Source organism: Halomonas sp. 18071143, assembly GCF_019211725.1.
GTDB lineage: Bacteria > Pseudomonadota > Gammaproteobacteria > Pseudomonadales > Halomonadaceae > Vreelandella > Vreelandella stevensii.
In genome coordinates, this window is sequence record NZ_CP078120.1 from 3,710,149 (window position 1) to 3,765,506 (window position 55,358).

Annotated in this window: 60 protein-coding genes (2 of these 60 only partly in view); 22 read left to right on the top strand and 38 right to left on the bottom strand. The window is 61.1% G+C overall.

Annotated features, from left to right (window positions below; genetic code table 11):
• The 4 genes from KVY02_RS17405 to KVY02_RS17420 form a co-directional block, all read right to left on the bottom strand.
• A protein-coding gene (locus tag KVY02_RS17405) for a TRAP transporter large permease (protein ID WP_218314031.1) crosses the window boundary here: on the bottom strand, positions 1–514 show its 5' end (the start). Its footprint begins 770 nt before the window's first position; 514 of the gene's 1,284 nt are visible here — the first part of the coding sequence; the start codon lies at positions 512–514; the stop codon falls past the left edge of the window.
• 17 nt (positions 515–531) lie between these two features.
• Positions 532–1,119 (bottom strand): TRAP transporter small permease, encoded by a 588-nt coding sequence (locus KVY02_RS17410; protein WP_218314032.1) that lies wholly within the window; start codon positions 1,117–1,119, stop codon positions 532–534.
• A 219-nt stretch (positions 1,120–1,338) separates the two neighbouring features.
• On the bottom strand, positions 1,339–2,385 hold the full coding sequence (gene dctP / locus KVY02_RS17415; RefSeq protein ID WP_081138609.1) for a TRAP transporter substrate-binding protein: 1,047 nt from the start codon (positions 2,383–2,385) through the stop codon (positions 1,339–1,341).
• 201 nt (positions 2,386–2,586) lie between these two features.
• Positions 2,587–3,168 carry a TIGR02444 family protein gene (locus tag KVY02_RS17420; RefSeq protein ID WP_249273260.1) on the bottom strand — a complete coding sequence of 194 codons (582 nt, stop codon included), beginning with the start codon at positions 3,166–3,168 and terminating at the stop codon, positions 2,587–2,589.
• A 29-nt stretch (positions 3,169–3,197) separates the two neighbouring features.
• On the opposite strand from KVY02_RS17420, the gene KVY02_RS17425 reads away from it, so the two are divergent.
• Positions 3,198–5,144: an ABC-F family ATP-binding cassette domain-containing protein gene (locus KVY02_RS17425; protein ID WP_081194907.1), complete on the top strand. Its 1,947-nt coding sequence runs from the start codon at positions 3,198–3,200 to the stop codon at positions 5,142–5,144.
• Positions 5,145–5,154: 10 nt separating this feature from the next.
• On the opposite strand, the gene dtd is transcribed toward KVY02_RS17425, so the two are convergent.
• The 9 genes from dtd to KVY02_RS17470 all read right to left on the bottom strand — a co-directional run bounded on the left by dtd (position 5,155) and on the right by KVY02_RS17470 (position 12,086).
• The gene (dtd, locus tag KVY02_RS17430) at positions 5,155–5,592 is read right to left on the bottom strand and encodes a D-aminoacyl-tRNA deacylase (protein ID WP_081194909.1); all 438 of its coding nucleotides are present in this window, start codon (positions 5,590–5,592) and stop codon (positions 5,155–5,157) included.
• A gap of 47 nt (positions 5,593–5,639) precedes the next feature.
• The gene (locus KVY02_RS17435; RefSeq protein ID WP_016915449.1) at positions 5,640–5,801 is read right to left on the bottom strand and encodes a hypothetical protein; all 162 of its coding nucleotides are present in this window, start codon (positions 5,799–5,801) and stop codon (positions 5,640–5,642) included.
• Positions 5,802–5,955: 154 nt separating this feature from the next.
• Positions 5,956–6,801, bottom strand: coding sequence for a universal stress protein (locus KVY02_RS17440; RefSeq protein WP_218314033.1), 846 nt, complete (start codon positions 6,799–6,801; stop codon positions 5,956–5,958).
• Between the two features lie 131 nt (positions 6,802–6,932).
• The gene (gene thiD / locus KVY02_RS17445) at positions 6,933–7,748 is read right to left on the bottom strand and encodes a bifunctional hydroxymethylpyrimidine kinase/phosphomethylpyrimidine kinase (protein ID WP_218314034.1); all 816 of its coding nucleotides are present in this window, start codon (positions 7,746–7,748) and stop codon (positions 6,933–6,935) included.
• Positions 7,749–7,763: 15 nt separating this feature from the next.
• A complete protein-coding gene (locus KVY02_RS17450; RefSeq protein WP_256357536.1) occupies positions 7,764–9,179 on the bottom strand; it encodes a TRAP transporter large permease subunit in 1,416 nt (471 codons plus the stop codon).
• A complete protein-coding gene (locus KVY02_RS17455; RefSeq protein WP_218314035.1) occupies positions 9,179–9,727 on the bottom strand; it encodes a TRAP transporter small permease subunit in 549 nt (182 codons plus the stop codon). The genes KVY02_RS17450 and KVY02_RS17455 overlap by 1 nt, the downstream gene beginning before the upstream one ends.
• Before the next feature lie 115 nt (positions 9,728–9,842).
• Entirely contained in the window at positions 9,843–10,706 is an 864-nt protein-coding gene (locus KVY02_RS17460; RefSeq protein ID WP_218314036.1) for an endonuclease/exonuclease/phosphatase family protein, read from the bottom strand.
• 2 nt (positions 10,707–10,708) lie between these two features.
• Complete coding sequence (locus KVY02_RS17465) at positions 10,709–11,341, bottom strand: thiol:disulfide interchange protein DsbA/DsbL (RefSeq protein ID WP_144981438.1); 633 nt, start codon at positions 11,339–11,341, stop codon at positions 10,709–10,711.
• A 115-nt stretch (positions 11,342–11,456) separates the two neighbouring features.
• A complete protein-coding gene (locus KVY02_RS17470) occupies positions 11,457–12,086 on the bottom strand; it encodes a c-type cytochrome (RefSeq protein ID WP_081194921.1) in 630 nt (209 codons plus the stop codon).
• A gap of 305 nt (positions 12,087–12,391) precedes the next feature.
• Between KVY02_RS17470 and yihA the strand changes: the two genes are divergently transcribed.
• On the top strand, positions 12,392–13,039 hold the full coding sequence (gene yihA / locus KVY02_RS17475; protein ID WP_016915456.1) for a ribosome biogenesis GTP-binding protein YihA/YsxC: 648 nt from the start codon (positions 12,392–12,394) through the stop codon (positions 13,037–13,039).
• A gap of 19 nt (positions 13,040–13,058) precedes the next feature.
• On the opposite strand, the gene KVY02_RS17480 is transcribed toward yihA, so the two are convergent.
• From KVY02_RS17480 to KVY02_RS17515, 8 genes are all read right to left on the bottom strand, one after another.
• Positions 13,059–13,796, bottom strand: a complete 738-nt coding sequence (locus KVY02_RS17480) for an HAD family hydrolase (protein ID WP_016915457.1) — start codon at positions 13,794–13,796, stop codon at positions 13,059–13,061.
• A 15-nt stretch (positions 13,797–13,811) separates the two neighbouring features.
• Positions 13,812–14,726, bottom strand: a complete 915-nt coding sequence (locus KVY02_RS17485) for a tyrosine recombinase XerC (protein WP_218314037.1) — start codon at positions 14,724–14,726, stop codon at positions 13,812–13,814.
• Positions 14,716–15,444 (bottom strand): DUF484 family protein, encoded by a 729-nt coding sequence (locus tag KVY02_RS17490; RefSeq protein WP_016915459.1) that lies wholly within the window; start codon positions 15,442–15,444, stop codon positions 14,716–14,718. The genes KVY02_RS17485 and KVY02_RS17490 overlap by 11 nt, the downstream gene beginning before the upstream one ends.
• A gap of 16 nt (positions 15,445–15,460) precedes the next feature.
• On the bottom strand, positions 15,461–16,294 hold the full coding sequence (gene dapF, locus KVY02_RS17495) for a diaminopimelate epimerase (protein ID WP_016915460.1): 834 nt from the start codon (positions 16,292–16,294) through the stop codon (positions 15,461–15,463).
• A complete protein-coding gene (gene lysA / locus KVY02_RS17500; protein ID WP_081138593.1) occupies positions 16,294–17,565 on the bottom strand; it encodes a diaminopimelate decarboxylase in 1,272 nt (423 codons plus the stop codon). The genes dapF and lysA overlap by 1 nt, the downstream gene beginning before the upstream one ends.
• Complete coding sequence (locus tag KVY02_RS17505; protein WP_081194929.1) at positions 17,565–17,690, bottom strand: LPS translocon maturation chaperone LptM; 126 nt, start codon at positions 17,688–17,690, stop codon at positions 17,565–17,567. The genes lysA and KVY02_RS17505 overlap by 1 nt, the downstream gene beginning before the upstream one ends.
• On the bottom strand, positions 17,690–19,093 hold the full coding sequence (gene argH, locus KVY02_RS17510; RefSeq protein WP_100731582.1) for an argininosuccinate lyase: 1,404 nt from the start codon (positions 19,091–19,093) through the stop codon (positions 17,690–17,692). The genes KVY02_RS17505 and argH overlap by 1 nt, the downstream gene beginning before the upstream one ends.
• 119 nt (positions 19,094–19,212) lie before the next feature.
• Positions 19,213–21,657, bottom strand: coding sequence for a GGDEF and EAL domain-containing protein (locus KVY02_RS17515; protein ID WP_218314038.1), 2,445 nt, complete (start codon positions 21,655–21,657; stop codon positions 19,213–19,215).
• 135 nt (positions 21,658–21,792) lie between these two features.
• On the opposite strand from KVY02_RS17515, the gene hemC reads away from it, so the two are divergent.
• Genes hemC through KVY02_RS17535 form a run of 4 tightly spaced genes read left to right on the top strand, consistent with a single transcriptional unit; the run spans position 21,793 to position 26,171 of the window.
• The gene (gene hemC / locus KVY02_RS17520; protein WP_016915465.1) at positions 21,793–22,737 is read left to right on the top strand and encodes a hydroxymethylbilane synthase; all 945 of its coding nucleotides are present in this window, start codon (positions 21,793–21,795) and stop codon (positions 22,735–22,737) included.
• Complete coding sequence (locus KVY02_RS17525; RefSeq protein WP_218314039.1) at positions 22,734–23,486, top strand: uroporphyrinogen-III synthase; 753 nt, start codon at positions 22,734–22,736, stop codon at positions 23,484–23,486. The genes hemC and KVY02_RS17525 overlap by 4 nt, the downstream gene beginning before the upstream one ends.
• A 43-nt stretch (positions 23,487–23,529) precedes the next feature.
• Positions 23,530–24,912, top strand: coding sequence for a uroporphyrinogen-III C-methyltransferase (locus KVY02_RS17530; RefSeq protein WP_081138580.1), 1,383 nt, complete (start codon positions 23,530–23,532; stop codon positions 24,910–24,912).
• The gene (locus KVY02_RS17535; RefSeq protein ID WP_081138578.1) at positions 24,909–26,171 is read left to right on the top strand and encodes a heme biosynthesis HemY N-terminal domain-containing protein; all 1,263 of its coding nucleotides are present in this window, start codon (positions 24,909–24,911) and stop codon (positions 26,169–26,171) included. The genes KVY02_RS17530 and KVY02_RS17535 overlap by 4 nt, the downstream gene beginning before the upstream one ends.
• Before the next feature lie 57 nt (positions 26,172–26,228).
• On the opposite strand, the gene mscL is transcribed toward KVY02_RS17535, so the two are convergent.
• The 8 genes from mscL to napE form a co-directional block, all read right to left on the bottom strand.
• Entirely contained in the window at positions 26,229–26,663 is a 435-nt protein-coding gene (mscL, locus tag KVY02_RS17540) for a large conductance mechanosensitive channel protein MscL (RefSeq protein ID WP_308429518.1), read from the bottom strand.
• A 169-nt stretch (positions 26,664–26,832) separates the two neighbouring features.
• A complete protein-coding gene (gene aroQ, locus KVY02_RS17545) occupies positions 26,833–27,279 on the bottom strand; it encodes a type II 3-dehydroquinate dehydratase (protein WP_218314040.1) in 447 nt (148 codons plus the stop codon).
• A 120-nt stretch (positions 27,280–27,399) separates the two neighbouring features.
• On the bottom strand, positions 27,400–28,062 hold the full coding sequence (locus tag KVY02_RS17550) for a NapC/NirT family cytochrome c (RefSeq protein ID WP_218314041.1): 663 nt from the start codon (positions 28,060–28,062) through the stop codon (positions 27,400–27,402).
• Positions 28,059–28,544 (bottom strand): nitrate reductase cytochrome c-type subunit, encoded by a 486-nt coding sequence (locus tag KVY02_RS17555; protein ID WP_218314042.1) that lies wholly within the window; start codon positions 28,542–28,544, stop codon positions 28,059–28,061. The genes KVY02_RS17550 and KVY02_RS17555 overlap by 4 nt, the downstream gene beginning before the upstream one ends.
• Positions 28,545–28,564: 20 nt before the next feature.
• Entirely contained in the window at positions 28,565–31,069 is a 2,505-nt protein-coding gene (gene napA / locus KVY02_RS17560; protein WP_218314043.1) for a nitrate reductase catalytic subunit NapA, read from the bottom strand.
• Entirely contained in the window at positions 31,066–31,353 is a 288-nt protein-coding gene (locus KVY02_RS17565) for a chaperone NapD (RefSeq protein ID WP_096921795.1), read from the bottom strand. Before KVY02_RS17565 ends, napA begins: the two co-directional genes overlap by 4 nt.
• On the bottom strand, positions 31,346–31,861 hold the full coding sequence (gene napF, locus KVY02_RS17570; RefSeq protein ID WP_218314044.1) for a ferredoxin-type protein NapF: 516 nt from the start codon (positions 31,859–31,861) through the stop codon (positions 31,346–31,348). Before napF ends, KVY02_RS17565 begins: the two co-directional genes overlap by 8 nt.
• Positions 31,862–31,949: 88 nt before the next feature.
• Entirely contained in the window at positions 31,950–32,132 is a 183-nt protein-coding gene (gene napE / locus KVY02_RS17575; protein WP_058577687.1) for a periplasmic nitrate reductase, NapE protein, read from the bottom strand.
• A 184-nt stretch (positions 32,133–32,316) separates the two neighbouring features.
• Between napE and KVY02_RS17580 the strand changes: the two genes are divergently transcribed.
• Together KVY02_RS17580 and KVY02_RS17585 are read left to right on the top strand one after the other, a co-directional pair.
• Positions 32,317–33,171 (top strand): DUF72 domain-containing protein, encoded by an 855-nt coding sequence (locus tag KVY02_RS17580; protein ID WP_218314045.1) that lies wholly within the window; start codon positions 32,317–32,319, stop codon positions 33,169–33,171.
• A 153-nt stretch (positions 33,172–33,324) separates the two neighbouring features.
• The gene (locus KVY02_RS17585; RefSeq protein ID WP_026001899.1) at positions 33,325–34,668 is read left to right on the top strand and encodes a sodium-dependent transporter; all 1,344 of its coding nucleotides are present in this window, start codon (positions 33,325–33,327) and stop codon (positions 34,666–34,668) included.
• Positions 34,669–34,762: 94 nt separating this feature from the next.
• Here KVY02_RS17585 and KVY02_RS17590 read toward each other — a convergent pair whose 3' ends face one another.
• Positions 34,763–34,981, bottom strand: coding sequence for a PA3496 family putative envelope integrity protein (locus tag KVY02_RS17590; RefSeq protein WP_016915471.1), 219 nt, complete (start codon positions 34,979–34,981; stop codon positions 34,763–34,765).
• 253 nt (positions 34,982–35,234) lie between these two features.
• Here KVY02_RS17590 and hexR point away from each other — a divergent pair, with 253 nt between their 5' ends.
• The 3 genes from hexR (at position 35,235) to KVY02_RS17605 (ending at position 39,617) form a co-directional block, all read left to right on the top strand.
• Positions 35,235–36,089, top strand: coding sequence for a transcriptional regulator HexR (gene hexR, locus KVY02_RS17595; RefSeq protein WP_016915472.1), 855 nt, complete (start codon positions 35,235–35,237; stop codon positions 36,087–36,089).
• Positions 36,090–36,204: 115 nt separating this feature from the next.
• Positions 36,205–38,403, top strand: coding sequence for a DNA helicase II (gene uvrD / locus KVY02_RS17600; protein ID WP_016915473.1), 2,199 nt, complete (start codon positions 36,205–36,207; stop codon positions 38,401–38,403).
• 125 nt (positions 38,404–38,528) lie between these two features.
• Positions 38,529–39,617 (top strand): TRAP transporter substrate-binding protein, encoded by a 1,089-nt coding sequence (locus KVY02_RS17605; protein WP_218314046.1) that lies wholly within the window; start codon positions 38,529–38,531, stop codon positions 39,615–39,617.
• A 78-nt stretch (positions 39,618–39,695) separates the two neighbouring features.
• Here KVY02_RS17605 and KVY02_RS17610 read toward each other — a convergent pair whose 3' ends face one another.
• Complete coding sequence (locus KVY02_RS17610; protein WP_016915475.1) at positions 39,696–40,109, bottom strand: acyl-CoA thioesterase; 414 nt, start codon at positions 40,107–40,109, stop codon at positions 39,696–39,698.
• 101 nt (positions 40,110–40,210) lie between these two features.
• Between KVY02_RS17610 and KVY02_RS17615 the strand changes: the two genes are divergently transcribed.
• Entirely contained in the window at positions 40,211–41,158 is a 948-nt protein-coding gene (locus KVY02_RS17615; protein ID WP_218314047.1) for a PstS family phosphate ABC transporter substrate-binding protein, read from the top strand.
• Positions 41,159–41,171: 13 nt separating this feature from the next.
• Here the strand turns inward: KVY02_RS17615 and KVY02_RS18435 are convergent, their stop codons facing one another.
• A complete protein-coding gene (locus KVY02_RS18435) occupies positions 41,172–42,233 on the bottom strand; it encodes an RNA-guided endonuclease InsQ/TnpB family protein (protein WP_016914375.1) in 1,062 nt (353 codons plus the stop codon).
• A 21-nt stretch (positions 42,234–42,254) separates the two neighbouring features.
• Between KVY02_RS18435 and tnpA the strand changes: the two genes are divergently transcribed.
• The 6 genes from tnpA (at position 42,255) to cysZ (ending at position 47,744) form a co-directional block, all read left to right on the top strand.
• Complete coding sequence (tnpA, locus tag KVY02_RS17625) at positions 42,255–42,674, top strand: IS200/IS605 family transposase (protein WP_218314048.1); 420 nt, start codon at positions 42,255–42,257, stop codon at positions 42,672–42,674.
• A gap of 163 nt (positions 42,675–42,837) precedes the next feature.
• Entirely contained in the window at positions 42,838–43,956 is a 1,119-nt protein-coding gene (locus KVY02_RS17630; RefSeq protein WP_218314049.1) for an ABC transporter permease subunit, read from the top strand.
• Positions 43,956–45,365, top strand: a complete 1,410-nt coding sequence (pstA, locus tag KVY02_RS17635) for a phosphate ABC transporter permease PstA (protein WP_218314050.1) — start codon at positions 43,956–43,958, stop codon at positions 45,363–45,365. The genes KVY02_RS17630 and pstA overlap by 1 nt, the downstream gene beginning before the upstream one ends.
• Positions 45,359–46,171, top strand: a complete 813-nt coding sequence (gene pstB / locus KVY02_RS17640) for a phosphate ABC transporter ATP-binding protein PstB (RefSeq protein WP_016915479.1) — start codon at positions 45,359–45,361, stop codon at positions 46,169–46,171. The genes pstA and pstB overlap by 7 nt, the downstream gene beginning before the upstream one ends.
• 30 nt (positions 46,172–46,201) lie before the next feature.
• Positions 46,202–46,927, top strand: coding sequence for a phosphate signaling complex protein PhoU (gene phoU, locus KVY02_RS17645; RefSeq protein ID WP_016915480.1), 726 nt, complete (start codon positions 46,202–46,204; stop codon positions 46,925–46,927).
• A 70-nt stretch (positions 46,928–46,997) separates the two neighbouring features.
• Positions 46,998–47,744: a sulfate transporter CysZ gene (gene cysZ, locus KVY02_RS17650; RefSeq protein ID WP_218314051.1), complete on the top strand. Its 747-nt coding sequence runs from the start codon at positions 46,998–47,000 to the stop codon at positions 47,742–47,744.
• Positions 47,745–48,023: 279 nt separating this feature from the next.
• Here cysZ and KVY02_RS17655 read toward each other — a convergent pair whose 3' ends face one another.
• From KVY02_RS17655 to KVY02_RS17675, 5 genes are all read right to left on the bottom strand, one after another.
• Positions 48,024–48,335, bottom strand: a complete 312-nt coding sequence (locus KVY02_RS17655) for a hypothetical protein (protein WP_016915482.1) — start codon at positions 48,333–48,335, stop codon at positions 48,024–48,026.
• A gap of 327 nt (positions 48,336–48,662) precedes the next feature.
• Positions 48,663–49,958, bottom strand: coding sequence for a phosphate regulon sensor histidine kinase PhoR (gene phoR, locus KVY02_RS17660; RefSeq protein ID WP_218314052.1), 1,296 nt, complete (start codon positions 49,956–49,958; stop codon positions 48,663–48,665).
• A 2-nt stretch (positions 49,959–49,960) separates the two neighbouring features.
• Positions 49,961–50,650 carry a phosphate regulon transcriptional regulator PhoB gene (phoB, locus tag KVY02_RS17665; RefSeq protein ID WP_016915484.1) on the bottom strand — a complete coding sequence of 230 codons (690 nt, stop codon included), beginning with the start codon at positions 50,648–50,650 and terminating at the stop codon, positions 49,961–49,963.
• A 96-nt stretch (positions 50,651–50,746) separates the two neighbouring features.
• The gene (ubiA, locus tag KVY02_RS17670; protein WP_081138642.1) at positions 50,747–51,637 is read right to left on the bottom strand and encodes a 4-hydroxybenzoate octaprenyltransferase; all 891 of its coding nucleotides are present in this window, start codon (positions 51,635–51,637) and stop codon (positions 50,747–50,749) included.
• A gap of 37 nt (positions 51,638–51,674) precedes the next feature.
• Positions 51,675–52,247 carry a chorismate--pyruvate lyase family protein gene (locus tag KVY02_RS17675; RefSeq protein ID WP_218314053.1) on the bottom strand — a complete coding sequence of 191 codons (573 nt, stop codon included), beginning with the start codon at positions 52,245–52,247 and terminating at the stop codon, positions 51,675–51,677.
• 87 nt (positions 52,248–52,334) lie between these two features.
• Here KVY02_RS17675 and KVY02_RS17680 point away from each other — a divergent pair, with 87 nt between their 5' ends.
• The 4 genes from KVY02_RS17680 (at position 52,335) to KVY02_RS17695 (ending at position 55,225) form a co-directional block, all read left to right on the top strand.
• On the top strand, positions 52,335–53,519 hold the full coding sequence (locus KVY02_RS17680) for an NAD(P)/FAD-dependent oxidoreductase (RefSeq protein WP_218314054.1): 1,185 nt from the start codon (positions 52,335–52,337) through the stop codon (positions 53,517–53,519).
• Positions 53,520–53,611: 92 nt separating this feature from the next.
• Positions 53,612–53,884 carry an HU family DNA-binding protein gene (locus tag KVY02_RS17685; RefSeq protein ID WP_016915488.1) on the top strand — a complete coding sequence of 91 codons (273 nt, stop codon included), beginning with the start codon at positions 53,612–53,614 and terminating at the stop codon, positions 53,882–53,884.
• Positions 53,884–54,240, top strand: a complete 357-nt coding sequence (locus KVY02_RS17690) for a hypothetical protein (RefSeq protein ID WP_081138551.1) — start codon at positions 53,884–53,886, stop codon at positions 54,238–54,240. The genes KVY02_RS17685 and KVY02_RS17690 overlap by 1 nt, the downstream gene beginning before the upstream one ends.
• A 46-nt stretch (positions 54,241–54,286) precedes the next feature.
• Complete coding sequence (locus KVY02_RS17695; RefSeq protein WP_218314055.1) at positions 54,287–55,225, top strand: LysR family transcriptional regulator; 939 nt, start codon at positions 54,287–54,289, stop codon at positions 55,223–55,225.
• On the opposite strand, the gene KVY02_RS17700 is transcribed toward KVY02_RS17695, so the two are convergent.
• On the bottom strand, positions 55,204–55,358 hold the end of the coding sequence (locus tag KVY02_RS17700) for an aldehyde dehydrogenase family protein (RefSeq protein ID WP_371317389.1). It continues 202 nt past the right edge of the window; the window shows 155 of its 357 coding nt (coding positions 203–357); its start codon lies off the right edge, out of view — the gene reads right to left on this strand; it ends in the stop codon at positions 55,204–55,206. The genes KVY02_RS17695 and KVY02_RS17700 overlap by 22 nt on opposite strands.

Here is a 55,358-nt window from a genome sequence, read left to right on the forward strand (position 1 = left end):
ACAGCTCGGCAATCGACGTTTGTGATACCACCCCGTAAATGATCATGCCGATACTGGGCGGTATCAAAAAGGCGATGTCGCTGGAGTTGATGATCAGCGCCAGGGTGAAGGGATCTTTATAGCCAGCCTTCAGCATACGTGGACGCAACGGGGAGCCGACGGCCACCACGGTCGCTTGGGTAGACCCGGACACGGCACCAAACAGCGTACAGGAGACCGCCGTACTGACGGCCAGGCCGCCTTTGATATGGCCCACGAAGGTCATCACCATGTCGATCAATCGGTTGGCCGACTGCCCGCGGGTCATGATGTCGGCTGCCAGAATGAACATGGGCACCGCAATCAGCGCGGTGGGGCTGATACCGCGCATCATCTGCTGGATGAGCGTTTCCATCTGCCCCAAGCCGCCGAAGCTCATGAAAAAGCCCACGAAGGCCGCGGTCATCAAGGGAATCATCATCGGGAAGCCGAGCAGCAGCAGCACGATCATGATGGTAATTATCGTTGCAGTCATGCGTGTTTCCTCGCTGCCTAGACTTCGGTTTCGGTGTCCTTGTAGCCGTCCACCACATGCGTGGACAGGTACACATCCTTCGAAAGCAGGTTAGTGATCGCCGTCATGACGTACTGAATACCGGTGACGGCAAAGCCCACCGGCACCCAGACGTACATCCACCAGGCAGGAATGCCCGTGGAGGGCAAGCTACGGCCTCGGTTCATGATGGTGTCGATATAACCAATCGAGAAGTAGCACAGCACGAACATCACTAGCGCCGTGAACAAGCTGATGACAATCATTAGCGCGCGGCGCCCTCCTGTGGGCAGCGCATCGTAGATCGCCGACATGCGGATATGCCGACCATGCCGAGCGGCATAGCCAATCCCGGCAAAGGTCACCAGCACGATCAACATACGGTTGACCTCTTCGGAAAAGTGCAGACTCTCACCAAACACGAAGCGGCCAATGACGTTGGCCACGGTGTTGATGGCCATCAGAATGACACCCGAGGCCAAGATGAAGGCTTCGACCTTGCTGATCCACGTATCAACGGTACCCAGCAGCCCAGGCAGCATAGAGCGATACTTTTTTTCAGCAACATCATCTTCGCTCATATCCATTGGAGTTGTTCCTCTCTGTTCCCGTTAAACTTGTCGGTCTACCTTGCTACTGTAGCGGCTTGAAACAGCACACCATTCAACGCTGATTAGCCGCACCCGCGCCACGGTAGATGCTTCACCAGGGGGTGAACAAAAAAGGGGCAGCACTTGGCCACCCCTTTTGCTTTCACGCATTTGCGGGCCTTGTGGGCGTCAGCCCTGCCAAGCCCTTGCCATGAATCAGTTGCTGGTCACCGCCTCGAGGTCTTCCTTGAACTGCTCGAGCAGTGCCGCACCGCGCTCGCCCGTCATCTCCACGAAGCGCTCTTCTACCTGGGGCGCACGCTCGCGGAAGGCTTGAATCTGCTCTTCATTGAGACGGGTCACGGTCACGTCATCCGAGGCGGCCTGGATTTTCTCCAGTGACTCCTCAGCCAAGCCCGAGATGTGCTCCATGGTGTGCTCGTAAGCCGCTTCCGTGGCATCACGTACCAGCTGCTGATCATCTTCCGAGAGACCTTCGAAGAAGTCCTGATTGGCCATCATGGCCGTGGTGAACCAGCCATGACCGGTGAACACCAGATTGGGGGAAACTTCATACAGGCCGCCCGACTCGATCCAGAAGATGGGGTTTTCCTGGCCCTGCAGAATGTTGGTTTGCAGGCCACCATATACCTCACCCCAGGGCAGCGGCGTGGGGCTGGCGCCGAAGGCGCGATAGGTTTCCGCCAGCAGCGGGTTGGTCATGGTGCGGATGTTCTTGCCACGCAGCTCGTCTGGCGAGGTAAACGGTTCGTCGAGGGTGACGACCATCTCACCTTCTGGGTACATCTTGAGCAGCTCCAGCCCCTGCTCCGCGTAGAGCTCCGGGAAGGTTTCATGGATCGCGGTGCTGGAGTTGAAGAATTCGATGACCGTTTCTTCATCGGTGGGCAGTAGGTAAGGCACGAAGAAGATTTGCGCTTCGGGGATCAGTGCGCCCGTGAAACCAGGCGACTGGTTGACGAACTGCAGAATACCCGCTTGGGTCTGCTCCATGATGTCGTCAGACTCGCCCAGCTCGCCAAAACGATATACCTGGACGGTGTGGTCGGAGTTCTCTTCCACGTACTCCTTGAACGCCATGGCGAAGACGTCCTGAACGTCGCCTTCATACTCTTCGTGGGCATAACGCCAGTTATCTGCCTGCGCAGCGGCGCTCAGGCCCAGCAGCAGAGCACCTACGCTCGCGGACGTGATGAGTTTCGTGGTGAGTGAGCGGGTCGAAACAAACTTGTTTGGCTTCATACAGAGTTCCCTGACAGTGGTAGCGCGCTCTACGAGTGCGCATGAAGTTAGTGTTGTCTGTCCAGTGCTGTCCTGATCAACCGCTAACACGCAGAAACGCTTTCACTTATCGATTAATGCCTGCTGGGTTCATTGCTGTGGGTTAGCGGGCGATTGCCACACAAGTGGTCACAGGTTATTCAAAAACAGCTTAATTTCAGGCTAGCGTGGTGATTTACAGTGGTCAAGCTGACTTGCCAGACATTCAAGCGCAGGGGAGATGCCATCGCATACGCGTGAACCACTCAACGAAGCGCTGTCAAATTTGGCAAAAAAGAGCCTATTCTGCAGCCAAATGCTACGATCTTGCATGCTATCATCAACTTCCTCCAAACGCTGTGAGACATGCTCGGAAGCCTGCGCCCACTGCTGCCAACGTTGAAGATTTACACGCTCGGCCTGCAGCTCGGCAGTTTTGATGCTCTTGCGCAACGCATCGATGGCCTCATCCTCAGCCGCCTGAGGCTTCAATTCACGGCGCAGGTGACGTAACGGCTCGGTAAACTGGCGCTGCCAGTGCGCTCGCTCACGGCTGATATCGGCAAGCGCCTCGCGCCTGGCCTGGAGGCCGTGGCAATACAGCCATCCATGCAGCAGCAGCTCGCAGACATCCACGTCGGCGGCGTCCTGTAGCGTCAAGCACGCCTGCTCCACACCGGGCTGGGCGTAAAAGGCCAGCGCAAAATCCCACAACGAACGATGCTGCAAAGCCTGCTGCAAGTCCTGCAATCGGTTAGAATCCATGAATTTACCCACTGGTTTCGGGAGAAAGCATGATCGCACTGCGCCAAGTCGCCCTGCAACGAGGTACGCAAACGCTCCTGGAAAGCGCCGACCTGACCCTGCACAACGGGGTCAAGGCAGGCATCATCGGGGCCAACGGGGCGGGTAAGTCGAGCCTGTTCAAGCTGCTGCTGGGCGAGCTGGGCCCGGACCAGGGCGATGTAGAGATGAGCGGTGGCCAACGTATCGCACACATGGCTCAGGAAGTGGAAGCGCTGGACCGGCCCATCGTCGAGTACGTGCTGGATGGCGATCATGCCCTGCGCCAGGCCGAAGCCGACCTGCTGGCCGCCCAGCAGGCGGGGGATGCCCACCGTGAAGCCGAATTGCACGGCCTGATCGAGACGCTGGATGGCTACAGCGCCGCCTCCCGCGCCGCCCAGCTGCTGGTGGGGCTGGGCTTCATACAGGCCGACCTGCAGCGCCCGCTTTCCGATTTTTCCGGTGGCTGGCGTATGCGAGTCAACCTGGCCCGCACCCTGTTCATGCCTTCCGACCTGCTGCTGCTCGACGAGCCGACCAACCACCTGGACCTGGATGCACTGCTGTGGCTGGAGCAGTGGCTGGTACGTTACCCGGGCACGCTGCTGCTGATCTCCCACGACCGCGACTTCCTGGATGCCGTGTGTGACCACATCGTCCACATGCATCAGCAGACCCTGGAGCTTTACCGGGGCAACTACTCACGCTTCGAGCGTACCCGCGCCGAGAAGCTCGCGCTCCAGCAGGCCGAAGCCGCCAAGCAGCAGGCACGCCGTGAGGAAATAGAGCGCTTCATCGCCCGCTTCAAGGCCAAAGCGACCAAGGCTCGCCAGGCCCAGAGCCGCATGAAGATGCTCGAGCGCATGGAAGATATCGCCATGGCGCACGTGGACTCGCCCTTCCACTTCACGCTGCCCGCCGCCGACAAAACCTCTCACCCCCTGCTGGTGCTGGACCAGGCAACCCTGGGATATCGCAGCGAAGCGGCCGATGTCGCGCAGCTGGAAAAGGTCAATATCACCCTGCTACCCGGTAGCCGCATTGGCTTGCTGGGGCCCAACGGCGCGGGCAAATCCACGCTGATCAAATCGCTGACCGGCGAGCTGGCCCTGCTGGAGGGCAAGCGGGTGCCCGGCGAACATCTGGCGATTGGTTACTTTGCCCAGCATCAGCTGGAAGGGCTGGACGTGACCACCACCCCGTTTGTCCACGTCCAGCGGCTCTCTCCTACCGCCAGCGATCAGGAAATCCGCAACTTCCTGGGCGGCTTCGGTTTCAAGGGCGATGACGCCTTCGGCGAGGTGGCAACCTTCTCGGGGGGCGAGAAGGCGCGCCTGGCGCTGGCCCTGGTGGCCTGGCAAAAACCCAACCTGCTGCTGCTGGACGAACCGACCAACCACCTGGACCTGGAAATGCGCGAAGCGCTCACTGAAGCGCTGGCCGCGTTCGAGGGCACCGTCATCCTGGTCTCCCACGACCGTCACCTGCTGCGCGCCACGGTCGATGAGTTCTGGCGTGTGGCCGACCATCGGGTCGAGCCGTTCGATGGCGACCTGGAGGATTACCGCGCCTGGCTGAAAGCACGCCTGGAAGAGAGCCGACGCGACGCACGCAGTGAAAAGAGCGAGCGCCAAGGGCAGCAACCCACTACCGACCGCAAGGCCGCTCGCAAGGCCGCCGCCGAGCTGCGTGAAAAGCTGCGACCCTTGAAAAAGGTTCGTGATCAGGCCGAAAAACAGATGGAGAAGGCCCAGGCGGCGCTGGAGGAAGTCGAAACCGTGCTGGCCGATGCCACGCTGTATACCAACAGCGCCCGCAAGGCGGAACTGACCCAGGCACTGGCCCGGCAAGCCGATGCCAAGGTCGAGCTGGAGCGCACCGAGCAGGCCTGGCTAGCCGCCGAAGAGGCGCTGGAAGCCATGGAAGCCGAACTGCTGGCCAGCGAAAACGCCTGAGGTTTTTCCGCTACCCTTCCAGCATGAAGGTCACCGGGCCATCGTTGACCAGCGCCACCTGCATGTCGGCGCCAAACTGCCCAGTGGCCACCGGTGGGCCCGCTTGCTGCGCGCGCGCCACCAGGTAATCGAATAGCCGCTCGCCCTCCTCCGGCGGTGCGGCGCTGGAAAAACCCGGCCGCAGCCCCTTGCGGGTATCGGCGGCCAGCGTGAACTGGGAGACCAGCAGCAAGCCCCCCTGGGCCTGCTGCAGGTTATGGTTCATCTTGCCCGTCTCGTCACTGAACACGCGGTAATTCAGCAACTTGTGCAACAGCTTGTCGGCATTAGCCTCGCTGTCGCCTCTTTCGACGCCGATCAGCGCCACGAGCCCGTGATCGATAGCGCCAATGGCCTGCCCCTCCACCGTCACGCTGGCGGTGGTTACCCGTTGAATCAAAGCCTTCACGTTACGGCTACCCTTGGAATGGCTGAAAGGCAAGAGTCTAGCGCAGTTCAGCGGCGCCCTAACAGGGCATCCCGAAAACCTTCGCCCAGCGGTTGCGGCTCGTTTTCGCCTTCCAGCTGATAGTAGGCCCCCGCGCAGGCCGTCCAGATCATGTAGCGGAACACGCCACTGCCTAGCAGGATGTAGCGTTGGCCCTGGTCTTCGACCACACGGTCGAACTGCTAGCCGCGCTGTGGTGAACGGAGTGGATTGCTTGAGTCGCCGCGCGGTGTTTTCCTCCCAAGGCAGACGGAACAGAAACCCCTACGCTATACATGCCCATGTTATGCGTAAAGGTTCCGTACAACCAAAGGACTGGCGGCGCTACCAGGGGCGGCAGATCATCACATCGCAGTGCGGCTCGCTCAGCAGCATCTCGGTGAGCGGGTTGGGCTGCTGGGGTCGGCTGCGGCTTCCCAGCATCACCAGGTCAGGCGAATGGCGCTTGATATAGTCACCGAGCACATCGCATGGGCTGCCCGGCTCCAGAATCAGCTGGGTATCAGGCACACCCTGCAGCTCGCCCATCAGGCTATCGACTTCGTTATCCAGCGCCGTGCGCAGCCGACTGACCTCATGGTCCCGCCATTGGGCGTAGAAGGCTTGATTGCCCAATTCACGCTCGCCCGGCAGGCTCCAGGCATGCAGCAGGGTGATCTGCGCCTCCGGGAAGCGTATCAGGGCTTCCTTGAGCGTCTGGCGTGCGGTCAGGGAAAAATCGACGGGCACCACGATATGCTGCCAGGCCTGCGTAGGCGGGGTGAACGCGATGACCACCGGGCACGGCGCGCTGCGCAGCACGCGCATCATGGTGGTGCCCTGCAGCAGCTCCTTCTGGCCGCGCTTGCGATGCATACCCAACACGATCAGCGATGCGTGACGCTCGTGGGCCTCTCGGACGATTTCCGCATGGGGCTCGCCCACCACGGTCTGGATCATCAGCGGAGGCAGCGCCAGAGCGTAGTCTTCACTTAAATCCGTCAGCGTGGCGCTGATATCATCACTGATGGCCTGCTCCAGGTCATGCAGGGTGCGATGCGGCAGATAAGGGTCGAGCACGTGCAGCGTGTTCAGGGAAGCACCTTGCTCCTGGGCAAGGCGCAGCGCGCGTGCGAACGCGGCGCGATTTTCCCGGGAAAGATCGGAGGCAAACAGCAGCGAGCGAGACATGGGCATGCTCCTTGGCCGAATAGCGCAGTCGGTTGGATGAAACGGGCACCCTTCAGCATGGTGCCCGTTTGCGCATCTCGCAAGCCGACTTTATCCGCGCATGCCCCAGATCAAGCTGCCCCCCAGCGCCGTTACCACCAGGCGTGGAAGTGGTGAACCGGCCCTCGCCCCTGGCCCACGTTGAGCCGTTCGCTGGCGGCCAGGGCCTCGTGCAACCACTGTTTGGCGGTGGTGATCGCCTCGATGGGAGCTTCGCTGCTTGCCTGAGCGGGCAGCCTCGCCAGGCACGCCGTGATCGCCGATGACAGCGCACAGCCGGTGCCGTGCAGGTTGTCGGTAGCAATCCGCTCGGCGGCCAGCCAGCGCTGGCCCTGAGGTGACGCCAGCAAATCCGGACAGGTTTCGCCCCGTAGATGCCCCCCCTTGAGCACCACGTAAGGCACGCCCAAGGCGACCAGCGCTGGCAGCAGCGCCTCCATGTCTTCCAGCGATGCGGGCCGCGAGCGGTCCAGCAGCACGGCGGCTTCGGGAAGATTGGGAGTGATCACATCCGCCAGCGGCACCAGAATATCGCGCACGGCGCGGATGCCAGCATCGTCCACCAGGACGTCACCGCTCTTCGCGACCATCACCGGGTCCAGCACGATCCAGCGCGGGCGACGCTGCTGCAGCACGTCGGCAATGGTCTGTGCCACGTCGCGGCTGGCCACCATGCCAATTTTTACGGCATCGATGTGCACATCGGCCAACAGGTGCTCCAACTGCTGGCGAATGGCCGCCACCGGGACGCCATGCACCCCGGCGACACCGCAGGTATTTTGTGCCGTCAGCGCCGTGATCACGCTGGTGCCGTAGGTGCCCAGCGCAGAGAAAGTCTTCAGATCCGCTTGGATGCCCGCCCCGCCCGAGGGGTCGGAGCCAGCGATGGTCAGTACGTTTGCAATCATGTCGCCAATCGCTCGCTACAGGACAGAGGGCAACCAGGTGGCGATGCCCGGAAACAGCGCCAGCGCCAACAACATGCCCAACTGCATAATGATGAACGGGATCACGCCCTTGTAAATGGCCGAGGTCGGCACGCTGGCCGGGGTCACGCCACGCAGGTAGAACAGCGCAAAACCGAACGGCGGGGTCAAAAACGAGGTTTGCAGGTTGACCGCGATCATGATACCCAGCCAGATGGGGTCTACGCCCATGGCCAGCAGAACGGGCCCGACGATGGGCACCACCACGAAGGTGATTTCGATGAAGTCGAGAATGAAGCCCAGCAGAAAGATCACCAGCATGACCACCAGCGTGGCTCCAACGACCCCGCCCGGCATGGCTTCGAATAGCTCGGTGACCAGCTCTTCACCGCCGTAAGCGCGAAACACCAACGAAAACAGCGCAGCGCCAATCAGAATCAGGAACACCATGCTGGTGACCTGCGCCGTGGAGTGGAGTGTCTCCTTGAGCATCTTGATGCTCAGCTGGCGATTGGTCGCCGCCAGTACCAGCGCGCCAAACGCGCCCACCGCCGACGCTTCGGTAGGCGTTGCAAAGCCCCCCAGAATCGAGCCAAGCACCGCCACGATCAGCAGTACCGGAGGCAGCAAGCCTTTCAGCAGCAGCGGCCAGATGCTGCCGGTGTGCCCCAGCTCGGCCTTTAGAGCCTCACGGTCCGCCGCCGGTGCCGCGTCCGGTTTCCACCACGCCACCACCAGCAGGTAAATGATGTACACCCCCACCAGCAGCAGGCCAGGCACCAGTGCACCAATGAACAGGTCACCAATGGAGAGGGTTTTCGGGCTCCACACGCCCATGGAGAGCTGCGCCTGCTGGTAGGCGTTGGAGAGCACATCGCCCAGCAGCACCAGCGCTATCGAAGGAGGAATGATCTGCCCCAGCGTACCCGTGGCACAGATCGTGCCCGTGGCCAGCGCGGGCGAGTAGCCGCGCTTCAACATCGTGGGCAGCGACAGAAGCCCCATGGTGACGACCGTGGCACCGACGATCCCCGTAGAAGCCGCCAGCAGCATGCCGACGATGACCACCGCGATACCCAGGCCGCCGCGCAGCGCGCCGAAGGCCATGGCCATGGCGTCCAGCAGCGTTTCCGCTACCCGCGACTTCTCCAGCAGCACGCCCATGAGCACGAACAGCGGCACCGCCAGCAGCGTGGCATTGGTCATGATGCCGTAAAGCCGGTTGGGCATGGCATTCATCATGCGCGCTTCGAAGGGCACGTCCACGCCCATGGACTGCAGCAGCAGCCCGATCCCGGCAAAGGCCAATGCGGTGCCCGCCAGCGAAAGCGCCACCGGATACCCCAGCATCAGGACGATACAAACCGCAGCAAAGAGTACCAGCGGCATCATGTCTAATAAGGTCGCCAGCACTAGATGATCTCCTCGTGAGCAGGGGGCGTGGTAGGCAGTTTGCCGCGCAATATCAAGGTCTGGCGAATCAGCTGTGCCACCGCCTGCAGTAGCAGCAGCGCCACCATCACCAGCATGAGCGTCTTCAGCAGGTAGACGCCGGGAATACCGCCGTCCGGAGAGCGTTCCATGATGGCCCAGCTGCTACGTACGTAATGAAAACTGCTGACGGCGATGAAGATCGACACCGGAATCAGCAGCAGCAGCGTGCCCATCAGATCGATCCAGGCCCGCCCACGGTCGGACAGGCGGCGATAGAAAATATCGACGCGGACATGGCCATCGCGCTTGAGGGTCCAGGCGGCGCCCAGCATGAACACTGCGGCATGCATGTACATCACCGACTCTTGCATGACGATGCTGTTGATGCCCAGCCAGTAGCGCATAATGACAATGGCAAACTGGACCAGCATCATGATGATCACCAGCCAAGCAATGGCTCGGCCAATCCCCTCGGTTACGCAGTCCAGCCAACGCAATAAACGTGGCTCTTGAGCACTCGTCGGCATAGCAGATGTCCCAGCATGAATAAAAACGGCCCAGAATCATCGCTGATTCTGGGCCTGACGTCATCCCTATTCACGGGATTAAACGCTTATCCATCCGTCTGGGCCGTACGTCTGGCTATGGGCGCCCATGGGTTTGCGCGTGCTCGGCCTCTGCCAGCGCACTGACGCAGGCTGCGGGCAAGGGCAGGTCGACCGCGATGGGCAAGTGATCGGAAAACAGATGATCCAGCACGCGCACTTCTGCGGCTTCCAGCGTTTGGGACAGCAGAATATGATCCAGCGCCCTACGCGGCTGCCAAGAGGGGTAGCTGAGCAGCGGCTTCACCGGATGTAGCGGCAACGACGTGCTGAAACGCTCGTGGGCATGCAGTTGATCCGGCGTACAGTTGAGGTCCCCCATCACGACCACATGGCGCAGCGGCTGAATGATGTCGCTGAGGTAGTCCAGCTGGCGTACCCGGCCACGGTGGCTCAAGGCCAGGTGGGCCACGAAGATGTGCAGGGCATCGGGGCCATCGCCATAGCGGGCATGAATCGCGCCTCGCCCTGGCAGCATCCCGGGCAGCCGGTGCTCTTCGATACGGCTCGGCACCAGCCGCGACAGCAGCCCGTTGCTGTGCTGAGCGAACTGCCCCAGGTTGCGGTTCAGCTGCTGAAAATAGTGCGGGAATTTTGCCTGGGCGGCGAGAAACTCCACCTGGTTGACACGGCTGGAGCGAAAGCTGCCGCCATCCACCTCCTGGAGACCCACCACATCGAACTGCTCGAGCACGCTGCCCATCATCGCCAGGCGCTTCAAGCGCTGGGGATGCGGCAAGAAATGTTGCCAGCTGCGGGTGAGGTAATGGTGATAGGCAGAGGTCTGGATACCCACCTGCAGATTGAACGTCAGCAGGCGCAGGTGCCCCCGCTCCAGCGAGGGAGCGGCGGGCGCCTGTGGCGAGCCCGCAGGCTCACCGGTAGTGCCGTGTTCGAGCACGGTTATTGAGCGCGCTCGTTACGCACTTTTTCCACCAGGGCATCGGCAATGCGCGGCATGTTCTCGAGGCTGCCTGCGGTTTGCGGCGATACCACATAACGGCCATCCACCACGATGGCAGGAACGCCCATCAGGCGCATTTCACGCATGCGGCTGTTGGCCTTGTTGACATCGCTACGGACGCTGAAAGCGCTCAGCGCCTGCTTGGCTTCTTCTTCACTGACGCCGTAGTTGGCGAAGAACTCGGCAATGTCATCAGGGTCGGTCAGAGAGCGGCCATCCTGATGGATGGCATCGAAGAAGTCGCCATGCAGTTCTTCTTCGATACCCAGCGACTGAGCGGCGTAGAAGGCCGTGGCATGGGTATTCCAGTCACCGCCCATGGTGGCCGGCATGTGGATCACACTGACGTCGTCTTCCAGCGTGGCGTACCAGTCGCTGACATGCTCTTGCAACCGGTAGCAGTGCGGGCAGCCAAACCAGAACGCTTCAGTCACTTCAATTTGGCCTTCTTCCACCTGCGTGGCGACCGGAGACGCCAGCAGCGTGTAGTGCTGGCCTTCCACCAACTCCTGGGCACTGACCGCAGCGGAAAGACCTAGACCAGCCAGGGCGACCATCAACGTTTTCAACATAGCGAGAACTCTCCAGAATAAGCGAGCCAACAAGGGCAAGGCTAAGACCACCGCTTGCACAGGCAGGTTCCCCACCCTGCCGGTTCAGCGCAGGATGGGGCACGGCATCGAGCGCTTAGTTCAGGCCCAATACGTAGTTCGCAACCGCTTCCATGTCACGATCGCTCATCTTGGAAGCGATATCGCCCATCAGGTTGTTGGGGCTGTTGGTACGCTCGCCTGATGCGAAGTCCTGCAGAGTAGAGATGGTGTACTCCACGTGCTGACCCGACAGCGCCGGATAGACGGCACTGCCGATCCCGACACCGGTGGGCGTATGGCATGCGCTGCAGGCAGGAATGCCCTTGCTCATGTCGCCTGCGCGATACAGCTCTTCACCGCGGGCGAGCAGCTCGGCATCTTCATCGCTGGTTTGACCCAGGTTGGCGTCCTGACCGGCGAAGAAGGCCGCCACGTCCCAGGCGTCCTGGTCGGAGAAGTCGTCTACTTGACCTGCCATGGTGGGCACCAGGCGGTCGCCGTCACGAATGTCCATGATCTGCTTGGCCAGATAGGACATCTGCTGCCCAGCCAGGTTGGGGAAAGCGCCCGAAGGGCTGATACCCGCTTGGCCATGACAGGCGGCGCAGGTTTGTGCCATTTCGCGGCCTGCGGCCGCATCTGCATCGGCTTCATAGTCCGTTTGGGCGTGAGCGGTGCCAACGGCACCCATGGTAATTGCCAGGCTTGCCAGTAACTTTCTCATTGCTATTCCACTATGCCGTTTGATTATTGACTGGTACGCACCCTGGGCGCTGCCCAGGCTCTGCACACTACCAGGGTCAGCTCCGCCGAAACGAACAACAGGTTGTTGGTCGCTGCTGGCTAGAACGCGATGGTACACTAGCGCCCCAGGTCGCAGTTATAAACCTCATGCATTATAACGAATCACCCAAGCGGCGGGAATGCAAGTCCATGTCTGCTTTTGGGGTAATTCGTCGCGGTACCTTGGCGATCCCTGCAGGATGGCTCGATGAGCCCTCTTTCATGTCTGTTTTCAGGAACACCATCATGTCTACCCTTCATGATAGCCCAGTCCCACGACTGAACTACCCTACTGCGCGATTCTTGATCAGCGCCCCCACGCTGGCCCTGTGCCCGGACGACACCGGCGCCGAAGTGGCATTTGCCGGGCGCTCCAATGCGGGCAAGTCTAGTGCCATCAACGCGCTGACCCAGCAGAACGCGCTGGCACGCACCTCGCGCACCCCTGGGCGCACCCAGCTGATCAACTTTTTCAGCGTGATGAACGATGAAAGTCGCCGCCTGGTCGACCTGCCCGGCTATGGCTATGCCAAAGTGCCGGAAGCGGTCAAGATCGAGTGGCAGCAGCACCTCTCCGAGTACCTGCGCGGCCGCTTCAGCCTGCGTGGCCTGGTCCTGCTCATGGACGTGCGTCACCCGCTCACCGAATTCGACCAGATGATGCTGGAGTTCGCCGACCAGCGGGGCATGCCGGTACATATTCTGCTGACCAAGGCCGACAAGCTGAAGAAAGGGCCTGCCAGCGCGGCGCTGCAGAAGGTTCGTTCACGCCTGAAAGAGTGGGAAGACCTGGTCTCGGTACAGCTCTTCTCCTCCCTCAAGCGTCAGGGCGTGGACACGCTTTCCCAGACCCTGGACCGCTGGCTGCACACGCCCGAAGAAACCGAACACTGAGCGTGCGTCAGGTGCGTCTTCAGCGGCGCTGCTCCAGCCATGCAATCAGCGTTGGCAACTCCTTCACGTGGGCAATGCGATGCACTCGGGTGGGCAGCGCCTGATCGCCACGTTCGGCCACCCAGGCCGCGTGCATGCCTAACTGCTGCGCGGGCAGCACATCCTCTTGCCACGAATCGCCCACATGCATGGCCCGGGCAGGCACGGTCGCGAGCCGTTCGAGCGCGGTCAAAAACGGCTTGGGGTCCGGCTTGGGGGCGAGCAACTCACCGGCCGCAATCGCTATGGGAAAGTGGGCGGCCAGCGGCTGGCGCTTGAGATGAATGTTGCCGTTGGTGATGGCAGCCAGCCGATAGCGCTGGGCCAGCGCGGCCAGCAAGCCATCCGCCTCCGGGTGAGGCGTGACCTGCACCCGTAGACGGTGAAACTCGTTCATCGCGGCGGCGGCCCACAGCAGCGCCGCGCTGCGCGGTAGCCCGCTGGCCTCCAGCTGCGCTTCCAGCGCCCGTAGCCGCAGCCAGGTAAAGTCGCCGCGACGCTCGGGCACTTGGCTGGCCCACTGCTGACGGCGCTGCAGGTAGTCTGCCACGCCTGTATCGTAGTCCAGTGCCAGCGGCGGTTCCTGGCGGGCCGCTCGCCAGGCCGCCAGCGCCGTCAATAACCAGCGGTAGTGGCCCTCTTCGGTGGTGAGCATGACGCCGTGGTTGTCCCACAGGGTGTCGTCCAGATCAAAGGTGATGGCATCTAACGTGACCATGTTTCGATTCTCGCCTCAACTTTCACTCTCGCGGGAACGCCGTTTGGCGCGTGGGTGGGCAGCATCGTAGCTCTCGGCCAAGTGCTGCCAGTCCAGCCGCGTGTAGACTTGGGTAGTCGATAGATTGGCATGCCCCAGCAGCTCCTGTACGGCCCGCAGGTCCTGACTGGACTCCAGCAGATGGCTGGCAAACGAGTGGCGCAGACGGTGGGGGTGAAGATGCTCTGGCAGGCCACGCAGTACCGACAGCTGGGCCAGTCGCTTTTGGATGCCGCGATGCCCTAGACGTCGCCCGCGCAGGCCGACGAACAGTGCCTGCTCTTCACTGGCAGCCAACCCGTCACGGCAGCCCAACCAGGCTTCCAGCGCCTGCCGAGCCCGGGCTCCCACCGGCACCTGGCGGGGCTTGCTGCCCTTACCCATGACCCGCACGTGGTGGCCCGCCAAGTGAGCGACATCCAGCGCAGCCAGCTCGGCCAGACGCAGCCCGCTGGAGTAAAACAGCTCCAGCATGGCCTGATCCCGCAGCGCCAGCGGCGTGCCATCATGGGGCGTATCCAGAAAGCGAGCCAACGCATCGACATCCAGCGGCCGGGGCAAGTGGCTGGGCTGCTTGGGAGTGCGCAGCAGCGCCACGGGGTTGTCCGCCCGCAGCTGGCGCTCCACCAGCGCATCGGCAAACCGGGAGAGCGCCGCCCGGCGACGCGCCAGGCTGCGGGGCGCCAGGCCACGGCTGCGCTCGGCCCCCAGGAAGGCCCGCGCCAGCGCCGTGTCCCAGCCATGGGGCTGAGTGACACCGCGCTGCCGGGCAAACTGGCAGAACGCGTTCAGATCCTGCCGATACGCAGCCACCGTCGCCGGGCTGGCATGGCTGGCCAGATGGGCCAGATAGCCCTCTATCGCCTGCGCCAGCGGAGAGTCACTCTCCATGGGGTACCGAACCCAGCGGCCCCAAGCGCAGCAACAGCCGAGCAACGATATCCCCCAGATACTCGGTAAACAGCGTATCCATGCTGGCGCGGTAGCACTCGGGGTCGGGGCTGGCGAGCAGCAGATAGCCCAGGGATTCGCCTGCGGAAAGCCGCGTAATCGCACAAGAGCCCGCCTTGCGCGGGGGCTTGGCATGGGGCAGCAGACACTTCCAGTCGCTGACGCTGAGCTTGGCGCAGCGGCTGGTGCGACCATCCAGCAACGCCGCCAGGCGGGCACCGGCGTGCTGGTCCAGCACATGCCGGGGCGCTTGCGGCGGCGCGGGCTCTGCGTCACTCAAGGAGGCCGGGCACCACAGCGCCATGGCGGGCGTCTGGAAACGCTCGCTCAATTGGGTCGCCAGCGCTTGCGCCAGGGCATCTCGGTCTTCTGCTTCCACCAGGCTGAGCAGCGTTTCGCGCAGGCGGCGGTACTGGGCCTCGTTATGGCGGGCGGTTTCCAGCAGGTGCTCCAGGCGGCCCTCCGCCGTTTCGGCCCGCTGGCGCAGGTCGATGACCAAGCGTTCGAGCAGCGACACCGCTCCCTCGATATGCGGGTGCGGGACTTTCAGCTGTTGCAGCAGCCCCTCACGACCGATGAAAAAATCGGGATGGCGGGCCAGCCAGAACGCGACCTGGTCCGGGTCCAGCGTTTTACGCGGCTCAGGGGCTTGAGACATCGCCGTTCTCCTCGAATCAGTTGAGTGATACCCGACCGTCGAACACTCGGGTAGCGGGCCCCACCATGACCAGCGAGGCTTCTGGGCCCGGCCACTCGATGCTCAGCTGGCCACCCGGCAGGGAGACTTTGACCGGGCTTTTCAGCAGCCCCTGACGAATGCCACTGGCCACCGCCGCGCAGGCCCCGGTACCGCAGGCCAGCGTTTCACCGCTGCCGCGCTCGAAGACCCGCAGACGAATCTCGTTGGGCGACACGACCTGCATGAAGCCTACGTTGACGCGCTTGGGAAAGCGGGGATGCGACTCCAGCAGCGGACCCAGCCGTTCGACGGGCGCACGCTCGACATCCTCCACCTGGAGCACGGCATGGGGGTTGCCCATGGAAACCACTCCAAGGGAGAGCGTTTCACCGTCTACCTCCACTTCGTGGAGAGGCTGGTCGCCGGTGGCTTCGAAGGGCAGCGTGGCCGGATTGAAGCGCGGCGCGCCCATGTCCACCCGCACCATGCCATCGTGCTGGACGTTGAGTACCAGCGGGCCGCCAGCGGTCTCCACGTGAATTTCGTGCTTGTGGGTCAGGCGCTGGTCACGCACGAAGCGGGCAAAGCAGCGCGCTCCGTTACCGCAGTTTTCCACCTCGCTACCGTCGGCGTTGTAGATACGATAACGAAAGTCCATGTCCGGGTCGCGCGGGGGTTCGACGATCAGCAGTTGATCAAAACCGATACCAAAGCGCCGATCCGCCAACTGGCGGATCTGCTCGTCGCGCAGGCGGGCACGCTGGGTGACCAGATCGATCACCATGAAGTCGTTGCCCAGCCCGTGCATCTTGGTGAAGTGCAGCAGCATCAGCGCGCCCCTTCCGGCAGCAGCGCTTCGCCCGCCCACAGGCTCTCCAGACTTTCCCGCGCACGCACCACGTGGTAGCGGTCACCGTCCACCATCACTTCCGGCGGGCGTGGGCGGCTGTTGTAGTTCGAGGCCATCACGAAACCGTAAGCGCCCGCAGAGCGCACCGCCAGCAGGTCGCCTTCGGCAATCGCCAGTTCCCGCTCCTTGCCCAGGAAGTCGCCGGTTTCACACACCGGGCCGACCACGTCGTAGGTGGCCGGCTCACGGGGCGTGCGGGTATCCACCGGCACGATGGCCTGCCACGCCTGATACAGCGCCGGGCGAATCAGGTCGTTCATGGCCGCATCGACGATGGCAAAGTTCTTGGTTTCACCAGGCTTCAGGAACTCCACCCGGGTGAGCATCAGGCCCGCGTTGGCCGCAATGGAGCGGCCCGGCTCGAACAGCAGCGTCAGGGTCTCGCCGCCTTCCCAGCGGGAGAGGCGCGCCAGCAGCTGGCTGGCGTAGTCGAAGGGCTGGGGCGGCTTCTCGTCGCGGTAAGGCACGCCCAGACCACCTCCCAGGTCCAGTTGGTCGATCTCGATACCCTGCTCGCGCAGGCGCTCCATCAGCAGCAGCAGGCGCTCCAGGGCATCCAGGAACGGGGCGGTTTCGGTCAGCTGTGAGCCGATGTGGCAATCCAGACCGGTCACACGCAAATGGGGCAGGCTGGCAGCCAGTTGATACACGTCCAGCGCATCATCGACGGGAATGCCGAACTTGTTGTCCTTCAAGCCGGTAGAGATGTACGGGTGGGTACCCGCATCGACATCCGGATTGACGCGCAGCGAGACCGGGGCGATTTTCCCCAGCTCACCCGCCACGGCGTTCAGGCGCTCCAGCTCCGGGCGCGACTCGACGTTGAAGCACTTGATCCCGACTTCAAGGGCCCGAGCCATCTCATGGGGCTGCTTGGCCACGCCGGAGAACACCACCCTGGCAGGGTCGCCTCCCGCCTTGAGCACCCGCTCCAGCTCACCCACGGAGACGATATCGAACCCGGCCCCCAGACGTGCCAGCAGGCCCAGTACCGCCAGGTTGGAATTGGCTTTCACCGCATAGCAGATCAGGTGCGGATGGCCGCCCAGCGCTTCGGTGTAGGCTCGGAAGTGGCGCTCCAGGGTGGCTTTGGAGTAGACGTAACAGGGCGTGCCCAGCTCGGCGGCCAGCGTCGTCAGCGGGACGTCTTCGGCATAGAGCACGCCATCGCGATAGTTAAAGTGATCCATTACCCCTCCTGCTCGGCGGCCGAATCGGATGTGTCGTCAGGCAAGTAGAGCGGCCCTTTCTGGCCGCAGCCCGCCAGCAGCAGAGCCACCAGCAGCAGCGCGCCGAAGGCAGTGGCCGCGCGCATCATGAGGCACCCTGGAGCGCTTTCAGCGCGTCACGGGCACGGTTGGCGGCTGCACGCACCTGGTCCGGCGCCGTGCCACCAATGTGATTACGCGCCGCCACCGAGCCCTCCAGTGTCAGCACCTCGAAAACGTCCTGCTCGATGATCGCGGAGAACTGCTGCAGCTCTTCCAGCGTCATTTCCGAGAGGTCTTTCTTGCTCTTCAGGCCGTAGGCCACGGAGAGGCCGACAATTTCATGAGCATCACGGAAAGCCACGCCCTTGCGTACCAGATAGTCGGCCAGGTCGGTGGCGGTCGAGAATCCACGCCGCGCCGCCTCGTACATGCTGTCTTTCTTCGGCTCGATGGCGGGCACCATGTCGGCAAAGGCTTTCAGGCAGTCGCGCACGGTATCGACGGCATCGAACAGCGGCTCCTTGTCTTCCTGGTTATCCTTGTTGTAGGCCAGCGGCTGGGACTTCATCAGCGTCAACAGCGCCATCAGGTGGCCATACACGCGGCCTGTCTTGCCACGCACCAGCTCGGGCACGTCGGGGTTTTTCTTCTGCGGCATGATCGAGGAGCCGGTGCAGAAGCGGTCAGGCAGGTCGATGAAATTGAACTGCGCGCTGGTCCACAGCACCAGCTCTTCGCTCATGCGCGAGAGGTGCATCAGCAGGATACTGGCGAAGCTGGTGAATTCGATGGCAAAGTCGCGATCCGACACGGCATCCAGCGAGTTTTCCGATGGGCGCTCGAAGCCCAGCAGCTCGGCGGTCACGTGGCGGTCGATGGGGTAGGTGGTGCCCGCCAGCGCTGCCGAACCCAACGGCATCACGTTGACCCGCTTGCGGCAATCCAGCAGGCGCTCGTGATCGCGGGCCAGCATTTCCTGCCAGGCCAGCAGGTGGTGGCCGAAAGTGACCGGCTGTGCCGTCTGCAGGTGGGTAAAGCCAGGCATGATGGTATCGGCTTCCCGCTCGGCCAGCGTGATCATGCCATCGCGCAGCCTTGTCAGTTCGGCCTCGATCACATCGATTTCATCACGCATGAACAGGCGAATATCGGTGGCCACCTGGTCGTTGCGCGAACGGCCGGTGTGCAGTTTCTTACCAGTGATGCCGATCTTGTCGGTCAGCCGCGCTTCGATGTTCATGTGCACGTCTTCCAACGGCACCGACCACTGGAACTCGCCGCGCTCGATCTCGCCCTGAATCTCGGTCAGGCCATTGATGATGGCGTCACGCTCGTCCTCGGTGAGCACGCCCACCCGCGCCAGCATGGTAGCGTGGGCAATCGAGCCCTGGATATCCTGGCGCGCCAAGCGCTGGTCGAAATTCACAGACGCAGTGAAGCGTGCGACAAAGGCATCGGTAGGCTCGCTGAAGCGGCCGCCCCAGGACTGATTCGTAGCTTGGCTCATCGGTGATATATCCTGCTGACAAAACTAAAGGAGTCGTTACCGGAAAGTGTACCAGAGTCACCCCGCCGAGCGGCATGCCGTTTTATCACTCTGCTCAGTGTGCTCGGCAGCCCTCACCTTCACGGCCGTTCAGCAAGGGCGCCCAGGAAGCCAAGCGGCGTACGCAAGAAGTCTTTCAGCGCCACCAGGCTCATCGGGCGGGCGAAGTAGTAGCCCTGAAAATGGTCGCACTGGAGCTGGCGGAGGTAGGCAAACTGTTCGGCCGTTTCCACCCCCTCGACCAGCACTTCAAGGCCGAGCTTGTCGGCCATGGTCACCACCCCCTCGACGATAGCGGCGTCGCGGGTATCGTTGGCCACATCACGTATGAAGGAGTGATCCACCTTCAGCTTGTTGATCGGCAAGCGCTTGAGGTAACTGAGGCTGGAGAACCCGGTACCAAAGTCATCCAGCGCAATGTGTACGCCCAGCCGCCGAATGGCGCTCAATGCCTGGATGGTGGTTTCGGCGCTATCCATCAACACCCCTTCGGTCAGTTCCACCTCCAGCAACCCCGGCGGCAAGCCACTGTCGGCCAGCACCTGCTCTAGCGAATTGAGAAACCCCGGGCGCTGAAACTGCATCGGCGAGACGTTGATGGCCACGGTAATGGGAGTGTCGCTCAGTGCGTTTAGCTCAAGCGCATCACGGCACGCAGTGGCCAGCACCCACTCGCTGATCGGGATGATCTGCCCGGTATCCTCGGCCAGGCTGATGAACTGGGTAGGCGGGATATTGCCCCGCACCGGGTGATGCCAGCGAATCAACGCCTCGACCCCAGCCACTCGCCCACGGTGATCGATTTGCGGCTGGTAGTGGAGCTCGAACTGGCGCTGCTCGATGGCTTGCTGCAGTGCATGACGCAGATTGACGCGCTCGGTCACCTTGCGGTTCAGTTCGTCGGTGTACCACTGGAAGGTGTTGCGCCCCCGCCGCTTCGCCTTGTACATGGCGAGGTCGGCTTGCTGAATGAGCTGGCGCGGCTCCTTGATGGTGCCGTCGTCGGTGGCAATGCCAATGCTGGCGGTCATGCGCAGCTCGCTGCCGCGATACCAATAAGGTGCCGACACCCGGGCAAGAAGCCGCTCGACCACCTGCAACACATCGTGCTCATGGGCGAGGTCCGGCAACAGCACGTTGAATTCGTCGCCGCCAAAGCGCGCCACGGTATCCCAGGGCCGCAGCTCTCCCTCCAGCCGCTTGGCCACTTCCAACAGCATGAAGTCGCCCACTTCGTGACCCAGAGTGTCGTTGATGGGCTTGAAATCATCGAGGTCGATAAACAGTACGGCCAAATAACGGTGATAACGCTTGGCCAGCAGGCACCCCTGGGCCAGCCGCTGATCCAGCAGCAGCCGGTTGGGCAGCCCTGTCAACGCATCATGGTTGGCGTTATGACTCAGCTGGGCCTGATACTCGCGCTGGGCGGTAATGTCGTTTTGAGCGCCGATGAAATGGGTCACCACGCCGTCATCGTCACGCACGGGGGAAATGTACAGATCGTTCCAGAACGACGCGCCATTGCGGCGATAGTTGCGGATCACCACGTGCACGTCCCGCTGCTCCTGGATGCCCTTGCGTAACAGTGCCAGCGTTGCCGAATCCGTCTCTTCGCCCTGCAGGAAGCGACAGTTACGCCCCAGCGCCGCGTCACGAGAGTACCCGGTGATACGTTCGAAAGCGCTATTCACGTAGACCATCGGCAGGTCCGGCTGCTGCGCATCGACGATCACCACACCGTTGGTGCTGGACTCCACGCTGCGCTCCAGCAGGGTCAACTGGCGTTCGGTAGCCTTGCGCTGGGTAATGTCCTGGCTAGAGCCCTGAACCTGAATGATCTGCCCCTGCTCATCGCGCACGGCTCGGCCAATGGCACGCACCCAGCGCCGCTGCCCTTGGCGGGTGATGACTTCATACTCGCCGTCGAAGCTGACACCCTCCGCCGCACAGGCCTGAAAATCGCGCTTGAGCCGCTCACGGGATGTCGGCGCGTAGAATGCAAACGCCTCGTCCGTGGAAGGTTGAAACCCGGCGGGCATGCCGTGGATATGGCACAGCTCATCGGACCACACCGGCACATTATTGACCGTATCGACATACCAGCCACCGATATGAGCGGTTTCACCGGCAATCCTGAACAACCGTTGATTACGTCTTAGCTGCTTCTCTACCGCCTTGCGCTGGGTAATATCCCGAGCAATGACGTAGATCACCTGATCGCCGGTAGAGGCGGTGACTTCGATCCACACCCGGCGCCCATCGGCGGTCAGTGCACACACCGAAAAGGCGTCGAGCTTGTCGCCACGACACAGCCGCGCCAGGGCCTCCTCGATGGCCGGATGGTCGCGGGGTTCCACCACGACGCTGCAGGGCTTGCCCAGTAGCGCCGATGCCTCATAACCCAGCAAGGTCTCGAAGCGTGGGTTGACGCTGAGCAGCTTGCCCGCAAAGTCGATGCAGCAGAACAAGTCTTGGGAAAGCAGGAAGAACTGGTCTAACTTGCCTTGCGGTTCATCAACGGACATGGGCATTCCAGGCAGGGTTGGGCGCATCTCGTGCGAGTCTTGAATGTACCGGTTATTTTTACTATGTGGCCGGGTGCTTTATGATGAGAATTATCACAGTTCGACGCGCCGTGTCAGCGGCAAAGGGAGTTTAACGTGTTACCCATCACGAAATTGCGCATCGCCACGCGAAAAAGCCAGTTGGCCATGTGGCAAGCCGAGTATGTTCGCGACCGTCTGATGGCGGCCCACGATGGTCTGGAGGTCGAGCTTGTTCCGCTGTCCACCAAAGGCGACAAGATCCTCGACACGCCGCTTTCCAAAATCGGCGGTAAAGGATTATTCGTCAAGGAGCTCGAAGACGCCATGCTGGATGGCCGCGCCGATATCGCCGTGCACTCCATGAAGGACGTGCCGATGCACTTCCCTGAAGGGCTGGGGCTGTCGGTCATTCTGGAAGGCGCCGACCCAACCGATGCGTTTGTCTCGAACCACTACGCCAGCGTCGAGGAACTGCCGGAAGGCGCTCGCATTGGTACCGCCAGCCTGCGCCGGGGCCTGCAACTTCGTGAAGCGCGCCCAGACCTGCAGATTCTCAACCTGCGCGGCAACGTACAAACTCGTCTGGCCAAGCTGGACGACGGCGAGTTCGAAGCCATCATCCTGGCAACCTCAGGCCTGCAGCGCCTGGGGCTGGACGCCCGGATCGCCCAGGCGCTTCCACCGGAAGTATGTTTGCCTGCCTGCGGCCAAGGGGCGCTGGGCATCGAATGCCGCCTGCACGATCCCGACCTGATTGCACTGCTGGCCCCGCTGGATGACCCGGACACCGCCACCCGTGTGCGCGCCGAGCGCGCCATGAATACCCGCCTGGAAGGCGGCTGCCAGGTGCCCATCGCAGGCCACGCCGTACTGGACAAAGCCAATGACACGCTCTGGCTGCGCGGCCTGGTGGGCAACCCGGAAGGCACCGAGGTACTGCGTGCCGAAGGCCGAGGCTCCATTCACGAACCGGAAGCACTGGGCATTCGCATCGCCGAAGAGCTGCTGGATCAGGGGGCTGGCGACATCCTGGCCGAGGTCTACGGCAGCAACGTATGACGCTACCGGTGCTGATTTGTCGCCCCGGTGAACGCGGCGACGCCTTGGCCTACGCGCTAGGCAAGCAGGGGTGGGAGGTTGCACCTCTGGACGTCATGCGCCTGGAAGCACTGGCGGAAGATGCGACGCAGCGTCAAATCTGGCTGGATATCGATCAGTACCATAAGATAGTAGTCGTCAGTCCCTTTGCCGCTTACTGTTTGAGTGAAGCGCTGGATCGCTACTGGCCGCAGTTGCCAATCGGCATCGATTATTACAGCGTGGGCCGCAGTACTGCCAGTGCACTGCATGACCAGCTTGGCGTACGAGTGCGTGTTCCCCCGCCCCAGTGGGGAGAAGACACCAGCGAAGCACTCCTGCCGCTGGCCTCGCTGGCCCGCCTGGACCATCAGCGGGTGCTGCTGGTCGCTGGAGAAGGGGGACGCACCCTGCTCGCGGATACGCTGACCGAGCGGGGCGCCTGCGTCACTCGGCTGGCCGTTTATCGGCGCATATACCAGCCGCCCTCGGCGGCCATGCAGCAGTGTCTGGCAAACGGCCATTACCGAGCGTTAATCGTCACCAGCGGCGAACTACTTGAATATCTGGCAAAATGGTGCGGTCCAGCTGCGTTGAACCAACCGCTAATCGTTTCCAGTCGCCGTTTAGCTACACTGGCCGGTAGACTGGGTTTTTGTGACCTCAAGGTGGCGTCGGGAGCAACGCCGGCTGCGCTGGTGGCCGCGTTGGATCGGTCCTGCAACCCCTAGGGTGCCGATGTCGATCAAGGAACTTAATAAGGGCTAGCGACAGATGAGCAAACAACCAACTGATCAGGAAGGCGTCAACCAGGCGTCTACCGATGCATCCAAGGGCAGCACCCCTGCTGGTGACGCCACCGCGCCCCGAGACTCGGGCACCCACGGCTCTTCGTCTTATGCCGCCAAGAACAGCCGTTCACGGCGGCGGCATAAAAACACCAGCAATACGGCAGCGACCCCTGCGGCAACCGCAGCGGCCGACACCCCGAAAGAGAGCGTCACAGATACCAAACCCACCGCCAAACCGGCAGATGAAAAGCCTGCAAAGCACAGCAGGCCTGCTCCAGCAGGCGGCGGCGCGAAGCCCACGCCACCACCCTCCAACAACGGTGGCGGAAACGGCAAGAGTGGCGGCATTGCCATTGCGCTGGTGGTTATCCTGGCACTCGCCCTGGGTATCGTTGCCTGGCAAGGCTGGCAGCGCCTGGATAGCCAGCAGCAGCGCATCGACGAGCTGGCCCAACAGACCCAGAACAGCGCCACACAAGCCTCGGTCAGCGACCTGGAAGCACGTTTAGAGTCCGGTGAGGCCGAGCGCAGTCAGGCGCTGGAAAGCACCATGAGCGAACTGCGCAGCGAGCTGGACAGCTACCGCAGCGACGTCAACAGCACTTTGGATGAGGTGCTGGCCCAACTGTCACAAGAGCAGGAAACCGACGAACGCGACTGGCTACACGCCGAAGCCGCCTACCTGCTGCGTCTGGCGAACCAGCGTCTGCAGCTCGAAGGCGATGTGGATGGTGCCGCGGCCCTGCTGCGCACTGCCGACGCTCGCCTGGTCGATGCCGACAACCCGGCACTCACCTCGGTGCGCCGAGAAATCGCCAGCGAGCTGGCCGCTCTGGATGCCGTGCCCCGTGTCGACCGTACCGGTATCTACCTGGCGCTCAACGCGCAGCAGGAGCGCATTGCAGGCCTGCGGCTCTCCCAAGAGATCGAAGAGCGCGCCGTAACATCAGGAATCGAGCAGCCGCCGACCGGCACTTTCCAGCGCCAGCTGGCCCGCTTCGGTGAAGAGCTGAAAGACCTCGTGGTCATTCGTCATCACGATGAAGCCCTCGAAACGCTGATCACACCGGAACAAGAGTCCTATCTGCGTCAAAGCCTGCGTCTGGTGCTGGAGCAGTCGCAGCTGGCCCTGCTGCAAGAAGAGCAGGAACTGTATGAAGCCAGCCTCGACAAGGCGCTGGAACTGCTGAATGGCTACTACGCCACCGAGCGCGAAGAAACCCAGAGCGTCATCGCGCGTCTGCAGGAGCTCAAGCAGGTTCAGGTCAAGCCCGAGCTGCCGGACATCAGTGCTTCCCAGCAGGCACTGGCCAGCTTCATCGAAAACCGCTTCGAGTCGCGCCGCCAGGGCGGAGGTGATGCATGAGAAAACTTATCCTGCTGATCATTGCAGGCCTGGCGGTTGGCGCACTGCTCGGGCACCTGATGATGTCAGTGCCCGGCTACTGGCTGATTCGAGTGGGCGACACCTCGGTCCAGACGTCGTTCTGGTTCGGTCTGGTACTGCTGCTGGCGGCCTTCATCGTGCTGCACTTCATGCTGCGCCTGCTGACCGGTATCATTCGTCCCGTGGGGCGCTTTCGCACCTGGAATAGCCGCGCCCGCAACCGCCGCGCCATGAAGCGCACCGTACATGGGCTGGTGGCGCTCACCGAAGGCCGCTGGAAAAAAGCCGAGAAGACCTTGGTGCGTGCTGCCGATGACTCCAGTACCCCGCTGGTGAACTACCTGGCAGCCGCCCTGGCAGCCCACTATCAGGGCTACCACGAGAAATCTCAGGAGCACTTGAATCAGGCGCAACTCACCACCGACGGCGCCGACACCGCCATTGGCCTGATGCAGGCCCAGCTGATGATCGACCGCCAACAGCCCGAAGAAGCGCTGGCGATCCTCAACCGACTGGACAAGCAGCTCTCCAACCATCCTCAAGTGCTGAAACTGCTCAAGCAGGTGCATTTGAGCGTCAACGACTGGGAAGGGCTGCGTCGCCTCATTCCACGGCTGGCCGCGCAGAAGCTGATTACCCAGCAAGAGCGCGAGCAGCTGGAGTACAAGGCCTACCGGGAGCTGATTCTGTTCGAAGCCAAGAACCCGTCCAATATCGAGCGTGTGCGCGGGCTATGGGCCGACATGCCCGACTATCTGCGGGCCAATACCGAGCTGATCGTGCTCTACACCGAAGCCCTGCTGCAATCCAACGAAGAACCGATTGCCGAGCGGCTGCTCAATCACTCCCTGGACCATCACTGGGATGCGCGCCTGGTCAAGCGCTATGGCCTGCTGAACGTCGACGCCGCGCGCCAGCTGGCCAAGGCACAGAAATGGCTGCAAGAGCGCCCCAACGACCCGGAACTGCTGCTGGCCTGCGGCCGCCTGTCACTGCGGGTTGGCCAGTGGGAAAAGGCGCTGGAGTATTTCGAGGCCAGCCAGCGCCAGCGCCCGAACGGTGAGGTTTGTGCCGAGCTTGCACGCCTGTATGCCAGCCTGGGCGAGCACAACAAGAGCCAGCTCTACTACCGACACAGCGTGGACATGCTGGCCAAGTCGCTGCCTTCACTGCCACAGCCCAGCGATGCCAGTGACAACACGCAAAGCGATAAGAAAGCGGCGAAAAAGACGGCATAACCGCCTTCTGTAACGCAAAAAGGGTGCCCACGAGCACCCTTTTTTAATAACGCTTCGCTACACGCTCTCGGCAGGCTTCTCTGGGGCCGCCGCCTGTAGCTCAGACGTACAGTGACCACAGCGAATGGCCTTGATTGGCACCACCATAAAACAGTAAGGGCAGGGCTTTTCGGTCGGGTCTGCCGGTGCCACCGCCTCTTCGCGCTTTAAGCGGTTGATGGTACGCACCAGCAAAAACACCACGAACGCGACGATGGAGAAGCTCACCACCGCGTTGATAAACAGCCCCACGTTCAGCGTCACCGCCCCTGCCGCTTGAGCTTCTGCCAAGGTGGCATAGGGCGCTCCCGCCACGCCTTCCCGCAATACGACGAACAGATTCGAAAAATCGATCCCACCCACCAACAGGCCAATCAGCGGATTCATCACGTCTTTGACAAGGCTTTGCACAATCAGCGTAAATGCCCCGCCAATAATGATACCCACCGCCATATCAATCACGTTGCCCTTAAACAGCAAACTCGCGGAATTCCCGAAAAAATTTAGCCATACCCCACCTATCCTTACCAAGCCAATGAAACGCCAAGGGCTAAGTTGCCCTGAGAGAAGAATGGGCCAAGGTTAAAAGGGCGGCAAGAGCTAACGATACAAGGGAGTTATATTATTGATGGGAGGCAGCCATCACTGCCTCTAACGCCGCTTTATATCCCTGCACGCCTAAGCCCGCAATCACGCCGTCTGCCCGTAGCGAGACATAGGAGTGGTGGCGAAACGACTCGCGCTTATGCACGTTAGAGAGATGTACTTCGATGACCTTGCCGTCAAAGGCGTTCAACGCATCGAGAATCGCTACCGAGGTATGAGTATAGGCCGCCGGATTGATAATGATGGCCTGCGTGCCATCTACCCTCGCTGCGTGAATGGCGTCGATGAGCGCACCTTCATGGTTACTTTGCAGGCAGGTGATCTCCCAGCCTGCCATTACCGCTTTTTCGCGCAGCAGGTTATTCACGTCGTCTAACGTTTCGTACCCGTATATTTCGGGCTGGCGAGTGCCCAGCAAATTTAGATTAGGGCCATGAAGCACCACTACTTTTCCCTGACTCATTCTCTTTTCCACCCAGCACGTTGGCGTATGAATTAACGATACTGCCTGTTCTATCACTTAACCCGCGCACTGCGCCAGCGCCCGTTCAAGCGAGGCGTGCTGGCGCTGGGTAAAAAGCCGCTACTGCTCGGCGTAGACACCGCTTTCTAGCTCTAAATGCGCAGCCCAGGAAACGATATCAGACATGCCTAACGTGGCGGCACCTATACGGGGGCTCATATCCGGCAGCTCGTGGGCGATGCCTTTGTGGCAATCGATACAGGTCGACTCACCCGAAGCAAGGCTGGTGGAGTGGGCACGGGCGGCACGCGTGCTTTGCAGGGTAAAATCCATCGAGTCAAATTCGTGGCAGTTACGGCACTCTAGCGAGTCATTGGCCTGTAGCCGCGACCATTCACGTTCGGCAAGCTGGCGGCGCTTTGCCTCAAACTGCTCTTCGGTGCGAATAGAGCCAAACACCCAGCCCCATACTTCTTTAGAGGCCTCCATTTTGCGCGCCACTTTATGCGTCCAGCTGTGGGGAACGTGGCAATCTGAGCAGGTCGCCCGCACTCCAGAACGGTTGGAGTAGTGAATGGTGGTTTTGAGCTCCTGCATCGGGTTGCGCTCCATTTCATGGCAGGAGGTGCAAAACTGCTCGGTGTTGGTTACTTCCATGGCCGTGTTAAAACCGCCCCAGAAGATAATGCCGGCGATAAAACCGCCTAGGGTTAAAAACCCTAGGCTGTAGTGAACACTCGGGCGGCTTAAAATACGCCAGTAGCGGGTGAAAAAGCGTTTCATTGCCCACCCTCCTGGCGCTCACGTAGCGCCTCGGTCATTACCTCTTCCACGGACTGAAAGCGATTGGGAACCAGCGGTTTGGCATCGGTTTTAGGCACGTGGCACTGGGTGCAGAAGTAACGGTCCGGCGATACGGCGGCCAACACCTGCTTATGGCGATCCATAAAGTGGGTAATGCTCACCATAGGCGCGCCCGCGCTGACGGCCTGTTCACGGCTATGGCAGTTTAAGCACTGGTTAACGCGCATATCGACTTGATAATCGCGAATTGAGTGCGGAATCACCGGCGGTTGCTCTGGGTAATTGCGCACTTCACGGCCGCTATCACGCGGCTCGCCGGCGATAGGCGCTGCGGGCTGGGTCTGGCTAATGGTGCCACCAGGGCGTAAGCCATCCGGAGCCGAGGCATCGCGTGTTTCATCTGCACTGACCGTGCTTCCCAGCAAAGCCATGAATAAACAGAGAGGAAAAAGCCATTTCATGATTGTTCTCCTTAGTCTGTTTACGCCAGATTGACGAGATCAAGGCGCACCGCGCACTTCTTGAAATCGGTCTGTTTGGAAATGGGATCAGTTGCATCCAGCGTGACCTTATTGATCAAGTAGGAGGCATCAAAAAAGGGCACGTACACCAAGCCGCGGGGCGGCTTAACCCGCCCTCGGGTTTCTACCCGCAGGTTCACATCGCCACGCCGGCTGGCCACTTTAACCTCGCTTCCCCGCCGGAACCCTTCGGCTCGGGCATCTTCTGGGTGCATATACAACAGCGCGGCAGGCACTGCCCGGTGCAGCTCTGGCACGCGGCGGGTCATGGAGCCGGTGTGCCAATGCTCCAACACGCGCCCGGTGCAGAGCCAATAAGGGAAGTCGGCGTCAGGTGCCTCGGGGGGTGGCTCGGCCGGTACGGCGAAAATTAACGCGCGATTGTCGGGCTTACCGTAGAACTGCCAGCCGCTGCCTGGTTCTACATAGGGGTCAAGCCCCTCTCGGTAGCGCCATAGGGTTTCCTGGCCACCCACCACCGGCCAGCGCTTGCCACGGCTGGCGTGGTACGCATCAAAGTTATCCAAATCCTTGCCTTTGCCGCGGCCAAAGCGAGCGTACTCTTCAAACAACCCTTTTTGGATATAGAAGCCGAAATCGTCTGCCTCGGCGTTGGCGTAGCCCTCTTCCATGTCGGAGGTGGGGAACTGGTCAACCTGGCCATTGGCGAACAGTAAATCAAACAGGGTTTTGTCGCGCATCTCTGAGGCGGCTGCCAACAACTCCTCGGGCCATACGTCAGCCACGCGGATGCGCTGGGAAAGCGCCACGGTCTGCCATAAGTCTGAACGCGCTTCGCCAGGGGCATTGACCAGCTGATGGAAAAACTGGGTGCGCCGCTCGGAGTTACCAAAAGCCCCTTCTTTTTCCACCCAGGACGCTGCAGGCAAAATCAAATCCGCCGACTGGGCTGAAACGGTGGGGTAGATGTCGGAGACCACCACAAAGGCTTCAGGGTTACGCCAGCCGGGCAGAATTTCCTGCATGACGTTGGCACCCGCCTGCATATTATTCGTCACCTGGGTCCAGTAAACCTTGATGTCACCGTCTTTAAGGCGGCGGCTTTGGGCCACTGCATCAAAGCCCACCCATGAAGGAATGGTGCCTTCGGGCAGCTTCCAGATTTTCTCCGCATCGCGGCGATGGTCAGGATTAGTAACCACGCGGTCGGCGGGCAGGCGGTGGGCGAAGGTACCCACTTCCCGCGCCGTGCCGCAGGCAGAAGGCTGCCCGGTGAGCGAGAAAGGACTGTTACCCGGCTCGGAAATTTTGCCGGTCAGCAGGTGGAGGTTATAAATCAGGTTATTAACCCACACCCCGCGGGTATGCTGATTAACCCCCATGGTCCAGAAGGTCATCACCTTTTTATCGGGGTCGGCATACAGTTCTGCCAGCGCCTCAAGATGGTTTTCAGAGACGCCGGATTCCCGCGCTGCCCGCTCTAAGGTGTAGGGCGCGACATAGTCCGCGAACGCTTCAAAGCTCATGTCCGTCCAGCTGTTGGCATCATCGGCGTTCTCCGCTGCCTGTTGCAGCGGGTGCTCGTCGCGCAGGCCGTAGCCGATGTCATCAGCACCCCGGGCAAAGTTGACATGCTTATCAACAAATGACTGGTTTACCCGGCCGGTCTGAATAATATGGTTGGCGATGTAGTTAAGGATCACGATATCCGCATGAGGCGACATGACCATGGGTATATCGGCCAACTCAAAGCTGCGATGCTCGAAGGTCGACAGCACGGCGACCTTTGTGTCTGGGAAGGAAAGCCGCCGGTCGGTAACGCGGGTCCAGAGCACCGGGTGCATTTCGGCCATGTTAGAGCCCCACAGCACAAAGGCATCCGCGTGTTCGATATCGTCATACACGCCCATGGGCTCATCCGAGCCGAAAGTGCGCATAAAACCATACACCGCTGAGGCCATACAGTGGCGGGCGTTGGGGTCGATATTGTTCGAGCGCAGCCCGGCTTTAAATAGCTTGCTGGCCGCGTAGCCTTCCCAGATCGTCCACTGGCCAGAGCCAAACAGCGCGACGCTCTCTGGGCCATGTTCACGAATGGCGCTGGTGATTTTTTCCGCCATAAGGTCGAGCGCTTCATCCCAGGAGACCGGCTCGAAATCGCCATCTTTCGCGTATTGGCCGTTTCGCTTACGCAGCAGCGGCTGGGTTAAGCGATCCTCTCCGTAAAGAATTTTGGAAAGAAAGTAGCCTTTAACGCAGTTAAGTCCCCGGTTAACTTCGGACTGGTTGTCGCCGTGGGTCGCCACGATTTGGCCTTCATAGGTGCCTACCATGACGCTGCAGCCGGTGCCGCAAAAGCGGCACGGGGCTTTATCCCACTGCAGGCGGTTCATATCCGCATGGGTAATGAGATTGCTGGCACCTGCGGGAATCGACATCCCTGCCGTGGCAGCAGCCACCGCCGCGGCATTCGCCTTTACAAATTCTCGGCGTGTTAGTTTCATTGTTCCCCCTCCTGTACGTGCGGCTCATCTGCAGCCTGGGCATCGACAACTTCGTGATAAACAAACGCAGCGTCAATAACGCCAGGCTGCTCGCGTACGTGATCCATTAAAGCCAATAGCTGTTGTTCGTCGGTATGTTCAGCGACCACCACAAGCTTTCCGGCCGCGTCTTCGCCCCTTACTTCCCCAACGGTATTTTGGGTAATCCACGCCGTCGTCTGTGTCAGCGCGTCGGGCCGCACATGAACGATAAAGCTAATAATGTGCAGCAGTTGATCAGACATAAGCGGTATCTTTTTCTTTTGTTAATAGTGAAATCGCCTGATTAGGGCAGGCGGAGTAGCAGGCACCGCAGCCGGTGCAGCTTTCTAGATGAATATCGGGTTGCGGCGGCCGGCCACCGGGTTTCAGCGGAAAGCGGATTGCGCTCCATTCACAGGCGTCCTGGCAGCTTTGGCAATGAATGCCGGCCAGTGCCAAGCAGTGCGGCTGCACTTCGGCGTGCCAAGGAAAGGCTTCGCTAATGCTATCGGCTGGCTGTATCGCCTGTAGCTCGCATACCGTGGCGCAATCACCACACAGCGAGCAGCCCTCTTGGGCAAAGCTAAGTTCAGGGTAGCCACCGCCACCGCGGCTCAAAATGCCTTCCGGGCACGCATCAATACAGGCGTTGCAGCCGGTGCACAGGTCGAGAAAGGAAGCTCTGCTCCAGGGCGGCCGACGCACATCATCACGCCCTGACAAGCGGCGAAAAAGATTGCGCCGATTATTATTGTTATCCGTGCGCGTCATGAGCATTCCTGCGTTAAAAGAATGTTAACCACTTTATTTAGCAGCGGTTAACACCTTTAAAGTGATCAGATAGAAGCTTGTGACACTGCTATAGCGGCGGGCCAGGGGGGCCTGCAAACATTTGATACATCCACACCAAAAAGCCATAGCCCCCCACCACCGCTACGGCCAAAATGGGAAAGAGCAACACGACAATAAACAGAAAAAGCCCTCGTTCTTGACGCTTGAGGGGCGCTTCCTCTTCTATTATTGGATGAGATTTTTTTGACATAGATAACTCCACAGGGGAAGAACACACCGCTGTAGATGTGTATTAAAATAGTTATATTTAGAGCGTAGCAACTAAGCCCTGATTTGTCACTTGATCTAGATCAATTTTTCCAAGTTCGTCACTATATCGTTTGGTACTAGGACTTAATACCCACGAAGGCCTTCCTTATGCAGATTCACCCCTCATGACGCTTCCGCTTTATGTTGGCCTGCCCATGTGGGCCAATCAGGATTGGCAAGGCAGCCTCTATCCTCGCCAGGCCAAAACCGAGCTGCTCAGCGACTATGCGGCGGTGTTTTCCAGCGTCGAGGGCAACACGACGTTTTACAGTGGCACGCCCAAATCGGAGGTCATCGACGCCTGGGCGCGCCAGGCGCCGCCGCATTTTCGCTTCTGCTTCAAGCTGCCAGGCCACATTACCCACGACCAGCGCCTGACCCAGCCTGGGGATGCCTGGGCGTTTCTGGACGCGCTGACGCCCCTGCACGACCGGCTAGGCCCTACCATGGTGCAGCTACCCAGAGATTTTGGCCCCGCCGAGCTCCCCCGGTTGGAAGCCCTGCTCGCCCAGTGGCCAGCGCATTTGCCCTGTGCGGTAGAGGTTCGCCACCCTGTTTTTTTCCACAAGGGTGACGCAGAGAGGGCCTTGAACCGCCTGTTGATAACTTATTCGGTCAACCGAGTCATGCTGGATGTGCGCCCGGTATTCTCTACGCCGCACGAGGGGCACGCTGGACTGGCCCACGCCCAGCAGGAGAAGCCGAAACTCCCGCTACACGTGCTTTCCACTGGTCAGCAGCCCATCATTCGCTTCATTGGACATATTGACAAAGCGATCAACACACGCTACTTCACGCCCTGGATAGAGCAGCTCAGCCTGTGGATAAAACAGGGGAAAACCCCTTTTTTATTTGTGCATACCGCAGACAACCGTGAGTCTCCCCAAATGGCTCGCCACCTCTATCGCCTGGTGCAGGCCAGGGCTGCTTTGGCGGACTTGGCACCTTTCGCCGATGAAAAGCAGAGCCAGCTGTTTTAAGCCGCCTTTTTAGGCTGGCTCACTGGCAAGCCTACCCTTGATCGGATAAATTGCGCGTTCTTTCGGAAAAGCACGCTGGCAATCTCTTTTTTCCGAACATCGGCGCAATCTGCCGATATCGACCCATTACAATTGAACTGAAACAGGTGATTTATGGCAAAACTTGCGCATGCACAGTGGTCATCTCGTATGGGCTTTGTGCTGGCCGCGGCGGGCTCCGCCGTTGGCCTGGGCAATATCTGGCGCTTCTCGTACATGGTGGGCGACAGCGGTGGCGCCGCTTTCGTTCTGGTCTATTTGGCCTGTGTGGCACTGGTCGGCCTGCCCATTCTGGTCGCCGAGTGGATGATTGGCCGTCGCGGTCAGAAGAACCCCATCAATACCATGGCCGAACTGGCCGCCAATCATGGCCGCTCGAAAGCGTGGGCACTGGTCGGCGTCAGCGGCGTCCTGGCTGCCTTTCTGATTCTCTCGTTCTACAGCGTCATCGGCGGCTGGTCGTTGAACTATACGCTGGGTTCGGTGCTCGGCAGCTTCAATGACCAGGACGCTGACAGCATTGGCGCCATCTTCAGCGGCATGTTGGGCAGCCCTACCGCCCTGCTGCTGTGGCATACGGCCTTCATGGTGTTGGTCGTTGGGATCGTGGCACGCGGGGTCACCAAAGGCCTGGAAAGCGCTGCTCGCACCCTGATGCCTGCCCTGGTGGTCCTGATGCTGGTGCTGGTGGGTTACGGCATGACCAGCGGCTACTTTGGTGAGGCCCTGAGCTTCATGTTCAGCCCCGATTGGGATGCGCTGGATGGCGGTGTCGTACTGGCGGCCATGGGCCAGGCGTTCTTCACGCTGTCGCTGGGCATGGGGATCATGATGGCCTACGGCTCGTACCTGGGCGAAGACGTCAACCTGATCAGCACCGCGCGAACGGTCATCCTGCTGGATACCGCCATCGCCCTGCTTGCGGGCCTGGCCATCTTCCCCATCGTCTTTGCCAACGGCCTGAGTGCTGGCGAAGGCCCCGGCCTGATCTTTGTCACCCTGCCCCTGGCGTTTGGCAACATGACCGGCGGCACCATTCTGGGCCTGATGTTCTTCCTGCTGCTGACCTTTGCCGCCCTGACGTCGGCCATTTCACTGCTGGAACCGGTGGTGGAAACTCTGGAAGAGCGCACGTCGATGCCACGCATCGTGGCCACATTGGTGAGCGGAGTGGCGGTATGGGCACTGGGTGTCGCGGCGCTGCTGTCGTTCAACGTATGGGCAGACGTGCTGTTCTTTGGGCTGAACATCTTCGACCTGCTGGATACCTTCACCAGCAAGATCCTGCTGCCATTGACCGGCTTGGGCGCGATCGTATTCTTCGCCTTCTGCCTGGATAAAGAAGAAGCGCGCAAGGAACTGAGGCTGGATGTCTACGACTACAGCCTGTGGAACCTGCTGGCCAAATACGTCGCCCCCATCGGGGTCACGGTGGTTTTCCTGGCAGGCCTGTTCTAACTCGCCGCTGGGTCGGCAAGCTTACCCAATAGAGAGGGCGTTACCGTGGCGTAACGCTTTCTCGCCTTCCTTCACCAGCCTCTTCTTCGGCTGGCTAGTGCAGTTCGCTCTCTTGCGGGTCGTCATCGTCTGGCAAGGGAGCGATATCCCGTGACAGCTTCTGGAATTCCCGGTGCAGCTCGATGCCCCGACGCGCTCTCAGGCTACGTTGGGCGGCGCTGCGCCGACGTTGGGCATGCTCATCGACCTCCATACTCATGAATATGTCGAGCAATTCGCTTTTTACCGAGGTCATTCGTTCGACGTTTCTCATAATCGACGCTCCTCCAGGTGAGTTGCCTACGTCCACCTGCATCCGTGACGACTGATTTTTAAATGATGCAGTGCGGCACGTCACTTCTTACTATAACCTACTTGACAAAATGATGACGATTCTTGAAGAAATGGGTTAACGCCTTTTAAACGGCAGTACTCTCATGAAGGACGCTGCCCCCGATGCAACACTCAGGCATACTGTGGCCTATTCATGGCCGCACAAGCACGATCAAGAATTTAAGGAGCTGAACGTGAGCCGCGCCCTGTTCGATGAAATGAGACGCCGCATGGAGCATTTCCGTCGCTCCGAACAAAAGGTCGCGCGGTTCGTGCTGCGCAACCCCGATGAAGTCATTCACATGCGCATCGTGGACCTGGCCACCGAAGCAAAGGTGAGCGAGCCCACGGTGGTGCGCTTCTGCCGTGCGCTGGGCTGCAACGGCTTTCAGGATTTCAAGCTGCAGCTGGCCCAGATGCTGGCCAGCGGAAGCCAGTTCGCGCAGTTCTCGATGAACGACAGCGACTCGGTGGCCGAATTCTCCCACAGCATTTTCGACTCCACCGTGGGCACGCTGCTGTCGGTGCGCGACCGGCTCGATAACGATGCGCTGGGCAAGGCCGTCAATGCACTGGCCATGGCCAATCGCGTCGAGTTCTACGGCTTTGGCGCCTCCGGCGCGGTGGCCTTCGATGCCCAGCACAAGTTTTTCCGCCTGCAGATCTCGACCTCTGCCTACGCCGACCCGCACATGCAGAACATGTCGGCGGTGACCCTGCAGGAGGGCGACGTGGTGGTCGCCATCTCGCAGACAGGCCGTACCCGGGCGCTAGTAGCCAGCGTTCGCCTGGCCCGCGAAGCAGGCGCTACCGTGATCGGCCTGTGCCCCAGCGAATCGCCGCTGGCCCAGGAGGTCAGCCTGCCGCTGTTTATCGACGTGCACGAAGACACCGAGATCTACACCCCGCTCAGCTCGCGTATTGCCCACCTGGTGCTGATCGATGTGCTGGCGGTGGGTGTGGCCAAGACCCGGGGCCCCAAGCTGGCCGAGCAGCTGAAAGCGGTGAAGAAGAGCCTGACCACGCTGCGTTACCCGGAAGAGTCCTGAGCAACGGTTCTGAGAAAGAGCCCTGAGCCAGCGTCCTGAAGACACGCTGTATGCACAGCCAGTGTGCTGGCTGTGCTAGACTGGTCGCCCCTTTTTTGAACCGGCAGCGGCTTATATGGACGACGTCACGGCGATACTCGATCATCTCAACCCGGCCCAGCGGGAAGCCGTCAGTGCGCCCCAGGGCAACCTTCTGGTACTGGCCGGCGCCGGTTCCGGCAAAACGCGTGTGCTGGTCCACCGCATTGCCTGGCTGATGCAGGCCGAAGGGCTTTCCCCTTATGCCCTGCTGGCCGTCACGTTTACCAACAAGGCAGCCCGCGAGATGCGCACGCGTCTGGAAGCCTTGCTGGGCATCTCCATGCGCCATGTCTGGGTGGGTACCTTTCACTCGATCTCGCACCGGCTGCTGCGCACCCATTGGCAGGATGCCCGCCTGCCCCAGCACTTTCAGATCATCGACTCCGATGACCAGCTGCGGCTGATCAAGCGGCTGCTGAAAGATTACTCGATTGACGATGAGCGCTTCCCGCCACGCCAGGTGCAGGGGTTCATTTCTGGTTGCAAGGAAGAGGGCCTGCGACCCCATCAGGTGAACGTCAATGGCGATGCGTACCTCGCCCAGATGGTCGAGCTCTACGAGCGCTACCAGTTCACCTGCGAGCGAGGCGGGCTGGTGGATTTCGGTGAGCTGCTGCTGCGCAGCCTGGAGCTGTTGCGCGACAACCCGCCGTTGCTGAACCACTATCGCGAGCGCTTTGGCCATGTGCTGGTGGACGAGTTTCAGGATACCAATACCCTGCAGTACGCCTGGCTCAAGCTGCTCACCGGCCAGCAGACCCCGATGACCGCCGTGGGCGATGACGACCAGTCCATTTACGGCTGGCGGGGCGCCAAGGTCGAGAACATTCGTCGCTTCGAAGAAGAGTTTCCCAACACTCATACCGTGCGCCTGGAGCAGAACTATCGCTCTACCAGCGCGATTCTGGAAGCGGCCAATACGCTGATCAGCCACAACAGCGAGCGTCTCGGCAAGAACCTATGGACCGATGGCGCCGAAGGCGAGCCTATCTCGGTGTATGCGGGGTTCAACGACCTCGAAGAGGCCCGCTATATCGTCGATACCATCAAGGAGAAGGTCAACGAAGGCTTCAACCGCCGGGACGTGGCCATCCTCTACCGTTCCAACGCCCAGTCGCGCCTGCTGGAAGAGACGCTGATTCGCCAGGGCATGCCCTATCGTATCTATGGCGGCCACCGCTTTTATGAGCGGCTGGAAATCAAGAACGCCCTGGCCTACCTGCGCTTGCTGCTCAACCGTGATGACGATGCCTCCCTGGAGCGCGTCATCAATGTGCCCACCCGAGGCATCGGCACGCGCACCGTGGAAATCGTCCGCCATCACGCCCGGGAGCAGAGCGTATCGCTGTGGCAAGCGCTGCACGATGCGATCCAGGACGGCACCTTGAAAGGCCGCGCAGGCAACGCCGTGCAGGCCTTTACCAACCTGATCGAGCAGCTGGACAACGACACCTCGGGGCTGCCGCTCCACGAGATCATCGACCACGTCACGGCACGCACCGGGCTGATCGAGCACCATCAAAGCGAGCGCGGTGAAAAAGGCCAGGCCCGGGTCGAGAACCTGGAAGAGCTGGTCAACGCGGCCCGGGCCTTTACCCATGGCGATGCCTTCGAGACACCGGAAGCCGGAGAAGGCATGGCCGCGCTGGAAGCCTTCCTTTCGGAAGCCGCCCTCAACGCAGGCGACCATGAAGCCGAGGAGTTCGAAGACAGCGTGCAGCTGATGACCCTGCACTCGGCCAAGGGGCTGGAGTTCCCGGTGGTGTTCATTGCCGGGGTGGAAGAGGGGCTGTTTCCCCACAAGATGTCCGTGGAGGAGCCAGGCCGCCTGGAGGAGGAGCGCCGCCTGTGCTACGTGGGCGTGACGCGCGCCATGCAGAAGCTCTACCTGACCCACGCCGAGACTCGCCGCCTGCACGGCAAAGAGGTGTTTCCCCGCCCCTCCCGGTTTCTCCGTGAGCTACCGCCTCATCTGCTGGAAGAAGTGCGTCTGCGCGGCCATGTCTCGCGCCCCGTGACCGCTTCACGGCCCAGCTTTGCCCAATCCAGCATCGAAAGCGACGGCGACCTGCCTGCCCTGCATGTCGGCCAGCGGGTGGGCCACCCGGTGTTCGGCGAAGGCATCATTCTGAACGCCGAAGGCGAAGGCGCTCGGGCGCGGGTTCAGGTGAGCTTTGACGGCGAAGGCGTGAAGTGGCTGGTACTCGGGTTTGCCAAGCTCTCCCCCCTGTAACCCGTTGACCCGCCAGCAGGCGTGAGCACTTGCCCAATAAAACCTGCTTGGCGCATACTGGCAGGCGGACACTGCGCTCACTGCGCTTATAAAAAACTTCCAATAATTTCGGAGTCATGCCCGCCATGCAACGCCGTCAATTCCTGAAAACCGCCGGCCTGGGTGCCGCCGGTGTCGCTGCTGCACCGTTCGTATCGACTGCCAGCGCCAATGAAACCTATACCTGGGACATGGTGACTTCATGGCCCAAGAATTTCCCGGCTCTGGGCACCGGCGCCAATGACTTTGCTCGCCGCGTGGAAGAGCTGTCCAACGGCCGTATGCGTATTCGGGTCCATGGCGCGGGCGAGCTGGTGCCTGCGCTGGAAGTCTTCGATGCCGTCGCCGCCGGCACCGCCGAAATGGGCCACTCCGCCTCTTACTACTGGCGTGGCAAAGTGGCCGCCTCGCAGTTCTTCACGGCAGTGCCGTTTGGCATGAACACCACCGAAATGAACGCCTGGCTGTACCATGGCGGCGGTCAGGAGCTGTGGGACGAGATCTACGCCAACCACAACCTGAAGCCTTTTGCCGTCGGCAACACCGGCACTCAGATGGCGGGCTGGTTCAAGAAAGAGATCAATTCGCTGGCCGACATGCAGGGCATTCGCCTGCGCCTGCCGGGCCTGGCCGGTGAAGCCATGAACGGTATCGGTGTCACCACCGTGAACATGCCAGGCTCCGAAATCTTCACTTCGCTGCAAACCGGTGTTCTGGATGCCGCCGACTGGGTAGGCCCCTACAACGACATGGCCTTCGGCCTGCATCAGGTGGCCGACTACTACTACACGTCGGTATGGAACGAGCCCACGGCGGTACTGGAAGGCACCGTCAACCTGGACGCCTGGAATGCCCTGCCGGAAGACCTGCAGGACGTGATTCGCGAAGCGGCACGTGCCTCCAACCTGGCCATGATCAGCGAGTTCGCCTACCGCAACGCCCAGGCGCTGGAAACGCTGGTCGACGAGCACGGCGTGCAGCTGCGCACCTTCCCGGATGACGTCATGGCCGCGCTGTACGAGTCCTCCAAAGAAGTCATTCAGCGCCAGGTCGATGGCGACGAAGAGTCGCGTCGCGTGTGGGAATCCTACTCGGCCTTCCAGAGCGTGCTGCGCCCCTTCAGTGACGTAGGCGAGTATGCCTACCTGAAGAGCCGCGACAGCGTGGGTGCCTGATCACCTTCGACTCAAAAGGGCGCCTCGGCGCCCTTTTTGTTATGACGCCTTTGTTATGACGACGGTGTCATGGCCACATCAGCTGTGAACCGCTCTGATCCGACCATTATCATCCAGCGCCACCATGACGAAACGCGCTTCGGTGACTTTCTGGCGCTCTTCGATATGTCGGCCATGGGGTGGGCGCACCCAGACCTCCACGTCGATGCGGATCGAGCTGTGGCCAATATCCTGTACCTGGGTGTATACACTGACCATGGAACCCACGCGCACCGGGCTTAGAAAATCCATGGCTTCGATGGCAACCGTGGCAGTACGCCCGCCTGCCTCGCGGCCAGCGGCCAGCTCGGCGGCCTGGTCCATATGATTCACCAGCCAGCCACCGGGAATGTCCCCGTAGAGGTTGGTATCCTGACGAGAAGCCAGTAACTTTAACGTGAGCTGCCCTTGGGGGGCGGGAGCATCGTCCACATCGGAATCCAGTGGTGTCATGAGGTCGTCGCTTTGCAAGGTTATTGTTGTGGTCGGGCCTGGCGCCTGTTGCTGCACTGCAATAACAGGCTAGCACCAGTTAATCACAAGAGGAAAGGCGTTTGAAGAGCGACAGTGTACAGCGATGGAGACCTTACCGCCTACTGCTGGCAAGCTGGCTATGCTGCTTCAGCGCCTTTGCCTGGGCGCAGCCAGCGCCCATCAGCGGCACCCTGGGCGCCGTGGGTTCGGACACCATGGCCGGGCTGATGCTGCGCTGGGGTGAAGCCTTGAATGCGCGCTACCCCGATATCACTCTGCAATTTCAGGCGGGGGGGTCGGCCAGCGCCCCCACGGCCCTGGTGGCAGGCACCACCCGCATCGGGCCCATGTCGCGGGCCATGACCGAACGCGAGCGCCAGCAGTTCATCCAGCGTTATGGCTACCCGCCGCTGCAACTCAGCGTCGCCCGCGATGCCCTGGTCCTGGTGGTACATCGTCATAACCCGCTGGAAGCCCTGTCACTGGCGCAGGTAGATGCCATCTTCTCTACCACCCTCGCCTGCGGTGCCGATGCGCCTCTGCAGCGGTGGGCATCGCTGCTGCCCGCCACGGATTGGCCCTACGGGCACATTGCCCTGCATGGCAGAACCCTGGCCTCCGGCACTCAGGGGCTGTTCCAGCAGCGCGCCTTATGCGGCGGGCAGTTTCGCCGCGATATCAGCGAACACCCCGGTGCGGCAGCGGTGATTGCCGCCGTGGGAGAGTCGCCCAACGCCATGGGCTATGCCGGATACAACCACCTGACCCCCATGGTGCGCGCCGTGGCGCTGGCCGATGAGCAAGGCACCCCGGTAGAGCCCAACGGGGCGAACATTCAAAAGGCCACTTACCCACTCTCCAGAACGCTGTATCTCTACGTCAATCAGCCCCCTGGCGAAGCGCTCCCAGCGGCCGAGCAAGCCTTTTTGGAGCTGGTCTTTTCAGCCGAAGGGCAGCAGATCGTGCAGGCGGCAGGCTTCGTGGCGCTTCCTGACCACCTGCGCAGCAGCCAAGCGTTGGATGATTGACGTCCTCCCCGCCCTAAAGGACGGGGATTCCAACTTCTTGAGGGCAACGTCCTGCCCCGAGGCTGAGGATATTCCGGGCCGCATTCACGTCCCGGTCGTGGAGTACACCACACTCCACGCACTCCCAGACCCTTACTCGCAACCCGTTGACGCCCTGCGGCCCGCTAAGCGAGCCGCACGATGAACAGGCGCGGGTGGTGTTGGTTTCGCGAACGACCTTGAAGACGATGCCTGCGTGAGCGCATTTATATTCCAGCATCGTTTTCAGTTGTGACCAGCCAGCGTCGTAGACGCTTTTGGCCATCCTGGTCTTCGCGAGCCTGGTTGAGGAAACATCGCCCACGACGATTTCGCCGTACTGGTTGACGAGTTTCCGGGAAAACTTGTGCTGCGCGTCCTGGCGACGGTTCTTGATCTTGGCGTGAATAGCTTTTACCCGCCGCTTGTTGCGGGCACGTTGGGCTGTCGCCAACTGGTCTTCCATGCGGCGGTAGAAGCGGCTGTTTTCCAGCCTTCCTCCATCGCTACAGGTGGCCACATCCTTGAGCCCAAGGTCGATGCCAACGGCGCCCTGCCCAAGCGTCGGCTGCACGTCCACCTCGACCGCAACATTGAAATACCACCGGCCCCGGCTATCTTCGTTGAAACTGCCGGCACGGAACTTGTATGTCGACAGGCCGTAGCTATCCCACACCTTGAAGTAGGTGCCGTTGTGAAATACCTGCCCGTTCTTCCACTTGGCCGCGCCGGTATTGACCGGAATCCAGCCAAGTGAGCGGCGTACACCGCCGGACTTGCGCCAATTCAAGCGGGGCTTTTTGAACTGCTTGCGGCGGGCAACGTATTCAGCAGCGATGCATTGCAGCGTTTGGCTGTGCAGGCCGAGGTCCTTGCCAGCACCCTTGGTATAGGGGTGCATGTCGTAGGCAGACAGAAACAGACCTTTCTCCCGAATGGCTCGGGAAGACAGTTCGTTGAGGTAGTTCCAAACAAAATTCACGCTGCGGGCCATGCGGTTAAGCTCGGCGGCGTGTTTGTCCTTCACTCGAACCTTGAGGGTCTTGGTCTGCTTCATGGCTTCGAATATACTTGGTCTATGGAAAACAAACAAGCTATCAGAACAGGAAGACACTGCGTTTTTAAACTCCATGCCCATTTGGTATTTGTCACCAGGCATCGGGGCAAGGTGTTCACCGGCGCGCATCTCAACTCCCTCGAATTGCTTTTCGACCGAGTGTGTCGGGACTTCGAGGCGGAGCTACAGGAGTTCAACGGTGAAACCGATCATGTCCATTTGCTTGTCAACTTTCCACCCAAAGTGGCGGTATCCAGGCTGGTGAATAGTTTGAAGGGGGTATCCAGCCGTCGGATGAAGTTACTACACCCTGAACTGGTGCAGCCCGCCTACCGGAAGAACTCGCTGTGGAGTCCAAGCTACTTTGCGGGAAGTGTCGGAGGCGCCCCCCCCCTGAGCATGGTCAAGCAGTATATTGAGCAACAATCGAGGCCGGACTAGGGGCGCTCTCGCGCCCCTCGCTATCCATCCTCGCACAGAAGTACGAGGTTTTTCGCGATGTTCGATAAACTGTCATCCAATTGTCACAAACAGGGCGTAGGGTAAGCTATTCTGGCCACAAACCCTTATTTTCATCACGGCACCTGCTTCGTATGATGTCGACATGACTCCTCCTCGGCTACCTGCTTCGCGTCAGCCGCTACGTTTGCTTCACGACCGTATTGCCACCGGACTGATTACGGCTGGCGGCATTGCTGTTTTGCTGGCGATCCTCGCCATTGGCGTCTTTCTGGTGTGGGAAGCGCTGCCGCTGCTTGGTTTTGGCGAAGCGCTCTCCCTGGCCACGCTGTCGCCGCTCGCCTGGGGCACCCTCAAAGCTGCCCTGGCGGCCATGCTGTTTGCCACGCCCATTGCGCTAGGGGCCGCCATGTATTCGGCGCTGTTCATGTCGTCACGCCTGCGCAGCCGCATCAAGCCCGTGATGGAGTTGATGGAAGCAATACCCGGCGTGGTGATTGGCTTCATTGCCGGACTGCTGCTGGCCCCGTGGGTAGAGCGTCATTTGGCCAGCACCCTGCTCGTACTGGCCTGGCTGCCGCTGAGCGCAGCGCTGGCAGGTGCCCTTTGGCATGCGGCCAGCAGCCGTTGGCGCCAGCGGCTGCCTCTGTCGTCGGCGGCACTCTGGCTGATACCGTGGCTCGCCTGCATGACCGCCTTGGCTCTGTGGGTGGCGCCGCTCGCCGAAACCTACTGGCTGGGGGGCGACTTGCGTCTGTGGCTGGAGCAGCGCCACGGCATCGACTACGCCACGCGCAACGCCCTGATCGTCGGCATCGCCATGGGCTTTGCGATTATTCCCAGCATCTACTCGCTGGCCGATGACGCCCTGGCCGACGTGCCATCCACCTTGATGGAAGGCGCCCAGGCGTTGGGCGCCAGCCGCTGGCAAGCGCTGTGGAAAGTCGCCCTGCCCACCGCAGGCCCTGGCGTGTTTTCGGCGGTGATGATTGGCGCAGGCCGCGCCGTGGGCGAAACCATGATCGTGCTGATGGCCAGCGGCAACACCGCACTGTTCAGCGCCAGCCCCTTTGAGGGGCTACGTTCACTGTCGGCGTCGATTGCCATCGAGCTGCCGGAGGCCTCCCCCGGCGGCATGACCTATCACCTGCTGATTCTGGCGGCGCTGGCGCTGTTCATCTTCACCTTCTCGGTCAATACGCTGGCCGAAGTCGTGCGCCAGCGCCTGCGTCGGCGTTACCAGCGGCTGGGAGGTGCACGCTGATGGGCTGGCGAGCGCTGAGCTTTCGCCTGAACACGGCGGGCAACCGGCTGTGGCCCTGGCTATGTGCGGGTAGCGTGGCCCTTTCGCTGCTCATGCTCGGCGCTTTGCTGGTACTGCTGACCACCAAAGGGTTAGGTCACTTCTGGCCCGCCGAGCTGGAGGAGGTCGCCCTGCACAGCGGCGAAACGGTGATCGGCCAGCCGGTGCGCGAGGTGCCGCTACCCCATGCCCAGGGCATGGAGCGGCTCTATTTTACCGGCAACCGCGACCTCACGGGCGCCAGCTGGCGCTGGCTGGCCGTCGATCAAATTGCCCAGATCACTAAACCCGCTGAGCTGATACGTCTGGAGCGCACCCCCTGGGGCGACTTTCTTGGCCGCCTGGATGCCGTCGAAAGCGAAGGCCAACGGCTTGAAGGGCAGGCGGCCATGGAGTTCGTGCGCCAAGCCCTGATGCTGCCGCCAAACCAGCGCCCCGACGCCCAGCTGTTGCTGGAAGCCAATGGCAGGGTACAGCCTCAGCCGTTGGCGGGGATCACCCACCTGCAAACTCCCAACGCCATGGCCTGGCACCAAAAGGTGGCAGCCTGGGGCGGGCGCGTGTGGCAGTTCCTCAGTGAGGGGCCGCGCGCGGCCAATACCGGGGGCGGCGTATGGCCGGCCATTTTCGGTACGCTGTTGATGGTGATTCTCATGTCCGTGATCGTCACCCCTTTTGGCGTGCTGGCGGCCATCTACCTCAACGAAATTGCCCACCAGAACCGCCTGACCCATCTGGTGCGTATCGGGGTCCGTAACCTCGCTGGCGTGCCCTCCATCGTATATGGCGTATTTGGGCTGGGAGTTTTCGTGTACGGCATCGGCGGCTCCATCGACAGCTGGTTCTTCGAAGACGAACTGCCATCACCGACCTTTGGTACCGGCGGGCTGCTGTGGGCATCGCTGACCCTGGCACTGCTGACCCTGCCGGTGGTGATCGTGGCTACGGAAGAGGGCCTGGCACGCATTCCCGATGCCCAACGTGAAGGGGCCGTGGCGCTGGGGGCAACCCGCCTGGAGATGCTCACGCGCATCGTGCTGCCCATGGCCATGCCCGCCATGCTGACCGGGGTGATTCTGGCCGTGGCGCGGGCCGCTGGCGAAGTGGCCCCGTTGATGCTGGTGGGCGTCGCCAAGCTGGCTCCGCAAATGCCCTTGGACGGCGAGTTTCCCTACCTGCACCTCGAACGCAAGTTCATGCACCTCGGCTATCATCTATTTGATACGGCCTTCCACGGTGAAGACGTACAGGCCGCGATCCCCCTGGTGTTTGCCACCGCGCTCCTGCTGGTACTGATTGTGCTGGTGCTTAATCTAACTGCCATATTTCTGCGTCATTATCTAAGGCGTCAACGAGGAAACGAATGCTAGCGTTATCGTCCGCCAACACTGCTCAACCGCCGGTGACGCGCTTCTCAGCCGACGCCCGGTGCCTGAGCATCCACCAGTTCAACCTCGCTTATGCGGGGAAACCGGCGTTGCGTGACCTGACGCTCGACGTACCTCGTCACCGGGTGACCGCGTTCATCGGCCCCTCAGGCTGCGGGAAGTCCACGCTGCTACGGGCAATCAATCGGCTTCATGACTTGAACGAGTCCGTGACCCACGATGGCCATATCTACCTGGAAGAGCAGGACATTCATGCGCCACGCATGAACGTGACCGAACTCAGACGGCGGGTAGGGATGGTGTTTCAGACGCCCAACCCGTTCCCGATGTCGATCTACGAAAACGTGGCCTTTGGCCTGCGCCTGCAAGGGCGCCTGCCCAAACGCAAACGCGACGATATCATCGAGTGGGCGCTGACATCGGCCGCTCTGTGGGATGAGGTCAAGGACCGCCTGCACCGTTCGGCCTGGCAGCTCTCCGGCGGGCAACAGCAGCGCCTGGTGATTGCCCGGACGCTGGCCGTTCAGCCGGATGTCCTGCTGCTGGACGAGCCCGCCTCGGCCCTCGACCCTATTTCGACCCTCAAGATCGAGGAGTTGATACGCAACCTGAAGTCCCAGCTCACCCTAGTGCTGGTGACTCACAATATGCAGCAGGCCGCGCGGGTTTCCGACTACACGGCCTTTTTGCAAAACGGTGAACTGATCGAATATGGGCCCACGGATCAAGTGTTCACCAACCCGCGTCTACAACGCACCGAAAATTACATTACCGGCCGCATGACCTAGGCCCCATCGACGATACGTCAGGAGTGCTCAATGGATATCACGAGCGAGACACACAGCCAACACATCTCTCGCCAGTTCAACCAGGAGCTGGAAGAGCTGAAGACCCACCTGATGGCCATGGGCGGTCTGGTGGAAAAGCAGGTGCAGGATGCGGTGCATGCTCTGCTGGAGGGCGACAGCCGCCTGGCGGAAAAAGTGCGCGACAATGACCGTCAGGTCAACGACCTGCAGCTGCAAATCGACGACGAGTGCACCCGAGTGCTGGCTCGCCGTCAGCCGGCGGCATCGGACCTGCGGCTGGTACTTGCGGTCATCCGTGCCACCTCGGACCTGGAGCGAATCGGCGACGAAGCCAGCAAGATTGCCCGCAATGCACTGTTGTTAAGTGAAAACAGCGGTGCCATTCGTGGCTTGGTAGAAGTCCGCCATATCAGCGAGCACGTGCGCAAGATGCTGCGTGACGCCCTGACCGCCTTCGCCCGCTTCGATACCGAGCTGGCCATGCAGGTCGTTCGCGAAGACGAATCGGTGGACGACGAATACGGCAGCGCCATGCGCTCGCTGATGACCTTCATGATGGAAGACTCGCGCTCCATCAGCTCGGTGTTGAGCATCATGTGGGTGCTGCGCGCCCTGGAGCGGGTGGGCGACCACGCCAATAACCTGGCGGAATACGTGGTGTACCTGGTGAAAGGCCTGGATATTCGCCACAGTGACCCAGACACCCTGGAACAGAAGGTCATGAAAAAATCTTGACCTGGCCGTCAAACCCTCCTGCAATACGCCCAGACCATTGTCTGGGCGTTTTTTTAGGGAGTAATGTCGCGTGAATGCACTCAACGCATTGGGGCAAGGCACCCGCCTGGTGTATCAGCCCGGGCTAAGGCGCTATGTTTTTCTACCCATTCTGGTCAATCTGCTCGTGTATACGGGTATGGTTTACGTGGTCTTCACACGCTTTTCGGGCTGGCTGGAGAGCAGCATGGCCATGGTGCCTGGCTGGCTGGAGTGGTTGTCGTGGCTGATCTGGCCGCTATTCTTCATCAGCTTGCTGGTGGTGATCTTTTTTAGCTTCACCCTGGTGACTCACCTGATCGCAGCGCCTTTCTATGGGTTTCTGGCGGCTCAGGTAGAGCGCCAGGCCACCGGGCGTGAGCCTCTGGATGACCGAGGGCTGGCCAAAACGGCGCTGGACGCCGTGGGTCGAGAGCTGGTCAAGCTGAGCTATATTCTGCCGCGCATGGCCGTATTGTTCCTGTTCAGCTGGATTCCCGGCTTGAACGTCTTCGCGCCTCCCTTATGGGCGCTCTTTTCTGCCTGGGTCATGGCCATTACCTATCTGGACTACCCGATGGATAACAACAAAGTGTCGTTCAAGGACATGCGCAGCAGGCTTTCACGGCGCTGGTGGCCGAGCATGACATATGGCGGGCTGGTCATGCTCATCACCTGGATCCCCTTGGCCAACCTGTTCCTGATTCCAGGCGCCGTCGCAGGCGCAGTCCTCATGTGGGACCGCCACTATCGTGGCACACCGGACACGCGGGATAAGGCGGCAGGCTCGGCGCTCTGAATCAGAGCCATTCATCACAGGGCCGCCCATATAGCAGGCACAAAAAATTAGACCCCGCTAGGCGGGGTCTCGACCACTCTTACTTATGAACGATACTGACTGCTGGCTTCCTCTCCGTTTGCGGGACTCCAACCTTGGAATTTACCCTGACCAGTGTCTTGACCGTTTTCTGATTCATCCTTGAATCGGTGAGCATCCTTGCTATGGGACATCCTTGCCCTCAGTTTGCTCACTCCTAAGCGTAAGAGTTTTTTTCAGCTTTGCAAAGAATTGTTACGTTTAGCTGCCGCTATTTTCTTCTACCACATCTTCCGGAGTGTACTCGGCACCGCCGCTCATGTTGGTAGACTCTGGCTCATCCACGACGTCGGGACCTTGTGTGCCGTGATCAGTGGTCAGGTCTTCTGTGTCGTAGCTACCGGGCTCAGCCGTACCAGACTGTGTGTTCATGGGCTCATCTTCGACGGTTACATCCTGATTCTGGTCGATGGATGAGTGATCCGTGGTGTCTGCAAATGCCAGTGGACTTGCCATCAGGCCAAAAGAAACACCTAAAATACCAGCTTTCTTGAGTAGTTCCTTGGACATCATATTCCGCCTCCTCGATCGCTGTTAATACCGCATAGTTAAGGAAGAGTGACTTCATGTCTTACCAGTTCCTGCGGTAATCTTCCTTGCCTAGAATATTGCATACGTTGTGCCACGCATGCCAAAAATCAAAAAAATTATTTATTATCAATAATTTAAAAAAACAAGGATGGTATAAAGCATGGGCTCAGGGGGTCATGACCACGCCTTTGAGGTGGTTAAAAATGACACATGAGTGATGTGTGACCAGAGTTCTATGCCAATATGGCACACTTATACAGGGGTTGTGCAGGAAGCGGATAAGGAGGAGCGCAAAGCGTCATCGAGCCCTCAAGCCGAGCCGCTGACTCGCTTGGCAGGGAAGACACAGCGAAAGGATGCCCCCTCGCCAGGATGTGACTCTATGTTGAGCTGGGCCTCGTGGCGCAGCAGCACGTGCTTCACGATGGCCAGGCCCAGACCCGTCCCTCCTGTTGCCGTACTACGCCCTTTATCCACTCGATAGAAGCGCTCGGTCAGGCGGGGGATATGCACCGGATCAATGCCATCGCCATCATCCTCGACCTCGATACACCCGCTGCCGTTGGCGGCCACCGACCAGCGCAACGTGATCTGACTGCCTTCTGGGGTATAGCGCACGGCATTGAAGGCTAGATTGGAAATGGCGCTGCGCAGCTCCTGCTCGCTGCCGATCAAGCCAGCGTCGCTCTCCAGAATGACCTGCACACTGTGCTGCTGCCTGGAGAGCGCCAGGGCGTCTCGGCGAATGCTGTCGAGCATGGGGCCTACGGCCAGCGTCTGGTGATCATCGCCTCCCTGGTCGATTTCCAGCCGTGACAGCAGCAGCAGGTCGTTGACCAGATTCTGCATTCGTCGCGTCTGCTCCTCCATCTGTACGATCCCTTTACCCAATCGGGGAGGCAGCAGCTCCTTGAGGTCGCCGTAGGTTTCCAGATAGCCCGACAGCACGGTCAGCGGAGTGCGCAACTCATGGGAGACGTTGGCGACGAAGTCACGCCGCATCTGCTCCAGGCGATGCAAGCGCGTGATATCACGGGCCATGACCAGCCGCTCGTCATCGCCGTAGAGGGTGATCTGATACTGGAGGATGCGCCGCTCGTCGATCGGCGAGGTCAGCGTCAGCGGCTCGCTGTAGTCGCGGGCATTGAAGTAGCTGATGAAGCGAGGGTCGCGCAGCAGGTTGGTGATGTGCTGGCCACGATCGTGGGCGGTTTGCAGCCCCAGCATGTCGGTGGCCGCGCTGTTCCACCACTCCAGGTCGCCGTGGCGGTCCAGCATCACCACGCTATCGCGCATGGCTTCGGAGGACTCCTGGATTCTCGCCAGCGTCGCCCGTAAACGACTTTGGGTAATGCGCTGGCTTTTCTGGTAGCGATAGAGGCGGTCGAACAGCTCCCCCCACATGCCCTTCGCCGCCGGGGGCTCATCGTGGGGGTGAAGCGTCAGCCAAAGGAAGAGCGCTCGAAACTGGCGCAGATGATAGACCAGACAAAACAGCAGCCCCGCCGCCAGCCCGGCGCCAGGGTAATCCACCAGCCATCCCAGGCAGAGGCCCAACAGGGCCAGCCAGATGATGCGCCAGATCTCACGGCTCCACAGGCGCACGCTTACACTCGCGCAGAGAACCGGTACCCAGTACCGCGCACCGTTTGAATCAGATTTTGATGAGGCTCGCCCAGCGCTTTACGAAGACGACGAATATGCACGTCCACCGTGCGCTCTTCCACGTAGACGTTGCCACCCCATACCTGGTCAAGCAATTGGCTGCGCGTGTAGGCGCGCTCCTGATGGGTCATGAAAAACTGCAGCAGACGATACTCGGTAGGCCCCATTTCCAGCGCCTTGCCATGGGCGCTGACCCGGTGGCTCACCGGGTCCAACAGCAGACCATTGATTTCGATGGGGTCTTCCACGCCACGCGGCGTGGCACGGCGCAGCACGGCCTTCAGGCGGGCCACCAGCTCACGGGGGGAAAAGGGCTTGGTGATATAGTCGTCGGCACCCGCTTCCAGGCCCTGGATCTTGTTGTCCTCTTCGCCCTTGGCCGTCAGCATGATGATCGGCAGCTCGGCGGTGGCTTCTTCGCGCTTCAGCCGACGGGCCAGCTCGATGCCGCTGGTGCCCGGCATCATCCAGTCCAGCAGCAACAAGTCAGGCTGGTGGTCGACGACCATGGCGTGGGCATCCTGGGCGTTGTCCGCTTCAAGCACGCGATAGTCAGCCATCTCCAGCGCCACGGCGATCATTTCGCGGATCGGCGCCTCATCATCGACGATCAGTACGGTCTTGGCGGTCATTCCAGGGCCTCACGGTGCTCTATTCAGGAAGGTTCAATGACATGCGTGTGACGATAACACCATGACTTGATGACAGTTCCATGACACCCAGTCAATTTAGCCCGCTACCGGCCACCAGCTCAAGGCAATACCTGCAAAGACCAGCAGACCCGACCAGTGGTTGTTCAGGAAGGCCTGAAAACAGCGGTCTCGATCGCGCCCGACGATCAGCCACTGCTGGTACACGAACGTCGCCGCCATGCCCAGCAACCCCAGCCAGAAAAAGCCCCCTAGCCCAACGCGCAGCGCGACCCAGCTCAGCAGGGCCAGCACGCTTGCCTGCAGCACTCCGATGATCAGCCGGTCAGCACGGCCAAACAGCACGGCGGTCGACTTGATACCGATTTTCAGATCATCGTCACGGTCGACCATGGCGTACTGGGTATCGTAGGCAACGGTCCACAGCAGGTTGGCACTGAACAGCAGCCAGGCTTCCAGAGGCACGTGGCCCAATACCGCGCCAAACGCCATGGGAATGGCCCAGGAAAAGGCCGCGCCCAGCACCACCTGCGGGAAGTGGGTGTAGCGCTTCATGAACGGATACACGAAAGCCAGCAGCACGCCGCCCACCGACAGCAGCACGGTGAACCAGTTAGTCAGCAGCACCAAAATGAAGGCAGCGGCGACCAGCGCCACGAACAGCAGCTGGGCTTCGGTTTCGCTGATGCGTCCCGTGGCCATGGGGCGCTGGCGAGTACGCTTGACGTGGCCATCCACATGGCGGTCGGCATAGTCGTTCACCACGCAGCCCGCAGCCCGCATCACGTAGACACCGGCAATGAAGATGATCAGCACGGAGCGACCCGGCACCCCTTCTGCAGCCACCCACAGCGCCCAGAGCGTCGGCCACATGAGCAGCCAGGTACCAATGGGCCGATCCAGGCGCATCAGCTGAAGAAAGTCTGCCAGCCGGGCCCAACCCGTTGGCCGCAATAGAGAACGGTCCATGCTCATGCTTACCTCGTGAAAGAAACTCCAGAATAGCCTAGCGCGAGGGCAGGCTCAGCGCATCGGCCATGGTCGATAAAAAATACTCTTGAACCAGCAGCGACAGTCCCGCGTGCTGAAACACCGAGCGACGCCCCCACTGGCTACGCCCCTTGGCGGGGGCACCCCACGCCGTGAAGCGCGGGAGCGACGCCGTAGCCTGCAACGGCCCGCGCACCAGGTCCGGCTGCTGAAACAACCAGCTGCCCAGCGAACGCTCGCCCAAGGCCCCCAGGCCTTTGCCCTGCAGCTGCTCCAGCGGTGCCACCGATCGCGCCACCACCCAGGGGGTGCCGTCGATGCACAGCGCCACCTCGCGTAGCCAGGCGTGGCGACGTGGAGCGATGCCCAGCGCCATGGCTTCGTCCTGAAACGGCAGGCCAATGGTCTGACGCAGCAGGCGTACGCGGAACTGGCTCGGCGCTCCGGCCGCCATCAGGCGCGCCGTCAGGGAGTCGGTCGAGGCCACCCATTGCCACCAGGCCGCACTCATGGCAGGCCGCGCAGCGGCAACCGGCCGCCAGTGGGGGGGTAGCGAAAACGCAGGGCGTGGCAACTCAACGAGCGTCACCTGAGCCTCCAGAACAGTCAATTGGAAAGAAGGCTAGTGTAACATGATGGCTTGGCAGGCTTTTGTTCCTTACCCCCGGATAACGATATGCCCGATTCACACTTCAGCGAATCCCCACATGCCGAGCTGGTCATTGTCGGCACTGGCATGGCCGGTATTGGCCTGGCGCGAGCGCTGCGCCGCCAGGGGGATTCTCGCACCATCGCGCTGGTCAGCGCCGACCGTGGCGAAGAGTACAGCAAACCGCTGCTGTCCACGGGCTTCGCCAAGCGGTTGAGCCCCGAAAAGCTGGCGCAGCGCAGCGCAGAAGCGCTCGCCGACGAACTGAATGCCCAGGTCATGGCCCACACGCAAGTCGTCGAACTGGCGGTGGAACACCAGATGCTGCGCCTGGACAACGGCACTCTGCTCCGCTACGAGCACCTGGTGCTCGCCACCGGCGCGGCCCCGCGCACGCCGTTCCAGATACCCGATGCGCTGAAAGGGCGCTGCTTCACGGTCAACGACCTGGATGACTACCGCCGCCTTTATGCAGCGCTCGCCCAGCCCAGCCGAGTGGCGATCATTGGCGCGGGCCTGGTGGGCTGCGAATTCGCCAACGACCTCCATGCGGGCGGCCACCACGTCACCCTGGTGGCGCCAGAGAGCACCCCGCTACCGCGCCTGCTGCCCGAACCGCTGGGCCACGCCCTGGCCGAAACCTTTCGAACGGCAGGCATGCAACTGGCACTGGGGCGCACGCTGGACAGCCTATCCATGAATGCCGACCGCGACCTGGTACTGCAGCTCGACGGCGGCGAGCGCCATACGGTGGACATCGTCCTGTTGGCCACGGGCCTTGCGCCCCGCACGGCGCTGGCCGAGGCCGCCGGACTCGCGGTCAGCGCCCGCGGTATCGAGGTGGACCGGCTGCTTCGTACTCACCAGCACAATGTATACGCATTGGGCGACGTGGCCTGCATCGACGGCGTGAACGCCATGTACGTTCAGCCGCTGCAAGCCAGCGCCAAAGCGCTGGCGGCCACGCTGGGCGGCTCGCCTACCCCGGTAAGCTTCGGCGCCTGGCCGATCATCGTCAAAACGCCTCTGCTCCCGGTGGTTGCCTACCCGCCAGTGGGCACACCGCAGCACTGGCGAGTGGAGGGTCATGGGCAGGATTTGACGGCGCTGGCGGAAGATAAAGACGGTCGTTTGATTGGTTTTGCGTTGACAGGGGGCTGCGTGAGAAGGAAAGTGGAGCTTTCCAGAGCTGTCCCTGCCCTGCTAGGCTGATTTTCGCCGCCTTCACGACTAGGCTGAATAAGCCCCGCCGGGGTGGGTTACCAACAACATTGACGTTTGTTTTTCACAAGGGAGATTCCTTCATGCGCAAACCTGAACTCGCCGCTGCCATCGCCGAGAGTGCTGACCTGTCCAAGGACAAGGCAGGCCAGGTCCTGAATGTCATTCTGGACGAAATCACCAACAGCGTGGCCAAAGGCGAAGACGTTACCCTGATTGGCTTTGGCACCTTCACCGTACGCGAGCGCGCCGCCCGTACCGGCAAGAACCCGCAGACCGGCGCACCGCTGCAGATTCCGGCCAGCAAGAACGTGGCGTTCAAGCCAGGTAAAGCGCTCAAGGACGCCGTTTCCTAATGAAGCTTTCGCTGACGCTGTGGCTGTTGAGCTTCATGCTCAAGCGCGCCCTGCGCCGCAAGCCACGCTTTCGTGAGCAGCTGGAGCGCATGCAAGGGCTGGACTGGGGCATTGCCACAGAAGACCTGAGCACGGCGCGCCACTACCGAATGACGCCCCGCTACATTACGTCCGGTAAAGGCCTGCCCGTCGACCTGGATCTGGAGCTGCGCTTTCGCGACCAGCAAGCCGCCCTGCGTATCCTCAGAAAGCCGACGCAACAGGCGTTCCTGGATGGCATGGTGGCAGGCGACGTGCGCCTCGTCGGCGACTCTGCCGACATGAACAAGCTGCAAAAGCTGCTCAAATACTTGTAGCCCTGCACGCTGGGCGCATTTTCGTCACGCGAGGTAGCACCAGGCGATGGATATCCCTCATCAGCGATTGGCCTACTTTCGCGTGACGCTCGAATCAGGCTCGGTGCGCCGAGCCGCCGCCCGGCTCAACATCGCCCCTTCCGCCGTCAGCCGACAGATTGCCCTGCTGGAAGAAGCGCTGGGGGCAACCCTCATGGAGCGCCAGCGCGGCGGCATACGCCCCACGCCCGTCGGCGAGATGCTGCTGGAGTACTGCGAGCGGCGCAGCGCCCTCGACGAAAGCTTCATCACGTCCCTCGAAGCCTACCAGCGGCTGGAAACCGGAACGATTTCCCTCACCGTGGGCGAAGGCTTCGTCAGCGACCTGGTGGCTTCTCCCCTGCATGAATTCACCCAGCGCTATGCGGGCATCCAGCTGGATATCCATATCGCGGGCACATCCGGCATCATCGATGCGATTGTCGAGGATCAAAGCCATATTGGGCTGATGTTCCACGAGCGTACCCATCCGCAGCTACGCTTCTGGGCCTCCAGCCCGCAGCCGTTGATGGCCATTCTGGCGCCGCATCACCCCTTGGCCGAGCAGCCCCACCCGCTCACCCTGGCACAGCTCAGCACCCAGCCCATGGCCATGTGGGACACCACCCATGGCGTGCGCCAGATGGTTGACCAGGCGTTTCAACAGGCACGCCTCGCCCCGCGTATGACCATGAACACCAACTCGATGGTGATCCTGGCGCAATACGTGCGCAGCGGCATGGGGGTGACGCTGCTACCGGCGTTTGCGGTCGCCCACGACCTGGACATCGGCAGCCTTGTCGCACGCCCGGTCGACGACCCGCTGTTTCAGCGCTCCCAGGCCCACATGGTCACCCGGGTGGGCCGCCAGCAGCCCAAGGCCAGCATCCTGCTGCTGCGCCACCTGCAGCGCTGGATGCAGGCCTTCAGGGACCCGGCATCGAATCAGCCGACACCGCTGCCGTAGCCAAACGCCACGCTGGCCTCCGGTGCGGTTTCCACCCAGACGCTTTGCGGCACCGTGTATTCGCGCAGGCCGTCCAGACCGCTGGAGCGGCCAAAGCCGCTGTCGCCAAAGCCCCCGAACGGCGACATCACGC

Coding starts and splice junctions, on each gene's coding strand:
- KVY02_RS17480 (WP_016915457.1), bottom strand. CDS start 13,796: ATGGTCACGTTAGATGCCATCACCTTTGATCTGGACGACACCCTGTGG.
- KVY02_RS17530 (WP_081138580.1), top strand. CDS start 23,530: ATGAGCAAACAACCAACTGATCAGGAAGGCGTCAACCAGGCGTCTACC.
- argH (WP_100731582.1), bottom strand. CDS start 19,093: ATGAGCCAAGCTACGAATCAGTCCTGGGGCGGCCGCTTCAGCGAGCCT.
- KVY02_RS17685 (WP_016915488.1), top strand. CDS start 53,612: ATGCGCAAACCTGAACTCGCCGCTGCCATCGCCGAGAGTGCTGACCTG.
- KVY02_RS17565 (WP_096921795.1), bottom strand. CDS start 31,353: ATGTCTGATCAACTGCTGCACATTATTAGCTTTATCGTTCATGTGCGG.
- KVY02_RS17440 (WP_218314033.1), bottom strand. CDS start 6,801: ATGTCTCGCTCGCTGCTGTTTGCCTCCGATCTTTCCCGGGAAAATCGC.
- pstA (WP_218314050.1), top strand. CDS start 43,956: ATGGGCTGGCGAGCGCTGAGCTTTCGCCTGAACACGGCGGGCAACCGG.
- KVY02_RS17580 (WP_218314045.1), top strand. CDS start 32,317: ATGACGCTTCCGCTTTATGTTGGCCTGCCCATGTGGGCCAATCAGGAT.
- KVY02_RS17485 (WP_218314037.1), bottom strand. CDS start 14,726: ATGGAGAGTGACTCTCCGCTGGCGCAGGCGATAGAGGGCTATCTGGCC.
- KVY02_RS17465 (WP_144981438.1), bottom strand. CDS start 11,341: ATGTTGAAAACGTTGATGGTCGCCCTGGCTGGTCTAGGTCTTTCCGCT.
- napE (WP_058577687.1), bottom strand. CDS start 32,132: ATGTCAAAAAAATCTCATCCAATAATAGAAGAGGAAGCGCCCCTCAAG.
- KVY02_RS17605 (WP_218314046.1), top strand. CDS start 38,529: ATGCAACGCCGTCAATTCCTGAAAACCGCCGGCCTGGGTGCCGCCGGT.
- KVY02_RS17680 (WP_218314054.1), top strand. CDS start 52,335: ATGCCCGATTCACACTTCAGCGAATCCCCACATGCCGAGCTGGTCATT.
- phoB (WP_016915484.1), bottom strand. CDS start 50,650: ATGACCGCCAAGACCGTACTGATCGTCGATGATGAGGCGCCGATCCGC.
- phoU (WP_016915480.1), top strand. CDS start 46,202: ATGGATATCACGAGCGAGACACACAGCCAACACATCTCTCGCCAGTTC.
- mscL (WP_308429518.1), bottom strand. CDS start 26,663: ATGGCGGTGGGTATCATTATTGGCGGGGCATTTACGCTGATTGTGCAA.
- KVY02_RS17505 (WP_081194929.1), bottom strand. CDS start 17,690: ATGCGCGCGGCCACTGCCTTCGGCGCGCTGCTGCTGGTGGCTCTGCTG.
- dctP (WP_081138609.1), bottom strand. CDS start 2,385: ATGAAGCCAAACAAGTTTGTTTCGACCCGCTCACTCACCACGAAACTC.
- yihA (WP_016915456.1), top strand. CDS start 12,392: ATGTCTACCCTTCATGATAGCCCAGTCCCACGACTGAACTACCCTACT.
- tnpA (WP_218314048.1), top strand. CDS start 42,255: ATGGAAAACAAACAAGCTATCAGAACAGGAAGACACTGCGTTTTTAAA.
- KVY02_RS17525 (WP_218314039.1), top strand. CDS start 22,734: ATGACGCTACCGGTGCTGATTTGTCGCCCCGGTGAACGCGGCGACGCC.
- KVY02_RS17470 (WP_081194921.1), bottom strand. CDS start 12,086: ATGAGAAAGTTACTGGCAAGCCTGGCAATTACCATGGGTGCCGTTGGC.
- pstB (WP_016915479.1), top strand. CDS start 45,359: ATGCTAGCGTTATCGTCCGCCAACACTGCTCAACCGCCGGTGACGCGC.
- aroQ (WP_218314040.1), bottom strand. CDS start 27,279: ATGAGTCAGGGAAAAGTAGTGGTGCTTCATGGCCCTAATCTAAATTTG.
- KVY02_RS17555 (WP_218314042.1), bottom strand. CDS start 28,544: ATGAAATGGCTTTTTCCTCTCTGTTTATTCATGGCTTTGCTGGGAAGC.
- KVY02_RS17550 (WP_218314041.1), bottom strand. CDS start 28,062: ATGAAACGCTTTTTCACCCGCTACTGGCGTATTTTAAGCCGCCCGAGT.
- napA (WP_218314043.1), bottom strand. CDS start 31,069: ATGAAACTAACACGCCGAGAATTTGTAAAGGCGAATGCCGCGGCGGTG.
- KVY02_RS17690 (WP_081138551.1), top strand. CDS start 53,884: ATGAAGCTTTCGCTGACGCTGTGGCTGTTGAGCTTCATGCTCAAGCGC.
- thiD (WP_218314034.1), bottom strand. CDS start 7,748: ATGATTGCAAACGTACTGACCATCGCTGGCTCCGACCCCTCGGGCGGG.
- KVY02_RS17610 (WP_016915475.1), bottom strand. CDS start 40,109: ATGACACCACTGGATTCCGATGTGGACGATGCTCCCGCCCCCCAAGGG.
- ubiA (WP_081138642.1), bottom strand. CDS start 51,637: ATGGACCGTTCTCTATTGCGGCCAACGGGTTGGGCCCGGCTGGCAGAC.
- napF (WP_218314044.1), bottom strand. CDS start 31,861: ATGACGCGCACGGATAACAATAATAATCGGCGCAATCTTTTTCGCCGC.
- KVY02_RS17490 (WP_016915459.1), bottom strand. CDS start 15,444: ATGTCTCAAGCCCCTGAGCCGCGTAAAACGCTGGACCCGGACCAGGTC.
- KVY02_RS17410 (WP_218314032.1), bottom strand. CDS start 1,119: ATGGATATGAGCGAAGATGATGTTGCTGAAAAAAAGTATCGCTCTATG.
- KVY02_RS17590 (WP_016915471.1), bottom strand. CDS start 34,981: ATGAGAAACGTCGAACGAATGACCTCGGTAAAAAGCGAATTGCTCGAC.
- KVY02_RS17535 (WP_081138578.1), top strand. CDS start 24,909: ATGAGAAAACTTATCCTGCTGATCATTGCAGGCCTGGCGGTTGGCGCA.
- KVY02_RS17455 (WP_218314035.1), bottom strand. CDS start 9,727: ATGCCGACGAGTGCTCAAGAGCCACGTTTATTGCGTTGGCTGGACTGC.
- uvrD (WP_016915473.1), top strand. CDS start 36,205: ATGGACGACGTCACGGCGATACTCGATCATCTCAACCCGGCCCAGCGG.
- KVY02_RS17585 (WP_026001899.1), top strand. CDS start 33,325: ATGGCAAAACTTGCGCATGCACAGTGGTCATCTCGTATGGGCTTTGTG.
- KVY02_RS17425 (WP_081194907.1), top strand. CDS start 3,198: ATGATCGCACTGCGCCAAGTCGCCCTGCAACGAGGTACGCAAACGCTC.
- KVY02_RS17655 (WP_016915482.1), bottom strand. CDS start 48,335: ATGATGTCCAAGGAACTACTCAAGAAAGCTGGTATTTTAGGTGTTTCT.
- KVY02_RS17695 (WP_218314055.1), top strand. CDS start 54,287: ATGGATATCCCTCATCAGCGATTGGCCTACTTTCGCGTGACGCTCGAA.
- KVY02_RS17630 (WP_218314049.1), top strand. CDS start 42,838: ATGACTCCTCCTCGGCTACCTGCTTCGCGTCAGCCGCTACGTTTGCTT.
- KVY02_RS17420 (WP_249273260.1), bottom strand. CDS start 3,168: ATGGATTCTAACCGATTGCAGGACTTGCAGCAGGCTTTGCAGCATCGT.
- KVY02_RS17515 (WP_218314038.1), bottom strand. CDS start 21,657: ATGTCCGTTGATGAACCGCAAGGCAAGTTAGACCAGTTCTTCCTGCTT.
- KVY02_RS18435 (WP_016914375.1), bottom strand. CDS start 42,233: ATGAAGCAGACCAAGACCCTCAAGGTTCGAGTGAAGGACAAACACGCC.
- dapF (WP_016915460.1), bottom strand. CDS start 16,294: ATGCTGCTGCACTTCACCAAGATGCACGGGCTGGGCAACGACTTCATG.
- lysA (WP_081138593.1), bottom strand. CDS start 17,565: ATGGATCACTTTAACTATCGCGATGGCGTGCTCTATGCCGAAGACGTC.